The following is a 57,303-nucleotide window of genomic DNA, read 5'->3' on the forward strand; positions in this document are numbered from 1 at the left end:
AGCAACCGCCAGCGGCGCCCCGCCCTCGTTGTGTCGGTATATAGACCCCACCAACCAAAACTGTCAACACGACTTTTCCAAAAAAACGCACAAATCCAAACTTTCTCAATCCAACCAAGCAACCCCTGGGGATAACTCAACCGACACCACACACAGAAGCCAGCAAATACGGGAATTCTGCTCCCGGACAGGGGAAATGTGACAGTTATAATCCGTTAACCATACGCTGTTTTCCGGTTCCCCGGCACGGAAATATCCATTTTTTCCGCGATGAAGATGATCGGACCGGCCAAACGAACCGACTCGGGGCGTGAAAACAAACAGCCCGGCTTGAGACCGGGCTGTTGCATTCAGAACGGGGTGGGCGCTTTACCCCTTGTTCTTGTTGTAGACGTCAAACACCACGGCCGCGAGCAGGACCAGTCCCTTGATCACCTGCTGCCAGTCGATGTTGACGCCCATGATCGACATGCCATTGTTCATGACGCCCATGATGAAGGCGCCGATGACCGCCCCCATCACCTGCCCGACGCCGCCCATCGCCGACGCGCCGCCAATGAAGACGGCGGCGATCACGTCGAGCTCGAAGCCGAGACCGGCCTTCGGCGTCGCCGTATTGAGGCGAGCGGCAAAGATCAGCCCGGCCAGCGCCGCCAGAACCCCCATATTGACGAAGGTAAGAAAGGTCAGCCGTTCCGTCTTGATGCCGGATAGCTTTGCCGCTTTCTCATTGCCGCCCATGGCGTAGATACGCCGCCCAACGGTCATGCGCTTCGTCACAAAAACGAACAGGGCGATCAGCAGCGACATGACGATCAGGACATTCGGCAATCCCTTATAGGAGGACAGGAGATAGGTCAGGAACAGGATGATGCCGGCAATGATCAGGTTCTTGGCGGCAAACAGAGCAAACGGCTCGCCCTGATAGCCGTGCTTCTCGCGCTTGGCCCGGCCGCGCAGGCTGAAATAGATCATCAGCGCCACGAGAAGGATGCCGACCAGCATCGAGGTGATGTTGAAACCGGTACCGCCAAAAACGTCGGGAATGAAACCGGAGCTGAGCAACTGGAACTGCGGCGGGAACGGTCCGACGGACTGGCCGCCAAGAAGCCACAGGGCCAGCCCCTTGAAAACCAGCATCCCCGCCAGGGTCACGATGAAGGACGGTATTTTGTGATAGGCGACCCAATAGCCCTGGGCCGCGCCGATGAGACCGCCCATGATCAGGCACAGAATCGTCGCCGGGATATAATGGATATGCCATTGCACCATCATCACGGCGGCAAGCCCGCCGACAAATCCCGAGACCGACCCCACCGACAGATCGATGTGACCGGCGACAATCACCAGCAGCATGCCGAGGGCCATGATGATGATGTAGCTGTTCTGCAGGACAAGGTTGGTCAGGTTGACCGGACGGAACAGCGTGCCGTTCGTGGTGAACTGGAAGAACAGCATGATCAGGATCAGCGCCAGCACCAGCCCGTATTCACGCAGATTGCCCTTCATGGGCGACCCGTCCGTTTTGGCTTCGGTCTTCGTCGGGGTTGCTGCGGTTTCAACAGTCATGATGTTTTCCCTTCGGCACGGATAATGGCGCGCATGATCTTTTCCTGGCTTGCTTCCTTGGCTGGCATTTCGCCGACGATCCTTCCCTGGTTCATCACATAGATCCGGTCACAGACGCCGAGCAGCTCCGGCATTTCCGACGAGATCATCAGCACGCTTTTGCCCTCGCTCACCAGCTGGTTGATGATGGAATAGATTTCATATTTTGCCCCGACGTCGATCCCGCGGGTCGGCTCGTCCAGCATCAGCAGGTCCGGATTGGCAAAAAGCCATTTCGACAGGACAACCTTCTGCTGGTTGCCGCCGGAAAGGTTGCCGGTTTTCTGATAGATGCTGGATGAGCGGATATTGGTCTTGCGGCGATATTCATTGGCCACCTTCAATTCCGCCATATCGTCCAGCACACCGCCATGCGAGACACCATCAAGGTTGACGATGGTGGTGTTGTGCTTGATGTGGTCGATCAGATTGAGCCCATAGGTCTTGCGATCTTCCGTGACATAGGCAATGCCGTTTTCGACAGCCTTGCCGATGGTCGAGACATCCGCCTTCCTGCCTTTGATGAAAACCTCGCCGCTGATCTTGCGGCCATAGGCCTTGCCGAAGACACTCATGGCAAATTCGGTGCGCCCTGCCCCCATCAGCCCGGCGATCCCCACGACCTCGCCCTTGCGAACGTTGAGATTGATGCCGTTGATGACGGTCCGGTCGCCGTGAACGTGATGGTGAACCACCCAGTCCTTCACTTCAAAGACCACGTCGCCAATATCCGGCTCGCGCTGGGGAAAGCGATCCGCCAGCTGGCGGCCGACCATAGAGGTCACGATCCGGTCCTCGGAGATCGCATCCTTGTCCAGCGTTTCGATCGTCGCTCCGTCGCGCAGCACGGTGATGCGGTCGGCAACCTTGCCGACCTCGTTCAGCTTGTGGGAAATCAGGATCGACGAAATACCCTGCGCCTTGAACTCCAGCAGCAGTTCAAGCAGCGCATCGCTGTCCTTTTCATTGAGACTGGCCGTCGGCTCATCGAGAATGAGCAGTTCGACCTCTTTCGACAGGGCTTTGGCGATTTCCACCAGCTGCTGCTTGCCGACGCCGAGATTGGTGATCAGCGTCTGCGGATCTTCGCGCAGGCCCACCTTCTTGAGCAGCGCACGCGTGCGGGTTTCCGCAGCATGCCAGTCGATAATGCCGAATTTTGCCGGTTCATTGCCCAGGAAGATGTTCTCGGCAATGGACAGAAGCGGCACAAGGGCCAGCTCCTGATGAATGATGATGATGCCTTTCGCCTCGCTGTCGCCGATATCGCGAAAGTGCTGTTCCTGCCCGTTATAGTGAATTTCACCCTCATAGCTGCCATGCGGATAGACACCGCTCAACACTTTCATGAGGGTTGATTTTCCCGCACCGTTCTCGCCGACAAGCGCGTGAATTTCGCCCTTGCGGACATTCAGATTGACATTGTTGAGCGCTTTCACCCCGGGAAAGGTTTTGGTGATATTGCGCATTTCGAGGATAGTATCCATGCAGATCCTCATCGACGCCTGCGAGCCGCATAATAGGCCCAGATGGCGTTTCTCTTTGCAAGCTTACAGAAAACCGGCGGCCGCACACCAGCGGAATATTCTGCGCATGTGCTACTGCCCGCGTAACAACAAACCCTGCGCAATGATGCGCAGGGTTTGCCGGATATCCAAGTCCTATTTGATCTGGGCTTCGGTGTAGTAACCGCCGCCAATCAGAATGTCCTTCCAGTTGGTCTTGTCCACTTCCACTGGCTTCAGGAGATAAGACGGAACAACCTTGACGCCATTGTTGTAGGTCTTGGTGTCGTTGATCTCCGGCTGCTCGCCCTTCAGCACCTTGTCGATGACATTCGACGTCACCTTGGCCAGTTCACGCGTATCCTTGTAGATCGTGGAATACTGTTCGCCGGCGATGATCGACTTCACCGAGGGAACTTCGGCATCCTGCCCGGAAACAAACGGGAACGGCTGGTCCTTGGTGCCGTAACCGACGCCGCGCAGCGACGACAGGATACCGATCGACAGGCCATCATAGGGCGACAGAACGGCGTTGACCTTCTTGTCCGTATAATAGGCGGAAAGAAGATTATCCATGCGGGCCTGGGCGACGGCGCCATCCCAGCGCAGCGTACCGACTTTGTCCATGCCGGTCTGACCGGACTGGACGACAAGCTTGCCGCTGTCGATCAGAGGCTGAAGCACGGACATCGCGCCATTGTAGAAGAAGAACGCGTTGTTATCGTCGGGTGAACCGCCGAACAGTTCGATGTTGAACGGGCCCTTTGCTTCGGGGAGGCCGAGCGCCTTCACGAGCGATCCGGCCTGAAGGACACCAACCTGAAAATTGTCAAATGTCGTGTAGTAGTCGACATTGCCGGAATCGCGGATCAGGCGGTCATAGGAAATGACCTTGATGTTCGCATCATGCGCCTGCTGCAGCACATTGGACAGCGTGGTGCCGTCAATGGCCGCGATGACCAGAACCTTCACACCCTTGGTGACCATGTTTTCGATCTGGGCAAGCTGGTTCGGAATGTCATCTTCCGCATATTGCAGGTCGGTGGTGTAGCCGCGTTCCTTCAGCGCCTTCACCATATTGTCTCCGTCAGCAATCCAGCGTGCGGAGGATTTCGTCGGCATCGAGATGCCAACGGCGCCCTTGTCCTGAGCAAAACCCTGCGTACCCATCGCAGAAAGCGCGATCAGGCCTGCAGCAACCATCTTAAACATTTTCACTGGTATCCTCCCAATTTCCCTAATGGACGCTATTTTAGTCGAGCATGTTTTCCGGGTGGAATCGTCTTCGTATCAGCCTCCAGCTCCTCCCAGAGCACGATCCTTGCAACACTTATCTCAAAAGTATGACTTTTGGAATAGTCCTTTCGAACCACAGCAAAAAGTCTTTCCCGGCGGGCCACCAGCACAATCAGAAAACCGAGCTCGCAACCGTTTACATCGATATAATACTATTATAGTATTTTTCAAAAATCACTCGCTAAAAGTCAAGAATGAAGTGAAGCTGCGCCTGCTTCATACGACAATTCCCCGGGAGGACAGACGTGAATTTGGTTCAATTGCTCAATGCCAATGGGAAGCGGCAGGTTGCCGCGCGGCTGGATGATACGTTCAGGCACGTGAAACGGACCCGGTCGATTCTCGAACTCGCGCACGCGGCCATTGAAGCCAAGACCTCCCTCTCCAGGATCGTCGAAGAGCGCGGGCTGGGGAAAGTGCTCGACATCGAGGCCGCCTATGCCGAAGGGCGGTTGCTGTCGCCCATCGATACGCACGATCCGGCCCACATCCATCTGACGGGAACGGGCCTGACCCATCTTGGATCCGCAGCGACGCGCGATGCCATGCACCGCAAGATCGACGATGCCAAGGAAGAGACCCTGACCGATTCGATGAAGATGTTCCGCATGGGTCTTGAAGGCGGCAAACCCAAGAAGGGACAGACCGGCGTGCAGCCGGAATGGTTCTACAAGGGCAATGGCACGATGCTTACCGGGCCGGGGCAGCCGCTTTTGTCTCCAGCCTTTGCCGAAGACGCCGGCGAAGAACCGGAGATTGCCGGTATCTATGTGATCGGTTCCGACGGCACGCCGTTCCGCATCGGCTTTGCACTGGCCAATGAATTCTCCGATCATGTCACCGAGCGTGTCAATTATCTCTTTCTGGCTCACTCCAAACTGCGCCCCTGCTCCCTGGGACCGGAATTGATCGTCGGGGATCTGCCTGCGGATATTCGCGGCAGTTCGCGTATTCTGCGCAAGGGCAAAGCGATCTGGGAAAAACCGTTCCTGTCGGGTGAAGACAACATGTCCCACACCATTGCCAATCTCGAACATCATCATTTCAAATATCCGGTTTTCCGCCAGCCCGGCGATGTCCATGTCCACATGTTCGGAACCGCAACACTGTCCTTCGCCGATGGCATCAAGACAGAGAATGGCGACGTCTTTGAAATCGAAGCACCCGCCTTCGGCCTGCCCTTGCGCAATCCGCTGAAAATACAAAAGCCGGTGAAGGTGAAAGTGGCTACACTTTAAGGTGCAAAACTGCCAGACAGGTCCGCACGCCCAGCTCGCAACAATAATCGGTACAGATGATGACAATGACGCCGTCCGTTTTCGCACGCTATCCCGGCCTGTCCGGCAAGCCAGTTTTCATTTCCGGCGGTGCAACGGGTATCGGCGAGATGATCGTCCGCGCCTTTGCGGCGGAAGGCGCCAGGGTGGGGTTTGTTGATCTTGCCGAGGCGGATGGCAGAAACCTTGCTGAAGAACTGAATGCCTCAGGCGGCGACGTGACGTTTCGCGCCGCCGACGTGACGGATATCGGTGCCTATCAAAGAACAATCCGCGAAATCGAGGAGATCCAAGGCGCGACAACGGTTCTCGTGAACAATGCCGCCAATGACACACGCCATGACTGGCGCGAGGTGACACCGGAGTATTTCGACCAGCGCATCGCGGTGAATCTGCGCCACATGTTTTTTGCCATCCAGGCAGTCGCACCGGCAATGATTGCCGCCGGCGGCGGTTCCATCATCAATTTCGGCTCCGTCGGCTGGATGATGGCATCGGGAGGATATCCCGGCTATGCCTCTGCCAAGTCGGCCGTCCATGGCCTCACCCGCTCCTTTGCCCGCGATCTCGGCAAACACGCTATCCGCGTCAACACGCTGGTGCCGGGCTGGGTGATGACCCAGCGCCAGCTCGATCTGTGGGTCGACGATGCGGCCAATGAATTGATCGACCGCAGCCAATGCCTGGCTGGACGGGTCATGCCCGACGATATCGCCCGTATGGCGCTGTTCCTCGCATCGGATGATTCCAGAATGTGTTCCGCCCAGAACTTCATCGTCGACGGCGGATGGGTCTAGGGCTCTAGTCAGTGCCCGAGGCTGCGAGGACGCGTTCGGCGCCATCCTGGATGACGCCGCGCATGGCCTCCTTGGCAGCCGCCACGTCCCGGTCCCTGATGGCATCGGCGATGGCCCTGTGCCGTGCAACCGAATGCATGTGACGCTCTGTGTTGGGTATCGGCGAGCTGATCGTGAACGTTGTCACCAGCGCCACCTCGATCAGGGCACTGATCGAACGCATGAACGGATTGCCAGAGGCTTCCGCAATGGCAATGTGGAACTGCAGGTCGCTATGGACAAAGTGTGCGGGCGATTCCCGCGTGCTGCCCATCTCCTCAACCCATTCGTAGAGCTTGGCAAGCTGCGCTTCCGTGCGCCGCAATGCGGCGAGACCCGCAGCTTCCGGCTCCAGCGCCAGGCGCATTTCCACGATGCTCGACAGGAAGGCGGCGCTGGCACCGGCCTCGAAATGCCAGACGAGAATATCCGGATCAAAAAGGTTCCAGTTGGAGCGCTCCAGCACGCGGGTGCCGATCTTGGCCTTGGGCTGGATAAGGCCTTTCGCCGCCAAGGTCTTCAACGCCTCGCGCAGAACGGTGCGCGACACGCCAAAGCGCTCAAGCAGTTCCGCGTCCCCCGGCAGAATGCTGTTCTCGGGATAGGACCCGTTGACGATCCGCAGGCCAAGATCGCGCATGACGTGGCCGTGATGCGTACGCGAATGACCCGCCGTACGAAAATCATAATTGCTGAGTTCGTTTTCGACCAATTGTATCCCTGTGACTGGCGATTTGCTTCTTGACGCTGAAGCAAATATTGATCGGCTCCACGTGCTTCGCGGACGCAGTCTGCTTCGCCAGTTCCTCCCTGACCACTATTTATAATATTATATGATCAATAACAATTCTCAATCTGAACAACGCGCAAATCCGCTGCCGCTTGCCATAGGCGCTATCCTTGAAATCCAGCCGCCCCGCCGGTCAATTGCCCTCCGCTGCGCAGATCACGCCGGAAGTCCGAGGGTGACATGCCGGCAATATTGCGGAACGACTTGTTGAAGGCGCTGAGCGAGCCAAACCCGCTATCCATCGCGACCTGCAGCACATTCGCCCTGTCCTGCAGCAGCATGGCCTGCGCGTAGGACAGCCTGAGAAGACTCACGTAATTGTTCAATGTCATGCCGGTCGATTTCTTGAACACGCTCATCGCATATTTGGGATGAAGCCCCGCCGACGTGGCTATGTCGATCGAGTCGATATCCTGCAGAAAGTTGCCTGCTATAAAATCACACATTCGCGCAACCACCCTGGACGACTGCTGACTGGATTGCTCATCAGCAGACATATTCGGGCAATCAGGCACCAAGCGATAAGGCTCGAAGCCAATGCGCTCGATCCGCAGAAGCAGCTCATTGACCGCATGTTCCGCCTTCACCGGATCGCCTGACCGGGCATAGGCGTACCATCGCGTAAAGTTTTCCCTGTCGGCCGCATCGGTTGCGGCGGTGACAAGGGTCGATCCCTGCATCAACCGGCTTGGCACGCTCTCCGGCAGACGCATGCGAAAGAAATGCACGAGCGGCAGATGCGCACCCGCGTAAATCGAATCGTCGGAGGATTCGTCCATCCGGTGCGGCTGGCCGCCCCAGAACAGGCACATGTCGCCCGCATTGAGGCGGATTTTGTGATCCTTCATCCGGTAGTGCACGGAACCGCGAATGACGTAGTTGACCTCGACCTGCGCATGCCAATGCGGCATGGCCATGACCAGCGGGTGATTGTGAAACATTTGCAGGGCGGTTGGCAGACCTTCGACACTGCTCGCCCCCGGCTGATAGATCGGCCTTTCTCCCATCTTACTTTCCGCCCAATTCATGTTCCCTTTATGAGAGACAGGCGCTCCCTTGCCGCTAGTGTAGCCATGTTCGCAAAGATCGGGCAATTGAAAAGGGAGGATTTTCAATGAGCTTCAAATTTCTTGGTGCGACAGCACTTGTCGCAGCATTGGGCATGGGTTCGGCGACCGCTTCGGCCCAGCCAACCGAAATTACCATCTGGAGCTGGGATATCGCGGCTTCGTCCCTGAAAGCATCGCTGGAAGGCTTCAACAAGCAGTTTCCGGATATAAAGGTGAATGTTCAGGATCTAGGCAATAACCAGGTCTTCGAGAAGACACTCGCTGCCTGTGCTGCGGGCGGGGATGGCCTGCCGGACGTCGTCACCATCGAGAACTACAAGGCCGAGATTTTCTGGAACCGTTTTCCCGATTGCTTCACCAATCTGAAGGAACTCGGCTACACCAGCGACATACAAGCCAAATTCCCGGATTTCAAACGCACCGAGCTGGAAGCCGGCGATGTCCCCTATGCCATGCCCTGGGACTCCGGTCCCGTCGCCGTTTTTTACCGGCGCGACTATTACGAAAAGGCTGGCGTGGATCCCAAGAGCATAACGACTTGGGATGATTTCATTGCCGCTGGCAAGAAAATTGCCGCTGCCAACCCCAGTGTTGTCATGGCTCAGGCGGACTTCAACGGCGACAGCGAATGGTTCCGTATGATCTCCAATGAACAGGGCTGCGGCTTCTTTTCCGCCGATGGCCAGACCATCACGATCAACCAGCCCGCATGCATTGCCACGCTGGCGAAGATCAAGCAGATGAAAGACGCAGGCACGCTCACGGCGGCCAATTGGGACGAAAAGGTTCAGGCCAATACCGCGGGTACCGTCGCGAGCCAGCTCTATGGCGGCTGGTATGAGGGTACCATCCGCACCAACTCTCCCAAACTTGCGGGCAAATGGGGCGTCTACCTCATGCCAAGTCTTACGCCCAACGGACCCCACGCGGCCAATGTCGGCGGTTCGTCATTGGCAATCAGCAGCGGCTCGCCGAACAAGGCAGCGGCCTGGACCTATCTGAACTACGTCCTCGGCACCGACGAGGGACAGATCACCATGCTCAAGAACTTCGGTCTTGTACCCTCGCTGCTCAGTGCCGAGAAGCAGCCCTTCGTGTCTGAAGCACAGCCCTATTGGGGCGGGCAGGCCATCTGGACCGATATTCTTGGCACATTGCCAAGGATCGTGGCCGGTCGCGGCACCGCATTTCAAGGTGATGCAAACGGCATCTACAAGGCAACCCAGACCAAGTATTTTGCAGGAGGATATCCCGACGCAAAGGCTGCGCTCGATGATGCAGCAAACCAGATCGCATCGGCAACAGGACTGCCAATCGCTCAATGAGCTCAGCGCTGGACAGGAGTGGGAGCGCCTGTCCGGCATTCCGTTGGAAGACCTGACTATCGCCGTGGAGGACAATCGATGCAGCTGCGCAACCGGGCCGCCTATGGGTTCCTTGCCCCCTATCTCATGGTTTTTACGGCCTTCTGGATATGGCCGATCATCAGTTCATTTGTAATGTCGTTTCAGAACACCCGCGTGAATCCCTGGGCTTTCAGTTTTGGCGCCAATTGGGGCCGCCTGTTCAACGATCCCGCCTTCTACAATGCACTGAAGAACACGATGATCATCCTGATCATTCAGGTTCCCGTGATGATCACGCTGGCGACAGTCATGGCAGTGCTGCTCAACTCCCCGCTCCTGAGAGCACGCGGCCTTTTCCGCTTTGCCTTCTTCGCACCCATCGTGGTCGGTGAAGTCGCCTACGCCGCCGTGTTCCGTCTCATGTTCAATCTTGATTTCGGTGTCATCAACAAGCTGCTGAACAGTGTCGGCATAGCTTCGATTTCATGGTTTGCGGACGCGCCCGCGGCCATGGCGCTTCTTATCATCGCTGTGACCTGGCGTTGGGCCGGATACAATGCGATCATCATACTGGCGGGGCTCCAATCCATCCCCGGCGATGTCTACGAAGCGGCAACGCTGGACCGCGTGAGCAAGCTCCGGCAGTTCATCCACATCACCCTGCCGCTTCTGAAACCCATCATCCTGTTCTGCGTGATCCTGTCGATCATCGGATCGATGCAGCTTTTCACCGAGCCGTTCCTCATCACCAATCGCGGCGGTCCCGGCGGCGGAACGGAGACCCTGGGGCTGTTCCTCTACCGGCAAGGCATTACCTCGCTGAACTTCGGCTACGCTTCGGCGATCGCCTACACCATGGCCGCACTGGCGGTGCTGATTTCGCTGCTCAATCTTTGGATCGGGAGGGACGAGAAATGAAGTCGCAGTCACGCTCGACCCTGGTCCGCTCACTTGCACTGCATGGCGTCCTTATCCCGCTGGCGATCATCTGGCTGTTTCCGCTTTGGATGATGTTCGTGTTCGCGACCATGCCGGACTACGGCATTTTCAGCCCGCAGATCGAACTTCTCCCATCCACGCATTTCCTGGAGAATTTCAGCAATCTGCAGGCGGATACGGATTTCATCCGCGCCCTGACAATCTCCATCGGCGTCGCGATCATCTACACCGTCCTGTCGGTCCTGCTCACCTCCATGGCAGGCTGGGCGCTGGCCCGGTACCAATTCGTCGGCAAGTCCCTGGTCATCGCGATCATTCTCGGCACGATCACCCTGCCCTATTTCGTCGTGGTGATCCCGCAGTTCATCCTGGTGGCGCGCGAATTCAAACTGGCGAACACCTGGATCGCCCTGATCGTGCCGCCGCTCTTCAACTCGCTGGGGGTGCTGTTCATGCGGCAGGCGTTTTCCATGATGCCGGCCGAACTCTTCGACGCAGCGCGGGTGGAAGGCGTCAAGGAATGGCAAATTTTCCTGCGCATTGCCCTGCCGCTTGCCAGGCCGACCATGGCGGCGCTCGCGATCATTCTCTTTCTCGCATCCTGGAACAACTATCTCTGGCCGCTGCTGATCAATTCACGCCCGGGCATGCTGACCGCTCCGGTTGCGCTTGGAACATTGATCGGTCTCACCAAGGTGTCGTGGGGCGGCATCATGGCCGGCGCCGTCATGCTCACGGCGCCGATCCTCGTCATTTTCATTCTCCTGCAGCGCCACTTCATTGCCGGCATCGCCGCCGGCGCCATCAAATAGGGAAACGCCGCATGGCCGAACTTTCACTCAGGAATGTCGTCAAACGTTTCGGTTCCTACGAGATCATCCGCAACGCCTGCCTCGATGTGGCCGATGGCGAGTTCGTGGTCTTCGTCGGCCCCTCCGGCTGTGGCAAGTCCACGCTCTTGCGCATGATTGCCGGTCTTGAGCACATAACCGACGGCGAAATCCATATCGGTGACACGCTGGTCAATGACGTCGAACCTGCCGACCGCGGCATTGCCATGGTGTTCCAGTCCTATGCGTTGTACCCGCACATGACCGTCGAGCAGAATCTCGCCTTCGGCCTGCGCATGACCGGCAACCCGAAAGCCGATACGGAGCGCCGGGTTCAGCGGGTGGCGGACATTCTTCAAATCAGGGAACTGATGCAGCGCCGCCCGAAGCAGCTGTCAGGCGGACAGCGCCAGCGCGTTGCCATTGGCCGCGCCATCGTTCGCGAACCACGGGTTTTCCTGTTCGATGAACCGCTCTCCAACCTCGATGCGGAGCTGCGGGTGCAGATGCGCGTCGAGATTTCCCGCCTGCACAAGGAACTCGGCACGACCATGATCTATGTGACCCATGACCAGACCGAAGCCATGACCCTGGCCGACAAGATCGTGGTGCTGCGGGGCGGTAATATCGAACAGATTGGCGCGCCGCTCGATCTCTACGACAATCCTGCCAACCAGTTCGTCGCCGGTTTTGTTGGCTCACCCAAAATGAACTTCATGAGCGCCGAGGTTGTTGCGGCGGATCCTGACAGCATCACCATCACCCTCGTGAATCAGGGCAAAATCCGTCTCACCCTGCCCATGAACAATCCGCCGCCGGCACTTGGTGAGACAGTGACGCTCGGCGTGCGTCCCGAGCATTTCGCCAAGGCGGGTCAGGGGGATGCCGACATGACCGTCACGGTGGATGTTGCCGAACATCTCGGCAACACCAGCTACATCTACGCCAACGTCGCCGGCGGGGAACAGTTGATCATCGAGCGTGAGGAATCGCGCAATGCACTCAAGACCGACACCCTGACCATCGCCATCAAATCCAGCCACGCCCTGCTGTTCGACAAAGCGGGAAACAGGCTTCGATAAACCGGACTTCGCCTTTCCAGCCACACTCCCGGTGGCCGCAACGCACCCAAAGAGGACCTAGCATGACTGACACAACATCCATTCGCTGGGGCATTATCGGCCCCGGCACCATCGCCCGCACCTTTGCTGACGGCATTGCCCATTCGACGACGGGAAAGCTCATCGCCATTGCCTCGCGCAATCCGGACAAGCCGGAACTCGCAACCCAGTTTCCCGGCGCCCGCATAGTCAGCGGCTATGATGCCTTGCTGCGTGACCCCGAGATCGACGCGGTTTACATCGCAACACCGCACACCGGCCATGCCGAATGGGCGATCAAAACCATCCGCGCCGGCAAGCATGTGCTCGTGGAAAAGCCGATTGCACTCAGCGCCTATGATGCCGATGCGATCTTCCACGAAGCCCGCAAGGCCGGGGTCTTCGCCGGTGAAGCCTTCATGTATCGCCTTCATCCGCAAACCGCCAAGCTGATCGAGCTCATCAAAAGCGGTGTCATCGGCGATGTCCGTATCATCCGGTCAAGCTTCGGCTTCAACATGGGCAGCGTCAGGCCGGACCATCGCCTCTTTGCCAACGACACCGCAGGCGGCGGTATCCTCGACGTCGGCTGCTATCCCGTTTCCATGGTTCGGCTGATTGCGGGCAGCGTCGAAGGCAAACCGTTCCTCGAGCCGGAATCTGTTTCAGGCGCCGCTCATCTTGGCCAGACAGGCGTCGACGAATGGGCGTCGGCCCTGCTCAAATTCCCGAACGGTATTGTCGCCGAGGTCTCCTGCTCGATCATGGCGGAACAGGACAATACCCTTCGTATCATCGGCGCACGGGGTCGCATCGAGGTTGGGGATTTCTGGTATGCGTCCGGTCAACAGGGCGGCACGGGCAAGATCGAGATTTTCCGGCCCGGCGGCGTGCATGAAACCGTCGAGGTAGTGGAAGACCGCTGGCTTTATGCCTTCGAGGTGGACGCTGCGGGCAGCGCCATTCGCGAAAAACGGCAGGAATTTGCAGCACCTGGCATGAGCTGGGCCGACTCTCTCGGCAACCTGCGGGTGCTCGATCAATGGCGCGCCGCAATCGGCCTCGAATACAGCATTGAAACGGCGGCGAAGCGGAACAGGACGATCTCCGGTGCCAAGCCGGTGCCCGGCAAGAGTGTACCCAAAAGGGCAATCCCCGGTCTTGCAAAACCCGCTTCCTCCGTGGCGCTGGGATTTGAGTTCTTTCCGAATTTCGCCGCCGGCTCCCTCACCTTGGATGCCTATTACGAGGCGGGCGGCAATCTGTTCGATACGGCCTATATCTATGCCGGGGGAAAGACCGAGGAAATCTTCGGCGACTGGCATACCAGCCGTTCCGTTCCACGGGAGGATATTGTCCTCATCGGCAAGGGAGCCCATTCGCCGCTCTGCTATCCCGATGCCATCGGCAAACAGCTCTCGCGGTCGCTTGATCGCCTGAAGACCGATCATGTCGACGTCTATTTTATGCACCGCGACAATCCCGATATCCCCGTCGGCGAATTTGTCGACGCCATGGATGCCGAGGTTCGGGCCGGCCGGATTCGCGGCCCCTTCGGCGGGTCGAACTGGACGCGGGAGCGGATGGACGAGGCTATCGCCTATGCGGTGAAGAACGGCAGGACGGCGCCCGGTGCCCTGTCCAACAATTTCTCGCTCGCCGAAATGCTGGATCCGATCTGGGCGGGTTGCGTCGCAGCCTCGGATGAGGATTGGAAAAGGTGGCTGAACGCGAAGCAGATGCCGAATTTTGCCTGGTCAAGCCAGGGCCGCGGCTTCTTTACCGATCGCGCCGGCCGTGACAAGCGGGACGATGAAGAACTGGTCCGCGTCTGGTATTCCGACAGAAACTTTGACCGGCGTGAGCGGGCGATCGAACTGGCAGGTAAACTCGGCCGCAATTCCATTCACGTGGCGCTGGCCTATGTGCTGGCCCAGCCTTTCCCCGTCATTCCGCTTATTGGGCCACGCACCCTCGGCGAGCTTGAAGACAGCCTTTCCGCACTCGACATCAATCTGACCCCGGATCAGGTGAAATGGCTGGAAGGCTAGGCGTGGATGTGGCAAGCAGGAGGATAAAATCAGCAAGGGGGAAGCGATGAAGTATTCGGCATGTATCGAGTGGTTGTTCGCTCCCGAGTCGCCTGATTTCGCCAACCGCATCCGCTTGGCAAGGGATGCCGGGCTTGACGCGGTCGAGTTCTGGAAATGGACTGAGAAGGACATACCGGCTGTCGAAAAGGCATTGGCGGAAACAAAACTTGCGTTGTCCAGTCTCGTCGCGGAGCCAATGATTCCGCTGACCGATCCTGCGTCCCATGATGCCTTTCTGGTTGGTCTGCTGGCCAGCGCCGAAATGGCAAACCGGCTGGGTGCCAAGGTGCTCATCGCGCAGGCCGGGGATGATCTTCCGGGCCGCACCCGCGCCGAACAACATCAGGCCTTGGTCGATTGCCTGACACAGGCGGCCGATGTGCTGGCTGGAACCGGCGTTGTGCTGGGGCTTGAACCACTCAATACGCTCATCGACCACAAGGGCTATTTTCTTCATTCAACGGTTGAAGGTCTTGATATTATCGATGAAGTAAACCGTCCGGAAATCCGCATTGTCTACGATATCTACCATTCTCTCGTCATGGGAGAAGCGACGGCAGAGGTGCTCAAAGACCGGATCGACCGCGTTGCCCATGTCCATATTGCTGACCATCCCGGCCGCAATGAACCCGGCAGCGGCACACTGGAATTGTCAAAATCCCTGCATTGGCTGTTTGACAACGGCTACAATGGATTTGTCGGGCTGGAGTACCGGCCAACCGCCGACACACAATCGAGTCTGGAGAGGACGCTCCGCACACTTGGCCCACGTTAGAGGCGTGTTTTGCTATTGAAGTGCTGAGGGGGAAGCGGGTAAGCATGGATCGATCCTTGCTTCCTGCCTGCTGGCCATCAACGTATCGTTTTTGGCAACACCAAAGAGCGGATCAGACATGAAGGATGCCGATATCCATGACCGATCCGCGCAAACGCCACACCCTGCCAACCATTGCGGATGTCGCCGAACTGGCGGGTGTCTCCCGCGCCATCGCGTCCCGTGCGCTGTCAAGTGAACCGAGACCCGTCTCGGCTGACAAACGGGAGCGGGTACTGGCAGCGGCCGCCAAGCTTGGCTTCAAACCCAACCTCCTGGCGCGCAGCCTGACGACAAAGACCGTCAATCTCGTTGCCGTCATCGTCAACCACATCCATGATCTCTCGGATCTCGACCTGTTCGACCTCCTGATCAGCCAGATCCAGTCCATCGGCAAACAGGTGATCTTTGTTCGCGTCGGCTCGGCCGAGCGGATAGACGAATTCCTGCGCAACGGCATTGCCTATCACGTCGATGCAGCCCTCGTGTTCTCGGATTTCGCCGATGCGGAAACGGTGCGGAAAATGTTCCGCAACGACAGCGTCCTGATGCTCAATGGCATGCGGGATGTGAGCTCTCCCGCCATCATTCCCGATGAGCAGGTGGGGATTGCCGCAGCGGTCACGGATGCCCGGAACAAGGGTGTGCGCAGTGCGCTCCTCGTGACAGGCCGGTCCGCCTCGCCGGTTGAACAGACACGCATCGCCGTCTACAAATCGGAACTGCAGCGCCAGGACATCAGGCTGGTCGCTGAACTGCGCGGCGACTATTCCTACCAGAGCGGCCGCCATGTGGCATCCTCGTCCGATTGGCAAACAGCGGACGCGGTGTTCTGCACATCCGACGCGATGGCCATGGGTGTTCTCGATGTGCACCGGAACGACTTTCCGGACAACCGGCCGCGGACATTCCGTCTCTACGGCTTCGACGACGTGACCCTGGCGGAATACGAGGCCTATCCGATTTCATCCATCGGTTACGACAAGGCCGCCTATATCGATGAAATCCTGAAGTTTCTGCGGGAACCTGCGCTGTTCAACGCGGGCGAGAAACTCATCCAGGTGCCGACCTACTTCGTCGCACGGTCAAGCTCCTGATCAAAATGCAAAGGCCGGGAACGATGCCCGGCCCTTGCCTTGAAACTACCAGAGCGGCGTCAGCGCCGGCGGGTTGGATTTTTCGCCCCACCACTTCTTGTAATTCGCATCATAGGCGCCGGACTGGATGTAGTCGGAGACGAACATGTCAAGCCAGCGGACGAATTCCGGATCGCCCTTGGCAACGGCAATGCCGATCGGATCGTTGGAATAGAGGCCGGCCAAGGTTACCAGATTGTCGTTCTTGGTGGCGAGATAGTCGAGCAGCGACGAGTCTTCGATGGCCGCAGCGACACGCTTCTGCTGCAGGAGCAGCACGCCATCGGGCGAGAAATTGTCGGTATAGACCAGTTCCGCCGTCGGCACGCTCTTCTTCAGGAAGCTTTCGCCTGTCGTGCCGCGGCCGACAACCACCTTCTTGCCCGCCAGGTCTTCCAGCTTGGCGATGCCGGCATCCTTCTGCACGATGACGCGCAGGCCGGCCCGGTTGTAGGGAATCGAGAAATTGACGGTCTTGGCGCGTTCCAGCGTCGCGGAGGTATTGGCCACCACGATATCGAGCTGACCGGAGACCAGCATGGACACGCGGGCATCGCCGGAAACGTCGGTGAACTCGACGGGAACGCCAAGCTTGGCCGCCAGCATGGTTGCCACATCGACGTCATAGCCGACCGGATTGTTCTTGTCGTCGCGGAAACCGATGGGCTCGCCGCCCAGCGACACGCCGATGCGGACCTTTCCCTGCGCGCGAATATCATCAATCTTCCCGGCATGCGCCATGCCGGTAAAAGCCAGTGCACCGGTCAGCGCGAGCGCCGCCAGTTTTCCAATGAACCGTTTCATGAATGTCCCCTTTGTGTTGTTTGTTGCGGATCATATTTTCGGGCAAGCCGGCGTTCGGGTTCCTCCATCCCGGCTTCCCAGAACCAGTATTTGATTTCATCGTCGCAGCGGAAACTTGCCACGTCGTGATTGCCCTTGGCGTCGATGGCATGAATGACGACACCCGCGAGAAATCCGGTGGTCAGCTGTGCGAGGTCTTCCATCGCCATATCGACCGCTGCCCGCAACGAATGGCCGAAGCGCATGGCGAGCACGATGCTGCGGGCCGTGCCGCAGCGGATGGTCATTTCACCCGTATGGGTGCAGGCGGCGGCGCCGTAGCGGCTGTCGGCATAGAACCCGGCACCGGCGATCGGCGAATCGCCGAGGCGCCCCGGATATTTCCAGGCCCAGCCCGAGGTGGAGGTGACCGCGTGAATGCCGTTGGCGGAATCCTTCGACAGGAACACCGTGGTATCGCGGACGCGCTCCGGATCGGTAATGGTGCGGCTCAAGGGGGCGAGCGGAATATCTGGAAAGGCTGCCAGCTCCTCCGGCGTCAATTCCTTCTGCAGCCTCTCCCACCAGACGCGTTTGCTGTCTTCATATAACGTTTCATCGAGGGGAAAGCCGATTTCCGTGGCAAAACGGCGGGCGCCATCGCCGGTCAGCATGACGTGCGGTAATCGTTTCATCACCGCATGCGCGAGCGCTGCGACGGGCAGCGTATCGGGAACGGCGCCGACGGCGCCAACATCCCGCGTCGTGCCATCCATCACGCCCGCATCGAACTCCATGCGCCCGAGCATGTTGGGCCAGCCGCCATAGCCCACGCTGCGGACCTTCACTTCGCGCTCGACTTCGCTGATACCGGCGACCATGGCGTCAAGGCCATGCGCCTCCTGCTTGAGGAGCTCGACGCTCCTGGCAAAACCCGGCCAAGCCTCGTTGTTCGCAATCAGGATCATTATCAGTCTTTACGCATTTTGGAGAGAAACTGGGCGATGCGTGGCTTGGCCATGCCGCCATCGGCTGCAAAGAATTCAGCTGTCGGCAGGTCGACAACGAGCTGTCCCTTGTCGAGAAAGACGATCCGCGATGAGATCGTCCGGGCAAACTCGATTTCATGCGTGACGAAAACCATCGTCGTTCCGTCATGAGCGAGCTTGGCGAGAATGGCCAGCACATCCGACGTCATCTCGGGATCGAGCGCACTGGTGATTTCATCGAGCAGGAGATAGCGCGGCTTCATGGCGAGCGCCCGGCAGATACCGACACGCTGGCGCTGCCCGCCGGACAGTTGCGCCGGGAATGCATCGGCACGGGCACTCAGGCCAACGGAGTCCAGAAGTGTGTGCGCATCGGCTTCCGCCTGCTTGCGCGGTATTTTCAGCACTTCCACCGGTGCCAGCGCAATGTTCTGCACGGCCGTCATGTGCGGATAGAGATTGAAAAGCTGGAAGACCGTCGCCGACCGCTTGCGGGCTTCCGACAGCTCCTTCGGACGGGAAACGTCGAAATCATCAATGGTGATGCGCCCGCCATCGAGTTTCTCCAGGCCGTTCATGCAGCGGATCAGGGTCGATTTGCCCGAGCCGCTGGAGCCGAGAATGGACACGACTTCACCGCTATGCACATCAAGGTCTATTCCGTCGAGCACGGTCGCAGAACCAAACGCCTTGCGTACTCCTCTTACGCTGATCATTTCACAGACCTTTCCATGCGGTGTGCGCCCTCAACCGCTTCTCCAGCTTAGCTCCGCCAAAGGCAACGAGCTTGGCCATGACATAATAAAGCCCGCCCACAACAGCCCAGACGATGAATGGTTTCAGCGTGCGCAGATTGAGAATGTTGCCGATCTTCGTCAGGTCCACCACGCCGATCACCGATATCAGTGATGTCACCTGCAGCTGGTTTACCAGAAGACCGGTCAGCGGACCGATGGCAAAGGCCATGGCCTGCGGTGCGATGATGCGGCGAAGAATTTGCCAGCGTGACAGACCGAAAACCCGGGCGGCCTCGATCTGGTCGCGGCCGATGGACTCGATCGCCGACACGGCAATGACATAGACGAATGCCGCCGTATTGCCCGACAGCGTGATCACCGCGGCCTCGACCGGCGTTACATTGATCTTGGCAAAAGCAGGCAGGCCGAAGAACACGAGAAACAGCTGGACCAGAACCGGGGAATTCTTCAGCACTTCCGCGACGATAGCCACGACCTGCGCCAGCACGGGAATGCGATAGAACCGGATGACGGCCCACAGAGAGCCGATGAAAAGGCCGATGATTGTCGTTGCCAGGAAAAGCGCGAGGGAAACACCTAGCCCCTGCGCGAGCAGGACGATGTCATAGGAGGTGAACGCCGTATAACGCATCAGGCGGCCTCTGTCTGATCACGGTTGAGATAGCGATGCAACGCGCCGATGGCGAGCGAGACCAGATAGGTCAGGCAGGCATAGGCGACGAGCAGAACCGCATAGATTTCAAAGGGCCGGAATGTATCCGATGCCACGATCTTGGCCGAACCGGTCAATTCGTTCAGCGTGATCGTCGAGAGGATCGACGATGTCAGGATGAGATTGATGAAAACCGAACCCAGGGGCCGCACCGAGGTCCTCAAGGCAATCGGCATGACGATCTTGCGGAAGATCGTCGGTTTGGAAAGCCCGCTGACTTCGGCCGCTTCCAGGATGCCGGGATCGATCGACAGGATTCCGGACCTGATCACATCCGAGGTAAAAGCGCCGCCCGCGATGGAAAGTGCAATGACTCCCGTGGTGAACGCATCGATATAGATGCCGATCTCCGGCAGGCCGTAGAAGAAAAAGAAGAGCTGGACGATGAACGGAATGTTGCGGAACAGATCGACATAAATGTACGCAATGCGGGAGAGAACCGGCGACGCGGATGTGACCAGCGCTGCAACGACCGTACCAATGCACAGGCTGCCGGCAAGCGCCAGCACGCAAGCCTCAGCTGTCAGGACCGCACCTTTCACGAGGAAAGGAATGTGCGGTGCCAATATGGTCAGATCAAAGGTCAAACGTCCGTCCGGCACAAAGTGAAACCGGTTTCAGTTTTGCCTATCGCAAGGATGCTGTCAAGCGGTGGCAGCAGAAAAATGAAGTGTAGCTTAGGCCAGGAACTCGGCCCGATGCGGCGAGAAGCTGTCGATCAGGCGACCCCTTTCCAGCGCCTTGACCCCATGGACGAGATTGGACGGAACAATGAAACTGCCGCCCTGCTCCAGCACCTGGCTGACGCCATCGATGGTGACTTCGAAGCGTCCTTCTGCAACATAGCTCGCCTGGATGTGCGGATGCGAATGCAGCGAGCCGACGGCATCCTTTTCGAACTGCACTTCCACCAGCATCATTTCCGGCAGATAGGCCATGATGCGTCGGCTGACGCCGGGCTCGGTCCTGGTCCAGTCAGCGGCATCTTTTGCAACAAACAGAATATGATCAGCCATGTTCACAATTCCCGGTAGCGAGAGACCGGCAACAGACGGTCCCGATGATTGGCATTGTGACCAGAAGCAAGGGGCGCGGTCAACCAGTCGACCGCGCCGCTTTCACCTAAGCCGCCAGACGGCGGCGATTGGCGATTTCAGCCAGCTTGAATGCACGCTCGAGGCAATCCGCCTGCTCATTGGCAAACCGGTTCTCGACGATTTCCATGATCAGCATGGTATCCGGCAGGAACGTCAGCTCCTCGAAGATTTCTTCCCAGGGAATGTCGCCCCAACCGATCGGCAGATGCAGGTCGCCAATGCCAAGCGCCGTTGCTTCAGCCGGATGATAGAATTTGGTCATGCTGTTGTAAGGACGGCCAAAGCTGTCATGCACATGCAGATGCCCCGTGACCGGTGCCATCGCCTTGATCTGTTCGCGCCAATCGAGACCAAGCCGCGTGCTCTCGATGTAGGCATGGCTGAAATCGATCAGGCCGCACACATTGGCACTGCCGATGGTCCGTACGGTTTCGCCGACCTGTGCCGGTGTTTGGCGGTATTCCGCATCGGTGACAGCGAAAATGTTTTCCAAGGCAATCCGCACGCCGTAACCCTTGGCAACCTCGGCCATTTCGGCAAGCGCATCGCGCTCCATCCGGTCGAGATCGGCAATGTGTGACTGTGCCGGCATTTTGGCACTGCCGCTGTGATGCACGAGGATACCCGCTTCAACGCGATTGCACAGTTCCAGCATCGCGCGGACCACGGCCTTCTGATACTCCAGGCGCTCGCGGTCCATGAAATTGGAGACGATCTGACCGTGCACACTGTAGCGCAGATCGAACTGACGGGTGATCGCGGTCAGGCGTTCGGCGCGTCCCGGGATAATCCGGCCGCCCGATATGATTTCCTCGCCATAAAGCGACAGCTCGGCAGCATTGGCACCGAGACCGGCAATGGTGCGAAGGGCATCTTCCAGCGTGTCAAAATTGCCCTTGCCCGTGTAGGTGCAAAAGCCAACGGCGGAAATGGTTGAATCCGAACTCATGTTTGATCCTTTCAAGTCGGGTTATGCGGCCACTGTTTTCGGAGCTGGTTGGCGCGTCGCTGCCGGAGCATCATCAAGGCGCAAACCGGTTTCCTGCGAAAACAGGTGAATATGTTCAGAGGGCAACTGCAGACCTGCAACCGCGCCTTGCTCGAAGAACTGATCTTCCTCAACTGACACCGCAAAGCTCAGCCCGTCAATCTCGACGTGAACGATCCGGCCTGAGCCGAGCTCTTCGATGAAATCGACATTGGCCGGAACGCTGTTCACGGTACCGGCGGGAACGAGACGGCAATGTTCGGGGCGGATTCCGACGGAAACCGCGGTCCCCGCGTTCTGGCCGCCAAGCACCGGATCGATTGCCTGCGCAATGCCGTCCAGCAGCACATGATCGCCGCCGGCAGCGATGGTCGTGTCGAAGAAATTCATCGCCGGCGAGCCGATGAAGGTTCCGACAAACCGCGTGCGCGGACGGTGGTAGATTTCAAGCGGCGTGCCGACCTGTTCCACATGACCCTTGTTCATAACGATCAGCTTGTCGGCCAAGGTCATCGCCTCCACCTGATCGTGGGTGACAAAGACAGAGGTTGCCGACAGGCGCTTGTGCAGGCGGCGGATTTCCACCCGCATCTGCACGCGCAGCTTGGCATCAAGATTGGACAGCGGTTCGTCGAACAGAAACACCTTCGGTTCGCGGATGATCGCGCGGCCCATGGCAACGCGCTGCCGCTGGCCGCCGGAAAGCTGTGCCGGTTTACGGTCGAGCAATTCTTCCAGCCCGACGATCTTGGCTGTTTCCGCAATCCGCCGGTCGCGCTCGGCACGCGGAACACCGGCAACCCTTAGGGCATAGCCGATATTGGCAGCGACGTTCATATGCGGATAGAGCGCGTAGTTCTGGAACACCATCGAGCAACCGCGATCGCGCGGCTCGAGATTGTTGACCACCTTGCCGTCAATTGAAATTTCGCCTGATGTAATCTCTTCAAGACCCGCAATCATGCGCAGCAGCGTAGACTTGCCACAGCCGGAGGGTCCGAGAATGACGACAAACTCGCCGGATTTGAAGTTCAGGTCGACGCCATGCAGGATCTGTGTGCTGCCATAGGTCTTGCGCACATCCTTGATGTCAATTTCAGCCATTGCTACTTCCTTTATTTCTCGGTCGAGACCAGGCCACGGACAAACCAGCGTTGCAGGACGGCAACGACGACCAGGGGTGGCAACATGATGATGAGGGCGCCTGCCATGGAGACATTCCATTCAGGCAAGGCATTGACGGACGGCACCAGCGCACGCATGGCGACCATGGCCGTCTGATAGCTGGCATCGGTGGTCATCAGCTTGGGCCAGAGATACTGGTTCCAGGCATAGACGAACATGATTGTTGCCAGCGCCAGCATATTGGTGCGCGACAGCGGAAGCAGGATGTCGATGAAGAATCGCAGCGGCCGCGCGCCATCCATCTTGGCCGCCTCTGCCAGTTCATCGGGGAGCGTCATGTAGAACTGCCGGTAAAGGAATGTGCCTGTCGCGGTCGCGATCAGCGGCAGGACCAGACCGGAATAGGAGTTCAGCAGATTCCACTGCAGTGACAATTCGATGCCGGTGACGGTCTGGATGATCCAGCGGACGGGTTGGAACACATCCGAAGCGATGTTGTAGGTCGGGATGACGCGCACTTCGAGCGGCAGCATCAGCGTCAGAAAAACCATCCAGAAGAAGACGTGACGCAACGGGCTCTTGAAATAGACGATGGCAAAGGCGCTGAGCGCCGCCAACGCGATCTTGCCCGCCATGACCAGCAATGAGGTGATGAGGCTGTTGAACAGTGCCGGGCCGAGATTGGCACGATCCCAGGCGGCATGAACATTCTTCAGGAAGTCACCGCCAGGTGTCATGTTGAAGGGAACGGCCGTGACCTCCTGCAACGACTGGGTGGACGCCGCGAAAATCATCCAGAACGGTCCGAGAATGAGGATCAGTCCCAGGATCATGATGAAGTAGGTGACGGCATTGAGTATGGGGGTGCGTTCGATCATCGCCGGAATCCTACTTGTAATGCACGCGCCGCTCGACGAAGCGGAACTGGATGAACGTGAACACCATGATAAGTCCGATCAGGACGAGACTCTGCGCTGCAGCGCCGGAGTAATTCAGGCCACGGAAGGCTTCGCTGACGATGCGGTAGACCATGACATCGGTTGCCTTGTTGGGTCCGCCTTCGGTGGTCAGGTCGACGATGCCGTAGGTATCCGGTCCAACGAAACTCTCGGTCAGATTGAGAACCAGGAGAAAGAACAGGGTTGGTGCCAGGAGTGGGACCTGGATATCGAGCGCGCGGCGTACCGGGCCCGAGCCGTCCATGGACGATGCTTCCAGCAGGCTGCGCGGGATGGATTGCAGGCCGGCCGTCATGAAGATGAAGTTGTAGCCGATCCATTTCCACGCAAAACAGATGATGACGAGGATCATGGCATGGCTGCCGTACTTGGCGGGATTCCAGAGGTCGGGCGACCAGGTGTTCACCACCGCGATCAGACCGCTTTCCGGCGCAAAGATGAAGCGGAACGCCAGACCCACCGCCGGTGCGGCAATGGCATAGGGCCAGATGTAAAAGAACCGGAACAGGCTTGAGCCCTTCAACTGACGGTCAACACAGATCGCCAGGATAAAGGCGATAAACATGGACAATCCGGTCGCCGTGAAAGCGAAGAACAGGCTCAGGGACACGGAGCGCCAGTATTCGCTGTCGGCAAAAACGTCGCGAAAATTGTCAAAGCCAACGAAGAGACGTTCGCCCGCACCGCCAAAGGCCGGTTCAAGCGTGAAAGCCCAGTTGAAAACCGAAATAGCCGGCCAATAGAAAAAGAACAAAATGAGCAGGAGTTGCGGCAATGCAAAAAGGACGGGCAACCACCAGCTTTTGAAAACAGCGCGCTTGTTCATGAGAATATTCAATTCTGCCTGTGGGATGAAAAGGAAATGGCCCGGTGCGGTTCCGCTCCGGGCCATTTGAAAGCCTGCACTTAGTTCAGGACTTTTCCGGCATAGGTCTTTTCAAAGCGGCGCAGGATGACATTGCCGCGCTCGACAGCCTGGTCGAGACCGGCCTGCACAGTCAGCTTGCCGAAGAAGATGCCTTCCATCGCATCGGAGATTTCCTTGCGGATCTGCGGGAAGCCGCCGAGGCGGATGCCGCGGGTATTGGCGGAAGTCGGGGTGAAGGTCAGGCTGGCGATAGCCTTTTCACGGCCCTTGAAGGCTGGCTGGTCGTAGAAGCCCTTGGCTTTCATGGCTTCAAAACCTGTCTTGGTGACCGGGATATAGCCGGTGACCGTCGACCACCACTCAACCATGTCCGGCTGGGCGATGAAGTTGAGGAACGCGGCGGCGCCCTTGTATTCAGCTTCGGGGCGGTTGTTGAGAACCCAAAGGGATGCACCGCCGACCATCGAATTCTGGCGTGCCGTTCCCTTCCAGACCGGAAGCATGGTCACGTCCCATTTCGTGCCCTGCTTGATGGTCTTGCCGACTGTGCCGTGATCGGCAATCGACGACTGGATCATCTGGCAGGTTTCGGAGGTGAAGGCTGGAACAACGTCCATGCCCAGCTGCTTGGTCTTGACCACGAACAGGCCTTCATCGGTCATCTTCTTGAAGAATGTCAGATGGTCGACCAGCTTGGTCTTGTTGAGGGTAAGTTCGGCATCGAGCCCGTCATAGCCGTTGTTCTTGGTGGCGATGGGCTGGTTGTGAATGGCGGAGAACTGTTCGACCGTCGCCCAGCTGTCAAAACTGAAACCGAACGGGCAGGCATAACCGGCAGCCTTCAGCTTGCGGGCTGCGGCTTCGACATCTTCCCATGTTTCTGGCGCATTCTGGATGCCGGCCTTGGTGAAGGCATCGACATTGTAGTAGAACATCGCGGTCGACGAATTGAACGGGAACGAGTTCAGCTCGCCCTTTGCCGTCGCATAATAATTGGCGATGCCGGGGAAATAGTTGCTCCAGTCGATCTTGTAGCCATTGTCTTCCATCAGCTTCTTGGCCGGGACGAAAGCGCCCGACAGCATCAGGTCGAGCGTGCCGCCGTCAAAGACCTGCACGACAGCCGGATGCTTCTTGGCGCGATAGGCGGCAATGGCGTTCTGGACTGTTTCGGGATAGCCGTTCTGGCTGGTGCAGACGATTTCGAAATTGGCCTGGGAGTCGTTGAACTTCTTGCAGGCATCCTGCACACGCTCGCCAAGGTCGCCGCTCAGGCCGTACCAGAACTCGAACTTGACCTTCTCGGCCATGGCTGGCGTCGCGCCAAACCCGGCGGCCAGCAGCCCTGCGGCCAGACCAATTTTCACACCAAAACCCTGCATTAAAGCCCCCTGAATACGGCAATTGAGAGAATGAACCCGAGGCAGCTCTGGATAAATCCGGCTGCCTCGCTCGCGTTCAACTCTGGACGGGGTGTGTGAAAGTTTGATCGACCTTAGACGAAACTATTGTGACAATTGCTCAGCCCGGCCGCCGAGTGGCAGCCGCGCTGTGGACAGTATCTAGCGTTGGTTGCTTACAGCAAACCACGCGCGGCAAGGTTGCGCATGAGCGCCGCCATGCCGAATGTCCATTCGGGGCACTCCGTCGACAACCGGACGGTATTGGTGAGCGCACCAAGCTGCGGATTCGATATGGTGACCACATCGCCGATCTTGTGGGTAAATCCCTGCCCCGGCGTATCGCGGTCTTCGACCGGCGCAAACAGCGTTCCCATGAACAGCATGAAGCCATCCGGGTACTGGTGATGCCGTCCGGTGGTCTGGGCGACCAGATCCAGCGGATCGCGGCTGATTTCCTTCATCGTGCTGCTGCCCTTCAGCACGTACCCATCCCGGCCTTCGACCATCAGGTCAAGATCGGCATTGCGCACGTCATCGATGGAATAGGTCGCATCGAACAGCCGGATGAACGGCCCGATCGATGACGAGGCATTGTTGTCCTTTGCCTTGCCGAGCAAAAGGGCGGACCGGCCTTCGACATCGCGCAGGTTCACGTCATTGCCGAGCGTCGCGCCCTGCACCCTGCCCTTGCTGTTGACGGCGAGCACGATTTCCGGCTCCGGATTGTTCCAGCTTGAGATCGGGTGCAGACCGACCGATGCGCCCCAGCCGACGGAGGAGAGGACCTGCGCCTTGGAGAATACTTCCGCATCAGGCCCGATTCCGACTTCCAGATATTGCGACCAGACACCTTCTTCAATCAGGGCAGCCTTCACCTTGGCAGCCTCCGGCGAACCGGCTTTCAGATCGCGCAGACTGTTGCCGATGATCGGCATGATGCGTTCACGGATCTTCAGCGCCAGCGCCGGATTGCCCGCGGCCTTCTCCTCGATGACGCGCTCGATCATCGAGCGGGCAAAGGTAACACCGCAGGCCTTGACTGCCTGCAGATCACAGGGCGCGAGCAGCCGAAGCCGCGCGGCATCGGCTTCACTTTCGACGGACTGCGCCAGAATAGTATCCAGCGGTCCGAGTTCTTCTCCGGCCTGCGCAGCGACATGGGCGGCAGGCTCGTCCAGTTCCAGCAGGTCACGCATTGTCGCGGTCTGGCGTGAGGTGATGTCAAACAGGACGCCGTCGCGCACCACGACAAGGGCGGGGCCCTGCACATCGGGGCGCCAGACACGGCCAACGAAAGTTCCGGTTCTGTAGGTCTCGGTCGATAGGGTCACGGTAAAGGCTCCCGGGAGAGAGTGCTGATACGATGGATTAGTGCGCAGCGTTGCGCTTGCCGAGCCGCATGCCGGTTGCGCCATCAAACAGGTGGCTGTTCGCCGGATCAATCCCGATGTGAATCCGGTCGCCCGATTTGATCGACAGCCGCTCACGGAACAGACACATGATTTCCTGATCGCCCAGTTTGCCGACCACCATGATTTCCGAGCCCGTCGGCTCGACGACGCTGACGTCAACCGGGATGCCGCCGGCGGCAATCTTGATGTGCTCCGGCCGCACACCATAGATCACGTCCGCTGATCCCGTGGTTTGGATGGTCTGCGGCACGGGCAACGTGATGCCTTCCGGCGTCGCGAACTGCCCTGCCCCGGCCAGACGCCCCTTGACGAAGTTCATCGACGGCGAGCCGATGAAACCGGCGACAAAAAGGTTTGCAGGGTAATCGTAGAGATCGAGCGGCGTGCCGATCTGTTCGACCAAGCCGTCTTTCATCACGACGATCTTGTCGGCCATGGTCATGGCTTCGATCTGGTCATGCGTCACATAGACGATGGTGGTACCAAGCCGCTGATGCAGCCCCTTGATCTCGCTGCGCATCTGTACGCGCAGTTTCGCATCGAGATTGGAAAGCGGCTCGTCGAACAGGAAGACCTGCGGATCACGGACGATGGCGCGTCCCATGGCGACGCGCTGGCGCTGGCCGCCGGACAATTGCCGCGGAAAGCGGTCGAGCAGCTTTTCAAGACCAAGGATTTCCGCCGCGCGGCCGACCCGGCTTTCCTTTTCCTGCTTCGGCGCATTCTTGAGCATGAGCGCGAAGCCCATATTGTCGGCCACCGTCATATGCGGATAGAGCGCGTAGTTCTGGAACACCATGGCGATGTCGCGCTCCTTGGCAGGCAGGTCATTGACCACGCGGCTGCCGATGGCAATTTCCCCGGTGGTGATTTCCTCCAGCCCGGCGATCATGCGCAGCAATGTCGATTTCCCGCAGCCTGACGGGCCGACGAGAATGACGAACTCGCCATCTTCAATATCGACGGAGACACCGTGCATCACATTGACGTTGCCGTATTTCTTGGTGACATCCTTGATCGAGACCGAAGCCATCGCGCCCTCCCTGTTCTTGAAAACCTGTTCTAGCCGCCCTTGACGGCACCGGCGGTGAGACCCGCAATGATCTGGCGCTGGGCGAAAACGGTCAGCAGCAGCACCGGCAGTGTAACGACCAGCGCCGCAGCGGCCAGCGGCCCCCAACTGACCTGCTCGAATGAAAGCATGTTGTAGACCGCGACCGGCAAGGTCCGGGTTTCACGGCTGGCCAGCACGATCCCGAAGACAAAATTGTTCCAGGAGAAGATCACCGCCAGGATCAGCGAAACGACAATACCGGGCTTGGCAATGGGCAGCGCCACCTTGACAAAGACCTGCCAGGAGGTTGCACCGTCGATCATGGCGGCCTCTTCCAGTTCCATCGGTGTCGTCTCGAAATAGCCGATCATGATCCAGATCACGATGGGCACGGTCACAACCAGATGGATGATGATCTGGGGCCACAGCGTTCCCAGCAATCCCATGGTCTGGAACAGCAGGAACAAGGGAATAAGATAGGACAGGCCCGGCGTCATGCGCGCGATCATGACGACGATGGCCGCCTTGTCGGCGCGCAGGCGGGCAATGCCATAGCCGGCAGGCACCCCAACGAGCAGGGCCAGCAATGTCGATATGCCCGTCACAATCAGGCTGTTCCAGAAGTAATGCAGGAAATCGTTCGTGGCAAAAATCTGGGTATAGTTCGACCAGGCAAACCGCTCCGGGATGAAGATCGGCGGATAGGCGCCATTGTCTATCTCGTATTTCAACGACAGCGACAGCATCCAGAGAAAGAAGAAAATGGCGGGCGAAACGATCACGAACACAACGAAGGCGGTGCCCAGTGATTTCAGCGGACTACGGCGGGCCATCGGCGTCTCCCTCAGCTGTTCCATTTGGTCCGCTGGCGCAGATAAAGCAGCGCCATGGACATGGTGATGATGACGACGAAGAAGACCACGGCAATCGCCGAGCCATAGCCGATGTCGTAGTAGGAAAAGGCGACATTGTAGAGATAGATATTGATCGTCTCGGATGCCGTGCCGGGGCCGCCCTGCGTCATGGCGAAGATGATGTCAAAGCTCTTCAGCGCATCGATGGAGCGGATGATCACCGCAACCATCATGAAGGGCAGGATCATCGGCAGCGTGATGTAGCGGAATTTCTGCCAGCCATTGGCGCCATCGATTTCCGCGCTCTCGAAGGGATCGCGCGGCATGGAGGCAAGGCCGCCGAGCACGATGAGCATGACAAGCGGTGTCCACTGCCAGGTCTCGACCAGCACCAGCGACGGGATAACCGTGTTCTGGTTGAATATCCATTCCTGCGGCCCGATGCCAACCAGCGACAGGAGGTAGTTGAGAACCCCGAGCTGCGGGTGGTACATCATGGTCCAGACCAGAGCGATGGCCACGGGCGTGGCCATCATCGGCATGACGAAAATGCCGCGCAGCAGGCCGCGCATCGGCAATTTGCTGTCGAAGATCAGAGCCGCAATGGTGCCAAAAAACAACGGGGCGATGACGGAGAGAAGCGTATAGAGCACGGTGTGCCCCATCGACTGCCAGAAGCGCGTATCGCCTGCCAGGCGGGTAAAATTCGCAAACCCGACGAAGCTCTGTTCTCCGCCGAGATGCCACTCATTGACGCTCATCCACAGGGTGAACGCCCAGGGAAACAGAATGACCGCCCCGACAATGACCAGCGCCGGAATGACAAACGGCCAGTAGCTCGGCTTGAGCCGGCGTTTGCCCGTTCTCGCTTTGGTGGTTTGTGCTTCGGTTGTCATGGTCGGGGCGGCGATTGTCATTTGCCCTCGCTGCGCGCAAGGATGGGACGGAATTCTTCCGTTGCCCGCTTCATTTCCGTTGCGGGATCGGCGCCGCCGAGAAGATTGGTCAGGCCGACACCCATCACGTCGCGGAATTCCGTGACCGGGACGATAACCGGCAGGCAGAGCTGGCTGACCTTGGCCGATGCCGTCAGCACATCAACCCATTCGGACGGCATGGTCACACCCTTGCGGACCTCCGGATCGTTGAGGATCGAATTGCGGAAGGGAACGCCGGAGCCCGTTTGCAGCAGGCGCGCGCCCATCTGCTTCGAAATGGCCCATTGGCAATAGAGGTAAGCCGCTTCCTTCTTCGATGATCCCTCGGTCACGCCGATACCATCGCCGAAGGTAGGCGCAGCCTGCACTGCTGGTCCCTTGGGCATGACGCCGTAACCGACCTTGCCGACGACCCGCGATTTCTCCGGGTTTTCCAGCGGCGGGGCAAAACCGATGCCATCCAGCCACATGGCAACCTTGCCCTGCAGGAAGTTTGACTGGCATTCGGCCCAGTTGAAACCCGTTACGCCGGGCGGTGCGGACTTTGTCATCAGGCGCTGATAGAGCGTTGCGGCCTGAATTGCTTCCGGCGTGTCGGTCTGGAGATTGCCGTCGTCGATCGTGCTCTTGCCATAACCGAGCATGAGGCTGGCCCAAACAGGCGTATTGGCGTTCTTCATGCCGCGGGCAACGAACCCGTATGTACCCTTGCTCGCATCGGTGAGTTTTTCTGCGGCGCTTACAAGCTCATCGAAGGACTTCGGATATTCGATGCCCTTGGCGGCGAAGAGTTCCTTGTTCCAATACAGAATCCAGTAATCCACCGAGAACGGCAGACCGCCGAAACGGCCGTTCTTGTCCTTGGCAAAGGCAAGACCCGCTTCGGCAAAATCGCTTTCGACCAATGACGGCTCGGTGAGCGTGGGGTCCTTCAGGAACGGTGTCAGATCGGCAAGCCAGCCACCCTTCTCGAACTGCCGCTTCTGCACGTGATAACTGATATGGATGACATCGAAGCTCGGCTTGCCGGAGGTCAGTTCGATCACGGCTTTCTGGCGCTGCTGCTGTTCCGGCGTCTGCTCGGAATTGACCTTGATTCCGGTCAATTCTTCGAATTCCTTCTGGTACTTTTGCAGAATATCGCCGCGCGGGCTCTTGATCAGGTTCACCTCAAGGGTCGTGCCTGCATATTTCTTCCAGTCGACATTGGCGAATGCCGGCTTTAGGCCGGCAAAGCTCGCCGCGCCAAGTGCTGCTGATCCGGCAAGAAATTGCCGGCGTGTCGGTTGAATCCGTTTCATGCTTATCGTCCTCCCATAATCCATTGCAGTGCCGTAACTCCCATTTCCGGCACCGTTGCGTCTAAACCTTCAGAGCGAGATTCCTTGCATTGTTGATATGCTCGGCAATGGCATCCATCGCCGTTTGCGGGTTGCGGGTCTCGATTGCCGCAATGACCGCCAGATGCTCGCGCATCACCGGAATAACGCGGCCGGTGATGCGAAACCGCTCCTGATTGATCAAGCGCATCTTGATGGCATTGATCCGATAGGCTTTCGAAATGATCCCATTGCCAAGGGAATCGATGATTGTGTCATGCAGCGACCAATCGATCGCCTGCGCGTGCAGTTCAAGCTCGGGCGTCTCTCCGTCCCTGAGAGCCTTCTCCAAGGTCTCTTCATGTTCGCGCCGCAACCTGGCCAACACCTCATCGGAAGCGGAAACACAGAACAGCGCAACCGCTTCCTTCTCCATGAAGACGCGGAACTGGAAGGCTTCGCGGATCAGATTGATATCGATATGCGCAATCTGTATCCCGCGCTGCGGCACCGTCTTCACCAGCCCCTCAGCTTCGAGACGGGGCACAACTTCGCGGATGGCTCCGAGCGGCATACCCGTCATGGCAACGAGCTGGCGCTGCGACACGAACTGCCCCGGATGAAAGTCACGGGCCAGAAGATGTTCCGTGAAACTCGCATAGGCTTTCTCACGCAATCTTACCGGCTCGCCGCTGTCATCCATGCCTGTTCCTCCTCAGACGCCTTCACGATTCCCCGTCAGGCGGCCGCCGCGACAAACAGACGATCAAAGACTGCCGTCAGATGCTTGCGATCGCCGTCCGGCAAGGCTTCGAGCGGGCCACGCGTCCGCCGCCAGCCTTCTTCGCCCTGGTGATGGGCAACCATCGCCTTCACAGCCGGAATCACCGGATATTTCACCAGTTCATTGACAGCCGCAACCACCTCTTCATCGTCGCGCCCTTCATCGATCATACGCACGAGACGTTCGGGGTAGATATTGGCCAGACCCGAGATGGCACCCTGCCCGCCGAGCCGCACGCCCGCAGCAAGGCTGCGCTCATCGCCGATCAGGATGGCAAGGTCATTGTGCCGCGCCAGCATCTTTTCCGTATAGCTCCAGTTGCCGGAAGAATCCTTGACCCCTGCAATCGCTCCAGGGAAGGCCTCACGCAACCGGCTGACCAGATCAACCGAAATCTCGACTGCCGTCACCGAGGGCAGATTATACAGAATGATGCCGCGCACATCCGCGCCGATTGCCTTGAACGCCGCCGCATGCCAGTCAAAGAGGCCGTCATCGCTGACATTCTTGAAATAGGACGGCGGCGCCAGGAGAATACCGCGGCATCCCGCATCCAGCGCAAACCGTGCCTGCTCTGCCGCATCGACATGCGAATTGGCCATGACGCCAACGACAATCTGCGACGGCGCGATGCCTGCCGCAATAAATCCCTTGATGACGGCCTGGCGCTCATGAATACCGATGGACGAGCCCTCGCCCGTCGTCCCGAACAGGGTGACGCTGCTGCAGCCGCGCTGCAGACAGGTTTTTGCATGGTGAATTGCCGAGGGCAGATCAATTGCCAGCGCAGCATCAAACGGCATCGTCAATGCCGCAGAAAGTCCAAATCGTTCAACCCGAGACAATGATTTTCCTCCCACCCTCTCAATGCATAAAGACTACTAACATGTTAGTTGATAGTCAACATGCTGTCACATACATTTTTGCGAGTATGGATACAAATGTTATGAATTGAACAGCACGTGCTCGACTTCGTTCCGCGTCGGCGCACCGGCGCGTCCGCCAAACCGGGTGCATTTGATCGCCGCCGCCGCGCTGGCAAAACGCATGATCTCCTCCATGCCATGCCCTTCCGCCAGCGCCAGCGCGAAGGCGCCGTGAAACACATCTCCGGCGGCCAGCGTATCCACGGCATCAACGGCAAAAGCGGGCATATGGTGTACAATTCCCGCTTCGCCGCCCGACCAGTAGCAGCCCTTGCCGCCGCCGGTGACAGCGACAAAACCGCGATACCGGGCCGCCAAGGCAATGACGGCACGCTCGATATCCGCCTCACCGGTGATGATTTCGGCTGCCGGTTCCGAGGCGACAATATGCGATGCAAGCGGCAGCAGCCGCTCAAGGGTCTCCAGCGGCGCGACATCGGCATCGAGCACGCCATGAATGCCAGTCTCGCGCGCTGCCCTGAGCGCAGTGGCAGCAGCCAGCGGCCAGCGAACATCGGTCATCACCACATCGAACGCGCCGTCCTCGATGGGCGGGATCTGTTCCGGCGCACTCAACAGGGTCTTGTCATAGAAGGGCACGATCATGCGCTCGCCCGACCTGTCGACAAAGATCGAGGAAAAAGCCGACCGCGCGCCTTGGATGCGACGGACAAAGGTGCAGTCAACCCCTTCCTCCGCCAGCTCACCGACCACGCGATCGCCGACATGGTCCAGCCCCGCCGACGCCCACAAAGACGCGCTGCCGCCCAGCCTTGCAATGGTTGCCGCCTGGCTCGATGCCATGCCTGCCGCGATCTCCACGGCCTCCTGCGGGATGAACTTGCCGGGACCGGGCGGCAGGGTGTCGAGCCGGAAGATGGTGTCCATCGTCAGGGCACCAACGCACAGAATCCTTGGCTTCGTATTTGCCGGCATCGTCACACTATCCATATTGGCTGAATCATCAGAAGGGTCAGGCGATAAGGAAACGTTTCGTTGAGCAGGTCAAGCCGGGGGAGCCATGGAGTTTTTCGTGGAACGCCGGGAGAACCAGCGGACCAAACGATTGCCGATTGATCCCGGCAGCCCTATGGTCGCCGTCCGATCAAGTTTGATGAGACCAGTATGACTGCCACAACTGCCCGTATTGCGCGTATCATTGCCACCGAGATCAATGCCAGGCCCGAACAGGCCAATGCGGCGATTGAACTGCTGGACGGCGGCGCGACCGTTCCGTTCATTGCCCGCTACCGCAAAGAGGTGACGGGCGGACTTGACGATACGCAGCTGCGGCTTCTCGACGAACGGCTCATCTACCTGCGCGAGCTTGACGCCCGGCGCGACACCATCATCGAGTCCATCCGCAGCCAGGGCAAGCTGACCGACGAGCTGGAGACCAAGATCCTGGCGTCCGCCACCAAGGCCGAGCTTGAGGACATTTATCTCCCCTACAAGCCCAAGCGGCGCACGCGGGCCGAAATTGCCCGCGAACGCGGATTGGGGCCGCTGGCTGAAACGATTCTCGCCGACCGCCGCAGCGTTCCATCCGAACTGGCCCAGACTTTTCTTTCGGCGGATGTGCCGGATGTGAAAACGGCGCTGGATGGCGCACGCGATATTCTGGTCGAAACCTTCTCGGAAAATGCCGATCTCGTCGGCCGCCTGCGCAACCACATGAAGGACAAGGCCGTTCTGCGCGCCAGGGTCGCCGACGGCAAGCAGGAAGCGGGCGCGAAATTCTCCGACTATTTCAGCCATTTCGAACGCTGGTCGACCATCCCCAGCCATCGCGCCCTCGCCATGCTGCGCGGGCGCAACGAAGACGTGCTTTCCCTCGACATTGAAGTCGATGCCGACGACACCTCTCCGGTGAAGCCGGTGGAACGCATGATCGCCGGTGCCTATGCAATTTCCCCGAGCGGAACCGCCGCCGACAGCTGGCTGATGGACGTCGTCCGCTGGGCCTGGCGGGCGCGCCTGTCGCTCAACCTTTCCATCGACCTGATGACACAGATGCGTGAAAAGGCGGAGGAAGAGGCGATCCACGTTTTCGCCCGCAACCTGAAAGACCTGCTGCTGGCGGCACCGGCCGGATCGCGCGCAACCATGGGCCTCGATCCCGGCATCCGCACCGGCGTGAAAGTGGCTGTCGTCGATGGTACCGGCAAGGTGCTCGACACGACGACCGTCTATCCCTTTCCGCCGCGCAACGATCTGCGTGGAACCCAGGCCGAACTGGCGCGGCTGGCCGGCAAACACAAGATCGAGCTGATCGCCATCGGCAACGGTACCGGCAGCCGCGAGACAGAACGCCTTGTCGCAGACATGCTTGCCGACATGCCCTCGCCCAAGCCGCTGAAGGTGATCGTCAGCGAGGCGGGTGCTTCGGTCTATTCGGCATCGGCGACGGCTGCCGCAGAATTCCCGGATCTCGACGTATCGCTCAGAGGCGCCGTTTCCATCGCCCGGCGCCTGCAGGACCCGCTGGCGGAACTCGTCAAGATCGAACCGAAATCCATCGGCGTCGGCCAGTACCAGCACGACGTCGACCAGTATCGCCTGGCCCGCTCGCTCGACGGTGTTGTCGAAGATGCCGTGAATGCGGTCGGCGTCGACCTCAACACCGCATCGGCGCCGCTGCTGGCCCGCATTTCGGGCCTGGGAACGTCGCTGGCAGAAGCCGTGGTCGCTTACCGCAACGACGTCGGTCCGTTCAAGACCCGCCGTGACCTCCTGAAAGTCGCGCGGTTGGGGCCACGCGCCTTCGAACAATGTGCGGGCTTCCTGCGTATTCCCGACGGCACCGAGCCGCTGGACGCTTCGGCGGTTCATCCGGAGGCTTACGGCGTCGCCAAGAAGATTGTCAGCGCCTGCGGCCGCGACGTGCGTTCGCTGATGAATGACTGCGCCGCCCTGAAGGCGCTCGATCCGCGCCTCTTCGTCGACGAGCGGTTCGGCCTTCCGACGGTTCGCGACATCATCGCCGAGCTGGAAAAGCCCGGCCGCGATCCGCGGCCGCAGTTCAAAACCGCGGCCTTTGCCGATGGTATCGACAACATCAAGGACCTGAAGCCGGGAATGATGCTGGAAGGAACGGTCACCAATGTGGCTGCCTTTGGCGCCTTTGTGGATATCGGCGTGCATCAGGACGGATTGGTGCATCTGTCACAACTGGCAGACCGTTTCGTCAAGGACGCCCACGAGGTCGTCAAGGCGGGGGATGTGGTGAAAGTCCGCGTTGTGGATATCGACGTCAAGCGCAACCGCATCAGCCTGACCATGCGCAAGGATGGTAGCGCCCCTGCCCCAAGGGAGCAAAGGGCTGACAGCACCGGCTTCAAGCCGAAACCGGCAGCGCAGGGCAAACCACAACCATCGACAACACAGGGTGCTTTCGGCGCGGCGCTCGCGGATGCACTTCGGAAGAAATAGTCCCGTCAGTGCATGTCCATCGGCGTCTTATGCGCAGCGATATCGTGCGGCAGGATTGTTTGCCGCTCGATCATGCGATGGACCCGGATTTCGCCGCCCCGATGCAGCGCGCGGATCCGGTCGCCAACCACAGCATCCGCCTGCGTTCGCCGCTGGTTGTGGCGGACATATTCGACCCAGGTGGGCGTGTGGTAGGTTTCGGTCCAGATTTCCGGTTTCTCCAGATCGCGCATCAGCGCCCATTGCCCCGCACCGTCGCGGATCCGCACACGCCGCCGGTCTGACATCAGCGCGAGAAATTCGGGAATGTCTGCTTCGGCGATCTCGTAGTCGATCATGATGACAATCGGCCCACTGCGCGGCTTCAGGTCAAGCGCCAGCAGTGGTTCGCTGAACCGGTTGAGCGGATCGAGATTGAGCGACTTGAACTCCGGCAGGGCGTAGCGCAGGCCAATCACGGCACCGAGCAGCATGAGCACTCCGGAAGCGATCAGAGCCCTGTCCGCGCCGTATTGTTCGGCGGCCGCGCCCCAGAGCCAGCTGCCCGCAGCAATACCCGCAAATGTCGTCGTCTGGTAGAGCGACAGGGCCCGTCCCACCACCCAGCGCGGCGTCGACAGCTGCACCGTGACATTGAACAGCGAGAGGGCCAGGACCCAGCAGGCCCCGGCCAGCAGCAGGGCGATATTGGTGGGCCACACCGACGTGCTGACCGCCGTCACCGCCGCGCTCACCGCAAATCCGGCAAAGGCATACCGCACGATTGCCTCGCTCGAGAGGAATTCACGCAGGCGCGCACTGAGCAGCGCACCGCCGATGGCACCGATGCCGAACGAGCCGAGCATGACACCGTAGGTCAGAGGACCGCCATGGACGAGATCGCGCGCAACGAGCGGCAGGAGCGCCAGAATCGCACTGGCTGAAAGACCGAAGACAAAGCCGCGAACGACCACCTTGCCGATATTGGGCGACATGGCGACGTAGCGCAGGCCCGCCGAAATGGCGCGGCCGAGCGATTCGCGCGGCAAGGGGCTCGGATCGATTTTCGGCTGCCAGCGCATCAGGGCATAGATCACGGCGAAATAGCTGGCCGCGTTGACCGCAAACGTCGCCGCAGCACCGGCAACCGCAACGATGAGGCCGCCAATGGCCGGACCAACACTGCGCGTGATGTTGAAGCCCATGCTGTTCAGCGCCACCGCATTGGGCAGATCGTCCCGGGGAACCATGTCACCGACCGAGGCCTGCCAGGATGGATTGTTGAGAGCCGTCCCGCAGCCCAGCAGAAAGGTGAATGCCAGGAGAAGCCAGGGGGTGATGAGCCCGAGATAGGCAAAAACCGTTAGAAACGCTGAAACGACCAGCATGAACCACTGTGCCACCAGCATCACCTTGCGCCGGTCGAAATTGTCCGCCAGCGCGCCGGATACCAAGGAAAAGATCATGATGGGCAGTGCCGTGGAGGCCTGCACAAGTGCCACCATGTTCACCGAATCAGAAATCGACGTCATCATCCATGCGGCACCCACCGCCTGGATCAGCGAGCCGAAATTGGAGACCAGGCTCGCGATCCAGATAGTGCGGAACGTGTCGTGCTTGAACGGGGCCAGTGGTGATGATCGGTCCGCCACCTCGTCTGCTTTCTCTTCGCTGTGCGTTGCAAATCACTTTCAGACAGTTATAGGCCTGACGTATCGGATTGCCAGCGGCCAAATGGCTTCGCCGGCATTTTCGATAGCCTGGCAACCAGTTGCAGGGACGACCCAGCCATTTGCGCCCATTAAATTCGTGTATGGAAGATAAAATGCGGCGCAGTGCAAAAACCATCCGAACAGGGGTTTTCATCCTGAACGAATTGGACTATATGACCCCGCACCGGCTTAATCAGCCACCGCACAAAAGCGGTTGTTGGGGAATAGGTTAACGGTAGACCCACGGACTCTGACTCCGTTAGTCCTGGTTCGAATCCAGGTTCCCCAGCCACTTTTTCCATCCGCACTCCCCCAGCTATATTCTGACATCGATCGTTGTTGACTTTCGATCATGCGCGGCTGACATCTTACGAGCGAATCCAGCGGCAACGGCTTGAGTGGTTGTGACATTACAATGAGCAGTCTGAAATTTGGCACAAGCGGCCTTCGCGGCCTTGTAACCGAACTACCCGATGAGGTCTGCAAAGCCTATACGCTCGCATTCCTGACACACATGCAGAAAGTCAAAGGCGTTGCGTCCGGCAGCCCTTTGCTCGTTGGTTACGATCTGCGTTCCAGCAGTCCGCGGATGGCGGCCGCATGCATGGCGGCCGCAGAAGCCTTTGGAATGCGGGTGGAAAACTGCGGTCCCTTGCCGACACCGGCACTGGCGTTTCGCGCGCTCAGCCTCAAGGCACCGGCCATCATGGTCACGGGCAGCCATATTCCCGCAGACCGGAATGGCCTGAAGTTCTACCGGCCCGACGGCGAGATCGACAAGGCCGATGAAGCCGGCATCCTGGCCGTCCTTGATCTGGAGGCGAAAAAGCCGGCGGGCTCCGTCGGACAGGCGGCAATCGTGCCGGATGCGCTGCAACATTATATCAGGCGAAGCATCTCCGTTTTGAGGCCGAATGCTTTGGCCGGCAAGAGAATCGGCGTTTATCAGCACAGCTCCGTTGCGGGTGATCTGATCGTCACCATCCTGCAGAACCTCGCCGCTGATGCCGTGGCGCTTGGGCATTCCGCCGTATTCGTGCCCGTTGACACCGAAGCTCTCCGTCCCGAAGATATCGCATTTGCCACCGATGCCTGCAACAAATACAAGCTCGACGCGCTGGTTTCGACCGATGGCGACGCCGACCGGCCGCTTGTTGCCGATGAAAATGGTGTTTTTCTGCGCGGCGACAGTGTCGGCCTTCTGACGGCACATTTTCTTGATGCGGATGCGGTCGTAACGCCCGTCACCTCCAATACGGCCATTGAGCTGAGCGGTCTCTTCACGAAAGTCTACCGGACACGTGTCGGATCGCCCTACGTGATCGAAGGCATGGAGCAGGCCCGCAGGGATGGGTTCCGGCGAATCGTGGGTTTTGAAGCCAATGGCGGGGTGCTATTGGGTTCAACTCTCGCCATGAATGGCGGAACATTGGAGGCCTTGCCAACCCGCGACGCCATGCTTCCGATCCTGAGTGTCCTCGGCACGGCAGCCGGCAGAGGCGTTCCGGTGTCAGCGCTGCTTCGGGATCTGCCCTCCCGCTTTACGCGCAGCGGCCGGCTCGAGCACATTGCATCGACGGCCAGTGGCCCCTTCCTGCAGGGTCTGCTTGACAGTGTCCGCCGCGACGCCTTCTTCGCGCCGGTCGGCACGATCAGGGAAAGCGATGCCATTGACGGCGTGCGTGTCGTCCTTTCGACGGGCGACGTCATTCACTATCGGGCCTCGGGCAATGCGCCTGAGCTGCGCTGTTATGCCGAAGCATCCGATGACGGCCGCGCCGAAGATTTGCTTCATTGGGGTTTGACGCGTGCCCGTGCAATGCTGGGGACGCATTCATAGCCTGGGGCTTTTACAGCGCGCTCGGCTGCAACAGCCGTTTGACCGTCGATATGGTCGACTGTTCCCAGGACGGCGCCTGCCAGCCGAACACAGCATGGAATTTTTCGGTGTTGAGACGCGAGTTCAGCGGGCGGCGGGCTTTCGTCGGATATTCCGACGTCAGGATGTCCTTCACCTCGGCGAACGGGCCCTGCTCATCCCGGCTGGCCTGAAAGATCGCCCGGGCGAAGGTGCTCCAGTTGGTACTGCCCGTTCCGGCAAGATGATAGACACCGAATGCATCGAATTGCGGGTCCGTACGAAGGCGGTTCGCGGCGTGCAGGATGCCGTCGGCAATATCGATGGCCGATGTCGGGTTTCCCCATTGATCGGATACCACCGACAGGCTGTCCCGGTTTGCGGCCAGATGCAGCATGGTTTTGATAAAATTCTTTCCGAACGGGCTATACACCCACGCCGTGCGCAGGATGAGGTGTTTGCCGTTGGCCTGTGCGACCAAAGCCTCGCCAGCGAGCTTCGTCTGGCCGTAAACGCCGTGCGGTCCTGTCGGGTCATCTTCCGCATAGGGGGTATCCCCTTCGCCAGCGAACACATAATCGGTTGAAAGATGAACAACCGGCGCACCAGCCCGCGCCGCGGCCGCGGCAACAGTTCCGGCACCGGTCGCATTGATGGCATGAGCCAATTCAGGCTCATCCTCCGCCTGATCAACGGCCGTATAGGCCGCAGCAGATACAACGAGATCTGGTTTTGCTGTAGCGATCGCATCGAAGACGGTATCTGGCTGCGCCAGATCAAAATCCGGGCGTCCGAGGGTCAGGAGCGTTATTTCGGGGTGCAGGCTGGCGCGCTCGACCAGACTGCGGACAACCTGCCCTTCCCGGCCCGTTACGACAATTTTCATGCCGTCCCCTTCTTCAGGGAGACAGAGCCAAGCCGTTCACCCGCATAGCTTCCGCTGCGGATCGGCTCCCACCACCACGTGTTGTCGAGATACCATTGTATGGTCCGTTCCAAACCGGTATCGAAGGTTTCGGCCGGTTTCCAGCCGAGTTCACGTTCGATCTTTGACGCGTCGATGGCATAGCGGCGGTCATGTCCGGGACGGTCGGTCACGAATGTGATGAGATCCCGGTAACGCGCGCCGCCCTTGCGCGGACGCTTGTTGTCGAGAATATCGCAAATGGTTTCGACAACGCTGAGATTGGTGCGTTCCGCGCGACCGCCGATATTGTAGCTTTCGCCCGGCTTGCCCTTCGTCACCACCAGTTCCAATGCCCGCGCATGATCCTCAACGAACAGCCAGTCGCGAACATTTGCGCCTGCACCATAGACGGGCAATGGCTTCTCATCGAGCGCATTGAGAATAACAAGCGGAATGAGCTTTTCCGGAAAATGGAAGGGACCATAATTGTTCGAGCAGTTCGACAGAACCACCGGCAGACCATATGTCTCGTGCCACGCGCGGACCAGATGGTCCGAGGCTGCCTTTGACGCCGAGTATGGAGATGACGGTGCATAAGGCGTTTCCTCGGTGAAAATGCCGCTGTCGAACGGCAAATCCCCGAACACTTCGTCCGTGGAAATGTGGTGAAAGCGGAATTCGGACTTGGCGGGTTCGGGCAGATCTCGCCAATAGGCCAGCGCCGCATTCAGCATGCGGAATGTACCCACGATATTGGTCTCGATGAACGCTGCAGGGCCATCAATGGAGCGGTCCACATGGCTCTCGGCCGCCAAATGCATGACCGCCTCGATCTTTTCGGTGCGAAGCACGTCAAGAATGGCGGCGTCATCGCAGATATCAGCCTCGACGAAGCTGTAGTTGGGATAATTCTCGATCTGGCGAAGCGATGCGAGATTGCCCGCATAGGTCAGTTTGTCGACGTTGACGACCTGATTGCGGGGATTGGAGGCGAGATGGCGGCAGACCGCCGACCCGATAAAACCCGCACCACCCGTGACTAGAATTCTCATGAAATAGCCTCTCCCTCAGGGAAAAATATCGGAACCGTCAAGCAGCGGCGCTTTCCGGTCCTTGTCGGAAAGCTGAAGCGTGGAAGCCTCGAGCGGCCAGTCAATGCCAATCGAAGGATCGTCGAAGCGGATACCACGGTCGTGTTGCGGCGAGTAATAATCCGTCACCTTGTAGATCACCTCGGTGTTCTCTTCCAAAGTGACGAAACCGTGGGCAAAACCCTTCGGGACCAGAATCTGGTTCCATTTGGCCGCCGAGACTTCAAGCGAAACCCATTTTCCGAACGTCGGGGAGCTTTTGCGAATATCGACGACCACATCGAGAATGGAGCCCTTGACCACGCGCACCAGCTTGTCCTGTGCGCGCGGCGGGAGCTGATAGTGCAGGCCGCGCAACACGCCCTTTGCAGCGGAGAACGAATGATTGTCCTGCACGAACTGCAACGTGATTCCGGCCGCGTCGAAACGCTCCGCATTGTATGTTTCGGAGAAAAAGCCCCGGTCGTCGCCGAACTTCGGCGGCAAAATCTCAAGAACGCCCTCGAGGGCGAGAGGCCTGACTTCCATCATTCTGTTCCAATCTCCGCAGCACGCCGCCGCAGATATGCGGCATATTCGGTCTTGCCCATTTTGGCTGCTCTTTCAAGTACCTGATCGGCATTCAACCAGCCCCATTCCAGGCCGATTTCCTCCGGGCATGCAATCTTGATGCCCTGCCGGTGTTCGATTGTCCGGACAAACGACGACGCCTCATGCAAGCTGTCATGGGTACCGGTATCGAGCCATGCATAGCCGCGGCCCAGTTGCTGAACCTGCAGTTCCCCGCGTTCAAGGTAAATATTGTTGACACTGGTGATTTCCAGCTCCCCGCGCGACGAGGGTTTAATCGACCGCGCAATGTCCACAACATCGTTGCTGTAAAAATACAGGCCCGTCACGGCCCAATGCGACTTGGGGCGTTCGGGTTTTTCTTCAATAGACAATGCCTTGCCGGTAACCTTGTCAAAATCCACCACGCCATAGCGTTGCGGATCCTCGACGTGGTAAGCGAATACCATGCCGCCCTTGGTTATCGATGAGGCAACCTGGCATAGCTTGGAAAGGCCATCGCCGAAATAGATGTTGTCGCCCAGAATCATCGCAACACTGTCCTGGCCGATGAAGTCGCGCCCGATGATGAACGCTTCGGCCAGACCATTTGGCTGCGGCTGTTCGGCATAGGAGAAATTGACCCCGAAATCAGCCCCGTCTCCAAGCAGTTTTTGGAAGAGCGGCAAATCATGCGGCGTCGAGATGATCAGAATGTCGCGTATTCCGGCGAGCATCAGAACGCTCAGCGGGTAATAGATCATGGGCTTATCATAGATGGGAAGGATTTGCTTCGACACAGCGATCGTTAGTGGATAAAGACGTGTACCGCTGCCCCCGGCTAATATAATACCCTTCATGCGATCGCTTCCTTATGTCAATGCTACAAACTGAGCCGATATATGACGCCCTAATTGGCCACACTTGGTTTCATGCAAAGATGGCGAAATGCGGTTCACCGGTCATTGAAAAACCATTTGGCGACAACAGAAAGACAAGTCAACCGGAAGTAAATGAGAAGTCGGCGTGACCCGGATGTTTCCCACCACACAACCTATTGTTTTCACACCATGATCCTGGTTTAGAACCAAATATGCGGTCCAGGTAACACGGAACCTTAAATGCGAATTGAACAACAGCCAGAAGTCAGCGCGATCATCGTGACCTACAATCCGGATCTTGCGGGTCTTGCAGCACTTCTGAACGCAACCAGTCCGCAAGTCGCCCGTGTCATCGTCGTTGACAATGGTTCGAAAATGAATCTGGAACAATGGTTTGCAAGCCAGAGCAATCAAGCGGAATTTGTACCGCTTGACGCCAATTACGGTATTGCCAAAGCGCAGAACGTCGGGATCGACCGGGCACGCGCATCGGGTTCAAGCTTTGTTCTCCTGCTCGACCAGGACAGCATACCGGCACCAGACATGGTCGCCACGCTGCTGTCGGCGGCAAAAGCCCAGATTGCCAAGGGGGTGAAGCTCGGATGTGTCGGTCCGCGTTATGAGGACTCGCGGCAAAAAAATCCGCCTCCATTCATCAAAACGGAAGGATTGCGGCTTCGGCGGCAGACCTGTGGCACGGCCGATGCGGTCGTCGATGTCGATTATCTCATAGCATCGGGCTGCCTCATTCCGACAGCGACCCTTGATGACGTCGGCGGCATGAAAGAGGAACTTTTCATCGACTATGTCGACATCGAATGGGGTCTGCGGGCGCAACACATGGGATACCGGTCCTTTGGGGTTTGCGCCGCCGAAATGCAGCATGATCTGGGTGACAATCCGATAAAGTTTCGTGGACGGTTCATCCCGGTGCACAGCCCGCTGCGGCATTACTACCATTTCCGCAATGCCATCTGGCTTTACCGGCAGCCCTGGCTGCGCGCCAACTGGAAGATCGTCGATGCGGTGCGTCTGGTCCGGAAATTTGTGTTCTACAGTGTCTTTACAGTGCCAAGACTGCAGCACGCCGGGATGATGACGTTGGGCATTTTTCACGGTCTTTTCGGCCGCATGGGAAAGAAACCGAGCAATGGTTGAACGGAGCCTTGCCGCCATGTCCCAGGACTTCGACCTCACCATAGGCGTGGTTATTTTCAAACCCGAACAGGCCGTGCTCGCGGCCACGCTGACGAGCCTTCGGAAAGCCGTGGAGACGATTGCCCCGCTTCGCGCCAAACTCTATGTGATCGACAATTCGCCCGAGCCTGCAGACCACGGCTGGATGAGAAATCTGCTGCCTGACCTGCCACTTGAGATCATCGCAGGGCATGGCAATGTCGGCTTTGGTGCGGCCAACAACATGGTTCTGGACAGGGCGGGGAAATTTCACCTCGTCTTGAATCCCGATGTGGAAATGGAGCCGGATGCCCTGAAGCAGGCATTGACCTTCATGACCGGTGCGCCGGAAACGGGACTGATCACGCCCAAGGCGTTCAATCCGGACGGGAGCACGCAATATCTCTGCAAGCGCTATCCAGCAGTCTTCGACCTGCTTCTTCGCGGCTTTGCGCCTGCCCGCATCAAGGCAATGTTCCGCCGGCGCCTTGAACGGTACGAAATGCGCGAGGAGATCGCCAGCACCCCGTTCTGGGACCCGCCTATTGTCAGCGGATGCTTCATGTTTTTCCGCGGCGATGTTTACAGGCAGCTGGGCGGTTTTGATCCACGCTATCTCCTGTATTTCGAGGATTTCGATATTTCCCTGCGCGTTCGCAAGATAGCACGCATTGCCTATGTGCCAGCGGTCCGGATCGTGCATGAAGGCGGTCGGGCCGCAAGCAAGGGCCTTTGGCACATCCGGCAGTTCCTCCGCTCGGCCTTGATATTCTACAGGACCTATCCGCTGAAGCTTTTCTAGGCGGCTCTACTTGTCGCGGCCGTCAATCTGCCGGTTTATTGCCAAGGCGATCAGCGTGCATGCGGCACCCGACAGCAGATAGGCTCCGCTCGCGATGAGACCAAAGCGGCTCGACAGGATCAAGGCGACAAGTGGCGCGAAACCCGCACCGAACAGCCATGCGAGGTCCGTTGTCAGGGCCGATCCCGTATAGCGGTATCTTCTGGAAAAATTCGATGCGACTGAGCCGGAGGACTGGCCGAACGACAGGCCGAGAAGCAGGAAGCCGAAGACCATGAAGATGATTTCGCCGATATCGCCGCCGTCAAGCAACTGAGGGGCGAACCCGCTGAACACGGCAATGGCGATGGCTGTGGCGATGAGCAAACGGCTCCGGCCAACGCGATCAGCAATATTTCCCGAAGCAAAGATCGCCAACACGCCGACCGCCGCACCAATCGTCTCGATCATGAGGAAGCGTGCCGGTCCCTGGTCCGTGAAGAGAAAGACCCATGACAGCGGAAACACCGTCACCATATGGAAGAGTGCGAAACTGGCCAAAGGCGCAAAGGCACCGATGACCACATGGCGGCCCTCTGTCTGCAACGTGTCGCTGACCGTCGTCGGCTGCAGTTCCCGGCGCTTGAAGAGCTCGGCATATTGTTCCGTCACGACCATGCGCAGGCGCGCGAACAGCGCCACCACATTGATGGCAAAGGCGACGAAGAAGGGATAGCGCCAGCCCCACTCCAGGAAATCCTGCGCGGAAAGGTGCGAGACAAAGAATGCAAACAGGCTGGCCGCAACCATCAGTCCGAGCGGGGCACCGAGCTGCGGGATCATGGCGTACCAGCCGCGGCGGCGTTCCGGCGCATTCAGTGCAAGGAGGGAGGCAAGACCGTCCCATTCACCACCCAGCGCCAGGCCCTGGCCGAGCCGGAAAAGCGCAAGTAGCAGCGCCGATATCCAGCCCACCTGCTCGTAACCCGGCAGAAAGGCAATCGCTACCGTCGAGCTTCCCAGGAGGAACAGGGTAATGGTGAGCTTGACGCCGCGGCCATAGGTGCGGTCGATGGCCATGAAGATCACGGTTCCAAGCGGACGCGCGATGAATGCGAGCGCAAAAATTGCAAAGGAATAGAGCGTGCCCGTCAGCGGATCGACATAGGGAAAGACAAGCTTCGGAAAGACCAGGACGGAGGCGATGGCGTAGACGAAAAAGTCGAAGAACTCCGACGTACGCCCGATGATGACACCGATGGCGATCTCACCGACATTGACATCCTCGTGGCCATGCAGGCCCTTCACGTCACGTCCGTGCGTCGATGAGGGCACCCCTATTTCCGCGCTCATGTCTCGTTGCGCTCCTCAATCCTGATTTGGCAGCTGCTGACGTCAAGCCGCGTTCACGGCTTATGCTAGCATCTCCTTTATCATTGTGACACATTAGGGAAGGATTGGGCAAATTGTCCAATGTCACTTTGAATGGGGTGCCGTTACGGATGGCGCAAATTAGCGCCGTTATCATGACAGGAACGACCTTGAAACGTTTTCTTGCCGTCGCCATACTTCCATTTCTCACCATGCTGACCGCATGCAATGCCGTCGTCATGAGCCCGTCTGGCGACGTAGCTGCACAGCAGCGGGATCTGATCGTCATCTCGACCATCCTGATGCTGATCATCATCGTACCCGTCATGCTGTTGACGGTGTTTTTCGCGTGGCGTTATCGCCAATCCAATACAGAGGCACGCTACGAACCCGATTGGGATCACTCGACGCAACTGGAACTGATCATCTGGGCCGCACCGCTCCTCATCATCATCTGCCTTGGCGCGCTGACATGGATGGGTACGCATCTGCTTGATCCCTACCGTCCGCTGGATCGCATTGCGCCCGGCAGGCTGGTCGACAAGCAGGTCAAGCCCCTGCAGGTGGAAGTCGTGGCGCTCGACTGGAAGTGGCTGTTCATCTATCCGGAATATGGTGTGGCGACGGTCAACGAACTGGCCGCCCCGGTGGATAGGCCAATCGATTTCCGTCTGACATCGTCGGCGGTCATGAACTCGTTCTATATTCCGGCGCTTGCAGGCCAGATCTACACCATGCCGGGTATGCAGACGAAACTCAGCGCCGTGATCAACCACCCCGGCACCTTCGAAGGCTTCTCGGCGAACTACAGCGGCGCGGGTTTCTCGGGCATGAAATTTGCCTTCCTCGGCCTGTCCGATGCCGATTTTGACAAATGGATGGCCGACGTGAAAGCGCAGGGCGCCAAGCTAGATCGAAACGCCTATCTCGACCTTGAACGGCCCAGCGAAAACGAGCCGGCGCGCCGTTACGGCAGTGTCGAGACACAGCTCTTCACCGCCGTGCTCAACCGCTGCGTCGAGCTCGGCAAAATGTGCATGGACGAGATGAGTTCAATCGATGCCAAGGGCGGGCTCGGGCTTGCCGGCATCAACAATGTCCACCCGCTCGAATATGACAAATATAGGCGACGCGGCGCCATTTTTGCTCCGCCGACAACCTATGTCGCACGGATATGCACGACAGAAGAGGAAGAGAGAATGCGGGCGGCCGCACAATCTCCACTGCTGTCACCACGCGACTCCTCACCAATACTCGGTGCCGGACTGCCACGCCCAACTGCCCCACTGTTCGGCGCACAGCGCCGTCCATCGAATTCCTGAACGGATTGAGTCCGACATGTTTGATAATCCCGATCTTCTCAAGGCGGTCTTCGGCCGGTTGACCCTGGAATCCTTCCCGTATCATGAGCCGATCCTGGTCGGCACATTTGCCATGGTGGCCCTTGGCGGTTTGGCGTTGGTGGGGCTTCTCACCTATTACCGCCTCTGGAGCTACCTCTGGCGCGAATGGTTCACCAGCATCGACCACAAGCGCATCGGCATCATGTACATGATCCTCGGCATCGTCATGCTGCTGCGCGGCTTTGCCGACGCCATCATGATGCGCCTGCAACAGGCCATGGCCTTCGGCGGCTCCGACGGCTATCTCCCGGCCCACCACTATGACCAGGTGTTCACCGCCCACGGCGTGATCATGATTTTCTTCGTGGCCATGCCGCTTGTCACCGGTCTGATGAACTTTGTCGTTCCGCTGCAGATCGGCGCGCGTGATGTGTCGTTCCCGTTCCTCAACAATTTCAGTTTCTGGATGACCACGGCCGGGGCGATTCTCGTCATGATGTCGCTGTTTGTCGGGGAATTTGCCAAGACCGGCTGGCTTGCCTATCCGCCGCTTTCCAACATCGGATACAGTCCCGATGTCGGGGTGGACTATTACATATGGGCGCTGCAGATCGCGGGTATCGGCACGCTCCTGTCCGGCGTCAATCTGGTGGCGACCATCGTCAAGATGCGCGCGCCCGGCATGACCATGATGAAGCTGCCGGTCTTTACCTGGACGGCGCTCTGCACCAACGTGCTGATCGTGGCCGCCTTCCCGGTATTGACTGCCGTTCTCGCCCTGCTCAGCCTTGACCGTTATGTCGGCACGAACTTCTTCACCAATGATTTCGGCGGCAATCCGATGATGTATGTCAACCTCATCTGGATTTGGGGTCATCCTGAGGTTTACATTCTCATTCTGCCGGCTTTCGGCATCTTCTCCGAGGTCACTTCCACGTTCTCCGGCAAGCGTCTGTTCGGCTACACGTCGATGGTCTATGCCACGGTCGTCATCACCATCCTCGCCTATCTCGTCTGGCTGCACCACTTCTTCACCATGGGCTCCGGCGCCAGCGTGAATTCCTTCTTCGGCATCACGACGATGATTATATCGATCCCCACCGGGGCCAAGATATTCAACTGGCTGTTCACGATGTATCGCGGGCGCATCCGCTTCGAACTGCCGATGATGTGGACAATCGCCTTTATGCTGACCTTCGTCATCGGCGGCATGACCGGCGTGCTGCTCGCCGTACCTCCGGCAGACTTTGTCCTGCACAACAGCCTGTTCCTTGTGGCGCACTTCCACAATGTCATCATCGGCGGCGTGCTGTTCGGCCTGTTTGCCGGCATCAGCTACTGGTTCCCGAAGGCATTCGGCTTCAAGCTCGATCCGTTCTGGGGCAAGATGTCGTTCTGGTTCTGGGTCATCGGTTTCTACTTCGCCTTCATGCCACTTTATGTACTCGGCCTGATGGGTGTGACCCGGCGCCTGCGCGTGTTCAACGATCCGTCGCTGCAGATCTGGTTCGTGATTGCGGCTTTCGGCGCCGTCCTGATCGCCATCGGCATCCTGTCCTTCCTCATCCAGATCTATGTCAGCATCCGCAACCGCGAGAAGCTGGCCGACCTGACAGGCGATCCCTGGGATGGACGCACGCTGGAATGGTCGACCTCGTCGCCGCCACCGGCCTATAATTTCGCCTTCACGCCGGTGGTACATGACCTCGATGCATGGCACGACATGAAACGGCGTGGCTACACCCGTCCGCTTGAAGGCTTCAAGGCCATCCATATGCCCAGCAACACCGGCACAGGCATCATCCTGGCGGTCCTGAGCATCATCTTCGGCTTTGCCATGATCTGGTACATCTGGTGGCTCGCGGCAGCCAGCTTCATTGCCCTGCTTGCCGTCACCATCGGACATACCTTCAACTACAAGCGCGACTTCCACATACCGGCGGAGGATGTTGTCCGCACGGAAGGTGAGCGAACCGCTCTTCTCGCAGGAGCTGCACGATGAGTTCACCAGCTTCCGCAGTGCACGGGGACGCAATCGCGCCGACGTTCTATCTGGTGGACGAGCATGATCATGCTGAAGGCGGCAGCACCATGTTCGGCTTCTGGATTTACCTGATGAGCGACTGCCTTATCTTCGCTGTGCTGTTTGCAACTTATGGCGTGCTTGGCAGCAATTATGCGGCCGGGCCGTCACCCAAGGATCTCTTCGATCTGCCGCTCGTGGCGCTCAACACGTCGATGCTGCTTTTCTCGTCCATCACCTATGGCTTTGCCATGCTCACCATGGACAAGGGACGGATTGCCGCGACGCAGGGATGGCTGGCCGTGACGGGTCTGTTCGGCCTGGCCTTCCTTGGTATCGAGCTCTACGAATTCGCGCACATGATCCATGAGGGCGCAACGCCGCAACGGAGTGCGTTCCTGTCATCGTTCTTTACGCTCGTCGGGACACACGGCCTGCACGTCACCGTTGGCCTGGTCTGGCTGGTCACGCTCATGATCCAGGTCAAGCGCTATGGCCTTATCCAGGCAAACAAGCGCCGGCTGATGTGCCTCAGCCTGTTCTGGCACTTCCTCGACGTCATCTGGATCGGCGTCTTCACCTTTGTCTATCTGATGGGAATGTTGCGATGACACCAGCACATACGGATGATCACGGCCACGCGGAAGACGATGGGCATGCCCATGGTTCCCTGCGATCCTATCTGATCGGTTTTGGCCTTTCGGTCATCCTGACGGCCATTCCTTTCTGGCTGGTCATGACCGGCGCACTGGACTCAAAACAGGCAACCGCATTCGCGATCATGGCATTGGCCGTGATCCAGATCGTGGTTCACATGGTGTTTTTCCTGCACATGAATGTTCGGTCGGAAAATGGCTGGAACATGATGGCGCTGATCTTCACACTCGTCCTTGTCGTCATCACCCTGACCGGCTCCCTATGGGTCATGTATCACCTCAATACCAACATGATGCCCGGGCATGACATGAGCCAGATACCGTGATGGCAGAATAACTCCGGGACGATGCAATGGATGATGATGGCCACTCTCCAAGCTCCCGGCCCAGAGCTCTGTGGCAACTCGGCCTCCTCGGTCTGATCGGCCTTTCGGGCGTGCTTTTGCTGACAGGGCTCGGCGTCTGGCAGCTGGAGCGACGCGTCTGGAAGCTCGACCTCATCCAGCGCGTCGAACAGCGTATCCATGCACCGGCAGTTTCCGCACCCGGTCCGTCCCAATGGCCTGGGATCGATGACACGGAAACCTACCGTCATGTCCAGGTCCGCGGGCATTTCCGGGCCGGCCATGACACGCTTGTAAAGGCCGTTACCGAACGCGGCAGCGGTTCGTGGGTCATTTCACCATTCCAGACCGATGACGGTATCACCGTCTTGATCAATCGTGGCTTTGTACCGGACGATGCTGCACAGGATTCATGGCAGGTGAGCGCTGTGACGGCGCAGGCCGTGACCGGTCTTCTTCGCATGACCGAGCCTGGCGGCGGCTTTCTGCGACGCAACGATCCCGCTGCCGACCGCTGGTACTCGCGTGATGTCCCTGCCATCGCCACCGCGCGCGCACTCGGAGAGGTAGCCCCCTATTTCATCGACAGGGACGCCGGGGCCAATCCGGATGATCTGCCGATCGGCGGCTTGACGGTTATCCGTTTTGCCAACAATCATCTGGTTTATGCCATAACATGGTTTGCACTTGCGCTCATGTTGGCCGCGGCTTTGATTTATGTTGGACGATATGAATGGCAAGTCCGCAAAACCATGCGATTGAATCAGGCCTGATATGTTGAACCCAGAGGCGAACCGAGTGGATTCAAACCAGATCCGCCAAACTGAAGACGGCCTGATGGCCGGGCTTCGGCCAGCAGCGCCGCCAGCTGATTACACCGCCAACTGGAAGAATATGAACCTGCTGGTCCAGCTGCGCTGGATCGCGGTCATCGGGCAGGTCGTGACCATCGCCGTTGTGCATGAATGGCTCAATCTTGAATTGCCATTGCTGCCGATGTTCCTGGTTCTGGCGGGTTTGATCGGGCTGAATCTCGCCAGTATCGTCTGGCTCCGCAACGATCAGATCACCACGCAGGCTTCCCTGTTCATTGTCCTTGTCTTCGACGTGGCAGCGCTCACGGCGCAGCTCTATTTGAGCGGCGGCGCGACCAATCCGTTTATCTTTCTGTATCTGCTGCAGGTCACACTCAGCGCCGTCTTGCTTGACGCACGCTTGACCTCGGCAATCGTCGCCATTGCCGGTATCAGTTTTGCCGGCCTGACGGTGTTCTACGAGCCAATCATTCTGCCCGGTCAGGGCCCAGACGAACTTTTCCGCCTTCACATCATCGGCATGCTCATCTGCTTCGTGCTCGACGCCGCCCTGCTCGTCGTCTTCGTTGCCCGCATCAACCGCAACCTGCGTGAGCGCGACGCCAATCTTGCCGCCCTGAAACAGCATGCGGCGGAAGAAGACCATATCGTCCGCATGGGCCTGCTTGCCTCCGGCGCGGCACACGAGCTGGGCACACCTCTTTCTTCCCTGTCGGTCATCCTCGGAGATTGGCGGCGGGTTCCGGCTCTTGCCGCCGATCCCGATCTCGTTCAGGAAATCGATGAAATGCAGGCCGAAGTGCAGCGTTGCAAGGCCATCGTCACGGGCATTCTGCTGGCGGCAGGCGAGGCGCGCGGCGAAGCGCCCACGGTGACCACCGTCAATGCCTTCCTGGATGAACTGGTCGCCGAATGGCGGGCGGCGCGGTCCGCAACGACGCTTTCCTACGGAAATGCCTTCGGGCTCAATCTCACCATCGTTTCCGACTCGGCGCTCAAGCAGGTCATCTTCAACGTTCTCGACAATGCCTTCGACGCATCGCCGGGATGGGTCGGATTTCTGGCGGAACGCGAGGGTGATATGCTGGTGCTGCGTGTCAATGATGCCGGGCCCGGCTTCCAGCCGGATATACTGGCAAAGTTCGGCAAGCCCTACCAGTCAAGCAAGGGCCGTCTCGGCGGCGGCCTAGGACTGTTTCTGGTCGTCAACGCCGTGCGCAAGCTCGGTGGTGCCGTGCATGCCCGCAACCTGCCGCAGGGCGGCGCATCCGTGACGCTGGAACTGCCGCTTGCCTCGCTGGCCATCGGAGTGCGCGAACATGACAAATGATCGGCTGCTGGTTATCGTCGAGGACGATACGGCGTTTGCCCGGACGCTGAAACGTTCGTTCGAACGGCGCGAATACAATGTGGTGCTGGCAAGCGGACTGGAAGAACTGCGGGACATCCTGCAAACCCAGTCACCCCACTACGCCATCGTCGATCTGAAACTTTCCGGCGCGTCAGGTCTTACCTGCGTCGAGGCGCTGCATGCCCATGATTCGGAAATGCTGATCGTTGTGCTGACGGGATTCGCCAGCATCGCCACCGCCGTGGAAGCGATCAAGCTCGGCGCCTGTCACTACCTCGCCAAGCCATCCAATTCCGACGACATCGAAGCAGCTTTCAGCAAGGCCGCAGGCAATACGGAGATCGATCTGACCGCGCGCCCGACATCGATCAAGACGCTGGAATGGGAGCGTATCCACCAGATGCTGGTGGAAACAGACTTCAACATTTCGGAAGCAGCCCGGCGGCTCGGCATGCACCGCCGCACCCTCGCCCGCAAACTGGAGAAACGCCGGGTGAATTGACCCGGCGCTGCCCTTCACCTATCGGCCGGGCTGGTTGCGCAGCTTTTCCGCTTCCGCATAAAAGCGCTTTTCCCATTCCTTGTGATTGTCGAGCCCTTCCCGGATGAACGGGGTGAACACCGCCAGGTTCATCAACATCCAGTTGACGATATTGGCTGGAAACCGTGTGGGTTTGACGAAATCGACAAAGAGAACGACGCGTGTCTTGTCCGTGTGATTCCACGCTTCATGTTCGTAGGCATCGTCGAAAATCAGCGCCTTGCCTTCGTGCCAATGGCAAATCTGGTCTTTGACGCGAATGGCCAGCCTGTCTGACTGTTCGGGAACGATCATACCGACATGGAGACGCAGCACGCCATTATAGGGGCCGCGATGCGGCGGCAAATGCTTGCCGGGTTCGAAAATCGAGAACATGGCCGTCTTCAGATTGGGAATCTTCTGCACGGCCGCCCATGTCTTCGGACAGGCCTGAATGTTCTGTTCCGATTTCACCCCGAAGCCGATCAGGAAGAAAGTCTTCCAGTTCTTGTCGGTCGAGATGGTTTTGACGTCCGTGGAAATCTCCTGGAACGCCGGCAATTCACTCTGCCGGAGAAGGACACGATCAAGTTCGGTGCGGATTTCCGGCCAGGCTTTCTCGATCTCGCTTGACCAGGGAAAGGTTGCATTGTCGTAGACGGGAGGATTGCCGAATTTGGCATATTTGAGATTGAGCCCTTCGGCCCAGGAGACAATGCTCATGAAAAAACGCGTGACCCGGCTCGGGCGATCCATCGGTGCGATACCGGCCGTCGCGAAGGATTGATCCGCATTTCCAGTTTGCAGTTGTCCTGAATCTGTTTCTTTCAATGTTCTGTCAGTCACGATCATCCCAATCATTCATTGGTCTTACCGAAAGTCCGCCCGCCATTGCCACCAGGGCACGCGGCCGGACATTCGCACCGGCCAGATTATACGATCCAGGCGGAGTTTCTAGGTGCTGCAGCAATAATTGAGAAGCCAACTCACCTTTTTCAAAGGCTTTTTTGGCCATTCCACAGGCACAATGGCGCGGATCACGCGATCGTGAATCCGCGCAATGGGGCCCTCTCCGGTAGCGTCTGGCTAAAAGCCCAGTGTTTGCTGGGCAGGTTCAGGCGCGCCGACATGCACGCCTTCAAGTTCCAGCATGCGGATTTTGGAGGTTGAGCCGCCTGGCGCCGAGAAACCGCCAACCTTGCCGCCCGCCGCCAGCACCCGGTGGCAGGGGATGATCAGGGCGACCGGATTCTTCGCCATCGCCTGCCCCACGTCCCGTGCGGCTTCCGGCCCGGCACCGAGCTCCTTGGCCAATCCGCCATAGGTAACCGTATGGCCCCATCCAACCCGCCGGACAGCGTCATATATGCGTTTGAAGAACTCGTCCTGCCCGTCAAGATCCAGCACGATTCCGGAAAAGTCCGTTTCTTCACCTTTGAAATAGCGCTTTACCGCCGCAACCGCTTCGGAAATTGCCGGCGTGGGCGCTGCAGGTTCGGCGACTGGCAGGCGCCGGAGCAAGAGCCGCTCCGTTCCCTCTGCATTCCTTGTCGGAAGCTGGAACCGCGTCACACCACGCGTATTCCAGGCAATTCCGCAAAACCCGCCTTCGGTTTCAAAGATATGATAGCTGTGCACTGTCTGACCCATGACATGGCCTCCGTCTTTCACATGTCATGAACATCATGCCGGCGGCACCGGAATTCAACCCGTTTCTTGCACCGGGAGAATGCTGTTGCCAGCCCATGACACATTCAATGGGCTGGAGCGCCGCTCGCCTGGCCTTTCTTGGTCAGAAGCACGAAGAAAGCGGCAATGATCAGCATTGCACCCAGCACAACGAACGTGTCGCTATAGCCCATGATCAGCGATTGCCTTTTGACCGTCTGGCCAAGCGCAATGATCGCCTGTTCACGTGCCGCAACGGGGTCTGTCACACCATGCGCCATGAAGTAGGCCGTCATCTGGTCAAGTCTGCCCCGAACCGTTTCACTGAACAGATTGACCGAATTGCCAATGGTGTTGGAATGGAACTGTTCCCGTTTGGTGACGATCGTGGCGAGCATCGCCGTGCCGAATGCACCGCCGAGGTTCCGCAGCATGTTGAAAACGCCGGACGCCGCAGCGGACTCATGACGGGCAACACCCACCATCGCGATGGCCGTCAGCGGTGCCATCACCACAGCCTGCCCGACGGCGCGAACGATGTTGGGCAGCCAGAGCTGATCGCCGGAATAGTTGGCCGACATGTGAATATTCATGAAACAGCTGCCGCCGAACACGCACAGGCCGAGAAACACGATGATGCGCGTATCAAACCGGCCCATCAGCATCGGAACGAACGGAATGATCAAAAGCTGCGGCAAGCCGGTCCAGGCCATGACCGAGCCGATCTGTTCGGAATTGTAGCCCTGCACCTGACCAAGATATTGCGGCAGCAGATACACCGACCCGTAGAGGCCGAAACCGACAAGCATGTTGGCAACGGTGCCGAGGCCAAAATTGCGCCGTTTCAACAGACGCAGATTAACGGCCGGGTTTTTCACGGTCAGTTCGATCCAGACAAACAGCGCCAGAAACACCACAGCGACGATCGTCAGGCGAACGATGAAGGGCGAACCCAGCCAATCGTTCTTGTTGCCTTCTTCAAGCACCGTCTGAAGCGCACCGAGACCGATGGCCATCGCCAGAATGCCGAACCAGTCGCCCTCCCTCAGCAGGCCGAGGTTCATCGGCTGGCGCTCGAGATTGAGATAGAGCGCGGTGACCATGAAGGCGCCGGGAACGAGATTGATAAAGAATATGTACTGCCAGCCGTAATTCTCGGTGAGGTAACCGCCGATGGTCGGACCGATCGCTGGCGCAAAGGTTGCGGTGATGGCAAAGAGGGCCATGCCAACGGAAT

At 58.6% G+C, this 57,303-nt stretch carries 54 protein-coding genes and 1 tRNA gene (1 of these 55 only partly in view); 21 read left to right on the forward strand and 34 right to left on the reverse strand.

From position 1 onward, the window contains the following. Nucleotides 1–369: 369 nt before the first annotated feature. The 3 genes from mmsB to chvE form a co-directional block, all read right to left on the reverse strand. Entirely contained in the window at nt 370–1,569 is a 1,200-nt protein-coding gene (gene mmsB, locus AC1Q5O_RS21700; RefSeq protein WP_223614157.1) for a multiple monosaccharide ABC transporter permease, read from the reverse strand. Then, nucleotides 1,566–3,095, reverse strand: a complete 1,530-nt coding sequence (mmsA, locus tag AC1Q5O_RS21705; protein WP_492565854.1) for a multiple monosaccharide ABC transporter ATP-binding protein — start codon at nt 3,093–3,095, stop codon at nt 1,566–1,568. Before mmsA ends, mmsB begins: the two co-directional genes overlap by 4 nt. A 174-nt stretch (nt 3,096–3,269) precedes the next feature. Beyond that, nucleotides 3,270–4,325 (reverse strand): multiple monosaccharide ABC transporter substrate-binding protein, encoded by a 1,056-nt coding sequence (chvE, locus tag AC1Q5O_RS21710; RefSeq protein ID WP_464663993.1) that lies wholly within the window; start codon nt 4,323–4,325, stop codon nt 3,270–3,272. A gap of 329 nt (nt 4,326–4,654) precedes the next feature. Here chvE and araD1 point away from each other — a divergent pair, with 329 nt between their 5' ends. Both araD1 and AC1Q5O_RS21720 read left to right on the forward strand, forming a co-directional pair. After that, nucleotides 4,655–5,647 carry an AraD1 family protein gene (araD1, locus tag AC1Q5O_RS21715; protein ID WP_492565856.1) on the forward strand — a complete coding sequence of 331 codons (993 nt, stop codon included), beginning with the start codon at nt 4,655–4,657 and terminating at the stop codon, nt 5,645–5,647. A 65-nt stretch (nt 5,648–5,712) separates the two neighbouring features. Beyond that, entirely contained in the window at nt 5,713–6,483 is a 771-nt protein-coding gene (locus tag AC1Q5O_RS21720; protein WP_492565858.1) for an SDR family NAD(P)-dependent oxidoreductase, read from the forward strand. A 4-nt stretch (nt 6,484–6,487) separates the two neighbouring features. Here the strand turns inward: AC1Q5O_RS21720 and AC1Q5O_RS21725 are convergent, their stop codons facing one another. Beyond that, nucleotides 6,488–7,162, reverse strand: coding sequence for a FadR/GntR family transcriptional regulator (locus AC1Q5O_RS21725; protein WP_105735046.1), 675 nt, complete (start codon nt 7,160–7,162; stop codon nt 6,488–6,490). Between the two features lie 254 nt (nt 7,163–7,416). Further along, entirely contained in the window at nt 7,417–8,340 is a 924-nt protein-coding gene (locus AC1Q5O_RS21730; protein WP_492565861.1) for a helix-turn-helix domain-containing protein, read from the reverse strand. 86 nt (nt 8,341–8,426) lie between these two features. Between AC1Q5O_RS21730 and AC1Q5O_RS21735 the strand changes: the two genes are divergently transcribed. The 7 genes from AC1Q5O_RS21735 to AC1Q5O_RS21765 all read left to right on the forward strand — a co-directional run bounded on the left by AC1Q5O_RS21735 (nt 8,427) and on the right by AC1Q5O_RS21765 (nt 16,601). After that, on the forward strand, nt 8,427–9,707 hold the full coding sequence (locus tag AC1Q5O_RS21735; RefSeq protein WP_492565863.1) for an ABC transporter substrate-binding protein: 1,281 nt from the start codon (nt 8,427–8,429) through the stop codon (nt 9,705–9,707). Between the two features lie 78 nt (nt 9,708–9,785). Further along, the gene (locus AC1Q5O_RS21740; protein ID WP_492565865.1) at nt 9,786–10,646 is read left to right on the forward strand and encodes a carbohydrate ABC transporter permease; all 861 of its coding nucleotides are present in this window, start codon (nt 9,786–9,788) and stop codon (nt 10,644–10,646) included. After that, complete coding sequence (locus AC1Q5O_RS21745) at nt 10,643–11,479, forward strand: carbohydrate ABC transporter permease (RefSeq protein WP_492565867.1); 837 nt, start codon at nt 10,643–10,645, stop codon at nt 11,477–11,479. Before AC1Q5O_RS21740 ends, AC1Q5O_RS21745 begins: the two co-directional genes overlap by 4 nt. An 11-nt stretch (nt 11,480–11,490) precedes the next feature. Next, nucleotides 11,491–12,579 (forward strand): ABC transporter ATP-binding protein, encoded by a 1,089-nt coding sequence (locus AC1Q5O_RS21750; protein WP_492565868.1) that lies wholly within the window; start codon nt 11,491–11,493, stop codon nt 12,577–12,579. A 62-nt stretch (nt 12,580–12,641) separates the two neighbouring features. Further along, a complete protein-coding gene (locus AC1Q5O_RS21755) occupies nt 12,642–14,648 on the forward strand; it encodes an aldo/keto reductase (RefSeq protein ID WP_492565870.1) in 2,007 nt (668 codons plus the stop codon). A 46-nt stretch (nt 14,649–14,694) separates the two neighbouring features. Continuing rightward, nucleotides 14,695–15,465, forward strand: coding sequence for a TIM barrel protein (locus tag AC1Q5O_RS21760; RefSeq protein WP_492565872.1), 771 nt, complete (start codon nt 14,695–14,697; stop codon nt 15,463–15,465). 137 nt (nt 15,466–15,602) lie between these two features. Beyond that, nucleotides 15,603–16,601, forward strand: coding sequence for a LacI family DNA-binding transcriptional regulator (locus AC1Q5O_RS21765; protein ID WP_346304890.1), 999 nt, complete (start codon nt 15,603–15,605; stop codon nt 16,599–16,601). Nucleotides 16,602–16,646: 45 nt separating this feature from the next. Here AC1Q5O_RS21765 and AC1Q5O_RS21770 read toward each other — a convergent pair whose 3' ends face one another. The 19 genes from AC1Q5O_RS21770 to AC1Q5O_RS21860 all read right to left on the reverse strand — a co-directional run bounded on the left by AC1Q5O_RS21770 (nt 16,647) and on the right by AC1Q5O_RS21860 (nt 34,545). Then, a complete protein-coding gene (locus AC1Q5O_RS21770) occupies nt 16,647–17,444 on the reverse strand; it encodes a transporter substrate-binding domain-containing protein (RefSeq protein ID WP_492565874.1) in 798 nt (265 codons plus the stop codon). Next, nucleotides 17,441–18,391 carry an isoaspartyl peptidase/L-asparaginase gene (locus AC1Q5O_RS21775; protein WP_464663972.1) on the reverse strand — a complete coding sequence of 317 codons (951 nt, stop codon included), beginning with the start codon at nt 18,389–18,391 and terminating at the stop codon, nt 17,441–17,443. The genes AC1Q5O_RS21770 and AC1Q5O_RS21775 overlap by 4 nt, the downstream gene beginning before the upstream one ends. A gap of 2 nt (nt 18,392–18,393) precedes the next feature. Continuing rightward, nucleotides 18,394–19,128, reverse strand: coding sequence for an amino acid ABC transporter ATP-binding protein (locus AC1Q5O_RS21780; RefSeq protein WP_492565877.1), 735 nt, complete (start codon nt 19,126–19,128; stop codon nt 18,394–18,396). Nucleotide 19,129: 1 nt separating this feature from the next. After that, a complete protein-coding gene (locus tag AC1Q5O_RS21785; protein WP_492565879.1) occupies nt 19,130–19,801 on the reverse strand; it encodes an amino acid ABC transporter permease in 672 nt (223 codons plus the stop codon). Next, nucleotides 19,801–20,469: an amino acid ABC transporter permease gene (locus AC1Q5O_RS21790; protein ID WP_492565881.1), complete on the reverse strand. Its 669-nt coding sequence runs from the start codon at nt 20,467–20,469 to the stop codon at nt 19,801–19,803. Before AC1Q5O_RS21790 ends, AC1Q5O_RS21785 begins: the two co-directional genes overlap by 1 nt. Before the next feature lie 90 nt (nt 20,470–20,559). Continuing rightward, nucleotides 20,560–20,898: a cupin domain-containing protein gene (locus tag AC1Q5O_RS21795; protein ID WP_492565883.1), complete on the reverse strand. Its 339-nt coding sequence runs from the start codon at nt 20,896–20,898 to the stop codon at nt 20,560–20,562. Between the two features lie 106 nt (nt 20,899–21,004). After that, nucleotides 21,005–21,928, reverse strand: a complete 924-nt coding sequence (locus tag AC1Q5O_RS21800; RefSeq protein ID WP_346304895.1) for a sugar phosphate isomerase/epimerase family protein — start codon at nt 21,926–21,928, stop codon at nt 21,005–21,007. A 21-nt stretch (nt 21,929–21,949) separates the two neighbouring features. Beyond that, nucleotides 21,950–23,071: a sn-glycerol-3-phosphate import ATP-binding protein UgpC gene (locus AC1Q5O_RS21805; RefSeq protein WP_492565886.1), complete on the reverse strand. Its 1,122-nt coding sequence runs from the start codon at nt 23,069–23,071 to the stop codon at nt 21,950–21,952. An 11-nt stretch (nt 23,072–23,082) separates the two neighbouring features. Then, entirely contained in the window at nt 23,083–23,970 is an 888-nt protein-coding gene (locus AC1Q5O_RS21810; protein WP_492565888.1) for an ABC transporter permease subunit, read from the reverse strand. 10 nt (nt 23,971–23,980) lie between these two features. Beyond that, on the reverse strand, nt 23,981–24,877 hold the full coding sequence (locus tag AC1Q5O_RS21815; protein ID WP_464663961.1) for a carbohydrate ABC transporter permease: 897 nt from the start codon (nt 24,875–24,877) through the stop codon (nt 23,981–23,983). An 80-nt stretch (nt 24,878–24,957) separates the two neighbouring features. After that, nucleotides 24,958–26,301 carry an extracellular solute-binding protein gene (locus AC1Q5O_RS21820; RefSeq protein WP_403182703.1) on the reverse strand — a complete coding sequence of 448 codons (1,344 nt, stop codon included), beginning with the start codon at nt 26,299–26,301 and terminating at the stop codon, nt 24,958–24,960. A gap of 194 nt (nt 26,302–26,495) precedes the next feature. Then, nucleotides 26,496–27,653 (reverse strand): fumarylacetoacetate hydrolase family protein, encoded by a 1,158-nt coding sequence (locus AC1Q5O_RS21825; protein ID WP_492565891.1) that lies wholly within the window; start codon nt 27,651–27,653, stop codon nt 26,496–26,498. A 37-nt stretch (nt 27,654–27,690) separates the two neighbouring features. Next, nucleotides 27,691–28,767, reverse strand: coding sequence for an ABC transporter ATP-binding protein (locus AC1Q5O_RS21830; protein WP_492565893.1), 1,077 nt, complete (start codon nt 28,765–28,767; stop codon nt 27,691–27,693). 29 nt (nt 28,768–28,796) lie between these two features. Next, nucleotides 28,797–29,621, reverse strand: coding sequence for a carbohydrate ABC transporter permease (locus AC1Q5O_RS21835; protein WP_112522346.1), 825 nt, complete (start codon nt 29,619–29,621; stop codon nt 28,797–28,799). Nucleotides 29,622–29,632: 11 nt separating this feature from the next. Then, nucleotides 29,633–30,538, reverse strand: coding sequence for a carbohydrate ABC transporter permease (locus AC1Q5O_RS21840; RefSeq protein WP_492566321.1), 906 nt, complete (start codon nt 30,536–30,538; stop codon nt 29,633–29,635). Nucleotides 30,539–30,555: 17 nt separating this feature from the next. After that, the gene (locus tag AC1Q5O_RS21845) at nt 30,556–31,881 is read right to left on the reverse strand and encodes an ABC transporter substrate-binding protein (protein ID WP_346304903.1); all 1,326 of its coding nucleotides are present in this window, start codon (nt 31,879–31,881) and stop codon (nt 30,556–30,558) included. Nucleotides 31,882–31,942: 61 nt separating this feature from the next. Beyond that, a complete protein-coding gene (locus AC1Q5O_RS21850; protein WP_464663950.1) occupies nt 31,943–32,602 on the reverse strand; it encodes a GntR family transcriptional regulator in 660 nt (219 codons plus the stop codon). A 35-nt stretch (nt 32,603–32,637) separates the two neighbouring features. Beyond that, the gene (locus tag AC1Q5O_RS21855) at nt 32,638–33,528 is read right to left on the reverse strand and encodes a dihydrodipicolinate synthase family protein (RefSeq protein WP_492565896.1); all 891 of its coding nucleotides are present in this window, start codon (nt 33,526–33,528) and stop codon (nt 32,638–32,640) included. A gap of 99 nt (nt 33,529–33,627) precedes the next feature. Next, a complete protein-coding gene (locus tag AC1Q5O_RS21860) occupies nt 33,628–34,545 on the reverse strand; it encodes a sugar kinase (protein ID WP_492565898.1) in 918 nt (305 codons plus the stop codon). Nucleotides 34,546–34,734: 189 nt separating this feature from the next. Between AC1Q5O_RS21860 and AC1Q5O_RS21865 the strand changes: the two genes are divergently transcribed. Next, on the forward strand, nt 34,735–37,041 hold the full coding sequence (locus AC1Q5O_RS21865; protein WP_472460210.1) for a Tex family protein: 2,307 nt from the start codon (nt 34,735–34,737) through the stop codon (nt 37,039–37,041). Nucleotides 37,042–37,046: 5 nt separating this feature from the next. Here the strand turns inward: AC1Q5O_RS21865 and AC1Q5O_RS21870 are convergent, their stop codons facing one another. Next, entirely contained in the window at nt 37,047–38,672 is a 1,626-nt protein-coding gene (locus AC1Q5O_RS21870; protein ID WP_492565900.1) for an MFS transporter, read from the reverse strand. 278 nt (nt 38,673–38,950) lie between these two features. On the opposite strand from AC1Q5O_RS21870, the gene AC1Q5O_RS21875 reads away from it, so the two are divergent. Then, nucleotides 38,951–39,024 (forward strand) — tRNA-Gln (locus tag AC1Q5O_RS21875). A 117-nt stretch (nt 39,025–39,141) separates the two neighbouring features. Further along, a complete protein-coding gene (locus tag AC1Q5O_RS21880) occupies nt 39,142–40,572 on the forward strand; it encodes a phosphomannomutase (RefSeq protein WP_492566323.1) in 1,431 nt (476 codons plus the stop codon). A gap of 10 nt (nt 40,573–40,582) precedes the next feature. Here the strand turns inward: AC1Q5O_RS21880 and rfbD are convergent, their stop codons facing one another. The 4 genes from rfbD to rfbA are packed head-to-tail and all read right to left on the reverse strand — an operon-like array spanning nt 40,583 to nt 43,997. Next, a complete protein-coding gene (gene rfbD / locus AC1Q5O_RS21885; RefSeq protein WP_464663940.1) occupies nt 40,583–41,476 on the reverse strand; it encodes a dTDP-4-dehydrorhamnose reductase in 894 nt (297 codons plus the stop codon). Further along, on the reverse strand, nt 41,473–42,549 hold the full coding sequence (gene rfbB, locus AC1Q5O_RS21890) for a dTDP-glucose 4,6-dehydratase (RefSeq protein ID WP_464663938.1): 1,077 nt from the start codon (nt 42,547–42,549) through the stop codon (nt 41,473–41,475). Before rfbB ends, rfbD begins: the two co-directional genes overlap by 4 nt. Before the next feature lie 15 nt (nt 42,550–42,564). Further along, entirely contained in the window at nt 42,565–43,119 is a 555-nt protein-coding gene (gene rfbC, locus AC1Q5O_RS21895; protein ID WP_162800156.1) for a dTDP-4-dehydrorhamnose 3,5-epimerase, read from the reverse strand. After that, entirely contained in the window at nt 43,116–43,997 is an 882-nt protein-coding gene (gene rfbA, locus AC1Q5O_RS21900; RefSeq protein ID WP_464663934.1) for a glucose-1-phosphate thymidylyltransferase RfbA, read from the reverse strand. The genes rfbC and rfbA overlap by 4 nt, the downstream gene beginning before the upstream one ends. Nucleotides 43,998–44,258: 261 nt before the next feature. Here rfbA and AC1Q5O_RS21905 point away from each other — a divergent pair, with 261 nt between their 5' ends. Continuing rightward, the gene (locus AC1Q5O_RS21905) at nt 44,259–45,176 is read left to right on the forward strand and encodes a glycosyltransferase family 2 protein (protein ID WP_492565904.1); all 918 of its coding nucleotides are present in this window, start codon (nt 44,259–44,261) and stop codon (nt 45,174–45,176) included. Beyond that, the gene (locus tag AC1Q5O_RS21910; RefSeq protein ID WP_472460215.1) at nt 45,169–45,996 is read left to right on the forward strand and encodes a glycosyltransferase family 2 protein; all 828 of its coding nucleotides are present in this window, start codon (nt 45,169–45,171) and stop codon (nt 45,994–45,996) included. Before AC1Q5O_RS21905 ends, AC1Q5O_RS21910 begins: the two co-directional genes overlap by 8 nt. Before the next feature lie 6 nt (nt 45,997–46,002). Here the strand turns inward: AC1Q5O_RS21910 and AC1Q5O_RS21915 are convergent, their stop codons facing one another. Next, complete coding sequence (locus AC1Q5O_RS21915) at nt 46,003–47,328, reverse strand: MFS transporter (protein WP_403182753.1); 1,326 nt, start codon at nt 47,326–47,328, stop codon at nt 46,003–46,005. Nucleotides 47,329–47,516: 188 nt separating this feature from the next. On the opposite strand from AC1Q5O_RS21915, the gene cyoA reads away from it, so the two are divergent. The 7 genes from cyoA (at nt 47,517) to AC1Q5O_RS21950 (ending at nt 54,380) form a co-directional block, all read left to right on the forward strand. Further along, nucleotides 47,517–48,668, forward strand: coding sequence for a ubiquinol oxidase subunit II (gene cyoA / locus AC1Q5O_RS21920; RefSeq protein WP_472460216.1), 1,152 nt, complete (start codon nt 47,517–47,519; stop codon nt 48,666–48,668). A 16-nt stretch (nt 48,669–48,684) separates the two neighbouring features. Continuing rightward, the gene (gene cyoB / locus AC1Q5O_RS21925) at nt 48,685–50,691 is read left to right on the forward strand and encodes a cytochrome o ubiquinol oxidase subunit I (protein WP_492565907.1); all 2,007 of its coding nucleotides are present in this window, start codon (nt 48,685–48,687) and stop codon (nt 50,689–50,691) included. After that, a complete protein-coding gene (gene cyoC / locus AC1Q5O_RS21930) occupies nt 50,688–51,323 on the forward strand; it encodes a cytochrome o ubiquinol oxidase subunit III (protein ID WP_492565909.1) in 636 nt (211 codons plus the stop codon). The genes cyoB and cyoC overlap by 4 nt, the downstream gene beginning before the upstream one ends. Next, nucleotides 51,320–51,694 (forward strand): cytochrome o ubiquinol oxidase subunit IV, encoded by a 375-nt coding sequence (gene cyoD / locus AC1Q5O_RS21935; protein ID WP_464663924.1) that lies wholly within the window; start codon nt 51,320–51,322, stop codon nt 51,692–51,694. Before cyoC ends, cyoD begins: the two co-directional genes overlap by 4 nt. A 26-nt stretch (nt 51,695–51,720) precedes the next feature. Next, the gene (locus tag AC1Q5O_RS21940; protein ID WP_492565912.1) at nt 51,721–52,485 is read left to right on the forward strand and encodes an SURF1 family protein; all 765 of its coding nucleotides are present in this window, start codon (nt 51,721–51,723) and stop codon (nt 52,483–52,485) included. A gap of 64 nt (nt 52,486–52,549) precedes the next feature. Next, nucleotides 52,550–53,857, forward strand: a complete 1,308-nt coding sequence (locus AC1Q5O_RS21945; protein ID WP_492566325.1) for an ATP-binding protein — start codon at nt 52,550–52,552, stop codon at nt 53,855–53,857. After that, nucleotides 53,847–54,380, forward strand: coding sequence for a response regulator transcription factor (locus AC1Q5O_RS21950; RefSeq protein ID WP_464663920.1), 534 nt, complete (start codon nt 53,847–53,849; stop codon nt 54,378–54,380). Before AC1Q5O_RS21945 ends, AC1Q5O_RS21950 begins: the two co-directional genes overlap by 11 nt. Before the next feature lie 18 nt (nt 54,381–54,398). On the opposite strand, the gene olsC is transcribed toward AC1Q5O_RS21950, so the two are convergent. The 4 genes from olsC to AC1Q5O_RS21970 form a co-directional block, all read right to left on the reverse strand. Next, nucleotides 54,399–55,250, reverse strand: coding sequence for an ornithine lipid ester-linked acyl 2-hydroxylase OlsC (gene olsC / locus AC1Q5O_RS21955; protein WP_464663919.1), 852 nt, complete (start codon nt 55,248–55,250; stop codon nt 54,399–54,401). After that, the gene (locus AC1Q5O_RS21960; RefSeq protein ID WP_464663918.1) at nt 55,237–55,413 is read right to left on the reverse strand and encodes a hypothetical protein; all 177 of its coding nucleotides are present in this window, start codon (nt 55,411–55,413) and stop codon (nt 55,237–55,239) included. The genes olsC and AC1Q5O_RS21960 overlap by 14 nt, the downstream gene beginning before the upstream one ends. 71 nt (nt 55,414–55,484) lie before the next feature. Next, the gene (locus AC1Q5O_RS21965; RefSeq protein ID WP_492565914.1) at nt 55,485–56,048 is read right to left on the reverse strand and encodes a methylated-DNA--[protein]-cysteine S-methyltransferase; all 564 of its coding nucleotides are present in this window, start codon (nt 56,046–56,048) and stop codon (nt 55,485–55,487) included. Between the two features lie 104 nt (nt 56,049–56,152). Continuing rightward, nucleotides 56,153–57,303, reverse strand: partial view of a DHA2 family efflux MFS transporter permease subunit gene (locus tag AC1Q5O_RS21970; RefSeq protein WP_463012448.1) — the 3' portion only. 427 nt of this gene lie beyond the right edge of the window; the window shows 1,151 of its 1,578 coding nt (coding positions 428–1,578); its start codon lies beyond the right edge, outside the window; its stop codon occupies nt 56,153–56,155.

It is taken from the genome of Phyllobacterium sp. MT110 (assembly GCF_058792715.1).

What these genes read in the sequence shown, in the direction of transcription:
- mmsB (WP_223614157.1), bottom strand. Translation starts at nt 1,569, where the DNA reads ATGACTGTTGAAACCGCAGCAACCCCGACGAAGACCGAAGCCAAAACG.
- mmsA (WP_492565854.1), bottom strand. Translation starts at nt 3,095, where the DNA reads ATGGATACTATCCTCGAAATGCGCAATATCACCAAAACCTTTCCCGGG.
- chvE (WP_464663993.1), bottom strand. Translation starts at nt 4,325, where the DNA reads ATGTTTAAGATGGTTGCTGCAGGCCTGATCGCGCTTTCTGCGATGGGT.
- AC1Q5O_RS21720 (WP_492565858.1), top strand. Translation starts at nt 5,713, where the DNA reads ATGACGCCGTCCGTTTTCGCACGCTATCCCGGCCTGTCCGGCAAGCCA.
- AC1Q5O_RS21725 (WP_105735046.1), bottom strand. Translation starts at nt 7,162, where the DNA reads ATGCGCGATCTTGGCCTGCGGATCGTCAACGGGTCCTATCCCGAGAAC.
- AC1Q5O_RS21730 (WP_492565861.1), bottom strand. Translation starts at nt 8,340, where the DNA reads ATGAATTGGGCGGAAAGTAAGATGGGAGAAAGGCCGATCTATCAGCCG.
- AC1Q5O_RS21735 (WP_492565863.1), top strand. Translation starts at nt 8,427, where the DNA reads ATGAGCTTCAAATTTCTTGGTGCGACAGCACTTGTCGCAGCATTGGGC.
- AC1Q5O_RS21740 (WP_492565865.1), top strand. Translation starts at nt 9,786, where the DNA reads ATGCAGCTGCGCAACCGGGCCGCCTATGGGTTCCTTGCCCCCTATCTC.
- AC1Q5O_RS21745 (WP_492565867.1), top strand. Translation starts at nt 10,643, where the DNA reads ATGAAGTCGCAGTCACGCTCGACCCTGGTCCGCTCACTTGCACTGCAT.
- AC1Q5O_RS21750 (WP_492565868.1), top strand. Translation starts at nt 11,491, where the DNA reads ATGGCCGAACTTTCACTCAGGAATGTCGTCAAACGTTTCGGTTCCTAC.
- AC1Q5O_RS21755 (WP_492565870.1), top strand. Translation starts at nt 12,642, where the DNA reads ATGACTGACACAACATCCATTCGCTGGGGCATTATCGGCCCCGGCACC.
- AC1Q5O_RS21760 (WP_492565872.1), top strand. Translation starts at nt 14,695, where the DNA reads ATGAAGTATTCGGCATGTATCGAGTGGTTGTTCGCTCCCGAGTCGCCT.
- AC1Q5O_RS21765 (WP_346304890.1), top strand. Translation starts at nt 15,603, where the DNA reads ATGACCGATCCGCGCAAACGCCACACCCTGCCAACCATTGCGGATGTC.
- AC1Q5O_RS21770 (WP_492565874.1), bottom strand. Translation starts at nt 17,444, where the DNA reads ATGAAACGGTTCATTGGAAAACTGGCGGCGCTCGCGCTGACCGGTGCA.
- AC1Q5O_RS21775 (WP_464663972.1), bottom strand. Translation starts at nt 18,391, where the DNA reads ATGATCCTGATTGCGAACAACGAGGCTTGGCCGGGTTTTGCCAGGAGC.
- AC1Q5O_RS21780 (WP_492565877.1), bottom strand. Translation starts at nt 19,128, where the DNA reads ATGATCAGCGTAAGAGGAGTACGCAAGGCGTTTGGTTCTGCGACCGTG.
- AC1Q5O_RS21785 (WP_492565879.1), bottom strand. Translation starts at nt 19,801, where the DNA reads ATGCGTTATACGGCGTTCACCTCCTATGACATCGTCCTGCTCGCGCAG.
- AC1Q5O_RS21795 (WP_492565883.1), bottom strand. Translation starts at nt 20,898, where the DNA reads ATGGCTGATCATATTCTGTTTGTTGCAAAAGATGCCGCTGACTGGACC.
- AC1Q5O_RS21800 (WP_346304895.1), bottom strand. Translation starts at nt 21,928, where the DNA reads ATGAGTTCGGATTCAACCATTTCCGCCGTTGGCTTTTGCACCTACACG.
- AC1Q5O_RS21805 (WP_492565886.1), bottom strand. Translation starts at nt 23,071, where the DNA reads ATGGCTGAAATTGACATCAAGGATGTGCGCAAGACCTATGGCAGCACA.
- AC1Q5O_RS21810 (WP_492565888.1), bottom strand. Translation starts at nt 23,970, where the DNA reads ATGATCGAACGCACCCCCATACTCAATGCCGTCACCTACTTCATCATG.
- AC1Q5O_RS21815 (WP_464663961.1), bottom strand. Translation starts at nt 24,877, where the DNA reads ATGAACAAGCGCGCTGTTTTCAAAAGCTGGTGGTTGCCCGTCCTTTTT.
- AC1Q5O_RS21820 (WP_403182703.1), bottom strand. Translation starts at nt 26,301, where the DNA reads ATGCAGGGTTTTGGTGTGAAAATTGGTCTGGCCGCAGGGCTGCTGGCC.
- AC1Q5O_RS21830 (WP_492565893.1), bottom strand. Translation starts at nt 28,767, where the DNA reads ATGGCTTCGGTCTCGATCAAGGATGTCACCAAGAAATACGGCAACGTC.
- AC1Q5O_RS21835 (WP_112522346.1), bottom strand. Translation starts at nt 29,621, where the DNA reads ATGGCCCGCCGTAGTCCGCTGAAATCACTGGGCACCGCCTTCGTTGTG.
- AC1Q5O_RS21840 (WP_492566321.1), bottom strand. Translation starts at nt 30,538, where the DNA reads ATGACAACCGAAGCACAAACCACCAAAGCGAGAACGGGCAAACGCCGG.
- AC1Q5O_RS21845 (WP_346304903.1), bottom strand. Translation starts at nt 31,881, where the DNA reads ATGAAACGGATTCAACCGACACGCCGGCAATTTCTTGCCGGATCAGCA.
- AC1Q5O_RS21850 (WP_464663950.1), bottom strand. Translation starts at nt 32,602, where the DNA reads ATGGATGACAGCGGCGAGCCGGTAAGATTGCGTGAGAAAGCCTATGCG.
- AC1Q5O_RS21860 (WP_492565898.1), bottom strand. Translation starts at nt 34,545, where the DNA reads ATGCCGGCAAATACGAAGCCAAGGATTCTGTGCGTTGGTGCCCTGACG.
- AC1Q5O_RS21865 (WP_472460210.1), top strand. Translation starts at nt 34,735, where the DNA reads ATGACTGCCACAACTGCCCGTATTGCGCGTATCATTGCCACCGAGATC.
- rfbD (WP_464663940.1), bottom strand. Translation starts at nt 41,476, where the DNA reads ATGAAAATTGTCGTAACGGGCCGGGAAGGGCAGGTTGTCCGCAGTCTG.
- rfbB (WP_464663938.1), bottom strand. Translation starts at nt 42,549, where the DNA reads ATGAGAATTCTAGTCACGGGTGGTGCGGGTTTTATCGGGTCGGCGGTC.
- rfbC (WP_162800156.1), bottom strand. Translation starts at nt 43,119, where the DNA reads ATGATGGAAGTCAGGCCTCTCGCCCTCGAGGGCGTTCTTGAGATTTTG.
- rfbA (WP_464663934.1), bottom strand. Translation starts at nt 43,997, where the DNA reads ATGAAGGGTATTATATTAGCCGGGGGCAGCGGTACACGTCTTTATCCA.
- AC1Q5O_RS21905 (WP_492565904.1), top strand. Translation starts at nt 44,259, where the DNA reads ATGCGAATTGAACAACAGCCAGAAGTCAGCGCGATCATCGTGACCTAC.
- AC1Q5O_RS21910 (WP_472460215.1), top strand. Translation starts at nt 45,169, where the DNA reads ATGGTTGAACGGAGCCTTGCCGCCATGTCCCAGGACTTCGACCTCACC.
- AC1Q5O_RS21915 (WP_403182753.1), bottom strand. Translation starts at nt 47,328, where the DNA reads ATGAGCGCGGAAATAGGGGTGCCCTCATCGACGCACGGACGTGACGTG.
- cyoB (WP_492565907.1), top strand. Translation starts at nt 48,685, where the DNA reads ATGTTTGATAATCCCGATCTTCTCAAGGCGGTCTTCGGCCGGTTGACC.
- cyoC (WP_492565909.1), top strand. Translation starts at nt 50,688, where the DNA reads ATGAGTTCACCAGCTTCCGCAGTGCACGGGGACGCAATCGCGCCGACG.
- cyoD (WP_464663924.1), top strand. Translation starts at nt 51,320, where the DNA reads ATGACACCAGCACATACGGATGATCACGGCCACGCGGAAGACGATGGG.
- AC1Q5O_RS21940 (WP_492565912.1), top strand. Translation starts at nt 51,721, where the DNA reads ATGGATGATGATGGCCACTCTCCAAGCTCCCGGCCCAGAGCTCTGTGG.
- AC1Q5O_RS21945 (WP_492566325.1), top strand. Translation starts at nt 52,550, where the DNA reads ATGGCCGGGCTTCGGCCAGCAGCGCCGCCAGCTGATTACACCGCCAAC.
- AC1Q5O_RS21950 (WP_464663920.1), top strand. Translation starts at nt 53,847, where the DNA reads ATGACAAATGATCGGCTGCTGGTTATCGTCGAGGACGATACGGCGTTT.
- olsC (WP_464663919.1), bottom strand. Translation starts at nt 55,250, where the DNA reads ATGATCGTGACTGACAGAACATTGAAAGAAACAGATTCAGGACAACTG.
- AC1Q5O_RS21960 (WP_464663918.1), bottom strand. Translation starts at nt 55,413, where the DNA reads ATGGCCAAAAAAGCCTTTGAAAAAGGTGAGTTGGCTTCTCAATTATTG.
- AC1Q5O_RS21965 (WP_492565914.1), bottom strand. Translation starts at nt 56,048, where the DNA reads ATGGGTCAGACAGTGCACAGCTATCATATCTTTGAAACCGAAGGCGGG.